Origin of the sequence: Novosphingobium flavum (genome assembly GCF_014230315.1) — a bacterium.
GTDB classification, from domain to species: domain Bacteria; phylum Pseudomonadota; class Alphaproteobacteria; order Sphingomonadales; family Sphingomonadaceae; genus Novosphingobium; species Novosphingobium flavum.
The window spans coordinates 113,778-171,448 of sequence record NZ_JACLAW010000001.1 but is presented as its reverse complement, the minus strand read 5'-3'; the positions used below and the strand labels follow the sequence as shown (position 1 = coordinate 171,448).

Sequence of the window (57,671 nt, the reverse complement as noted above, 5' to 3'; positions counted from 1 at the left end):
GATGAAATCGGCCTGCAGCTCGGTCGGACGCCACCCCACGCGGGTCAGCATGCCGATCGGGCGCACCACCGGTTCCGGCGGCGGGCGATAGACGATCAGCCCCGCCTCCAGCTCCACCGCCATCTGCGGGGCCGAGAGCATGGTCAGCGCATCGCTCCCCAGCAGCAACTGGCGCACGGTCAGCACCGAGCCGCATTCGATATGAACCGGCGGCGGCTCGGCCCCGGCGCTGCGCATCATGTTTTCCCAGTAGATCCTGAGCGGCGTATCACGCGAGGGCATGATCCACGGATAGTCGAGCAGGGCAAAGCCGTCCGGCGCGCGCCCGTCCGCCGCCAGCGGATGCCCGGCACGCATCATCAAGACCGGCCGGTCGTCGAAGATCCGCTCCTGCACGAGATCGGTGATCAGCGAGGGATCGCGCAATGCCCCCAGCACGAGGTCGATCTCCCCGTCGCGCAGCGGCCCGACCAGCTCGCCATAGCTGCCCTCGACCACCGAGACCGCCACGCCCGGATGGATCGCGGTGAAACGCAGCAGGGCATCGGGCAGCCACTTGGCGCGCGAGAGCGGCATGGCCCCGACCACGATCCGCCCGCCGATCCGCCCCATCCAGCCCGAAACCTCGGCAAAACCAGCGCGCAATTCGGCAATGGCAAGGCCAAAGGCCCGCGCCCGCCGCTCCCCCGCCGGGGTCAGCAGAACCGAGCGCCCGCGCCGCTCGACCAGCGCTTGCCGCAGCGCCACCGAAAGGTCGGCCACTGCCCGGTGGAGCGAGGCCGAGGTCAGCCCGGTAACCTTGCTCGCCCCGGCATAGGAGCCGGCCCGCGCCACGGCGAGAAAGGCGCGCAATTGCGTGCCCGTCACCCGCGGCGATCCGATCAGCTCCAGCGCCGCCTCCACCCGCGGGGCCAGCAACTGCGCGGGCTCGGTCGGGGTCATCCCCCCGGCCCCGCGCTCGAACAGGGTGCAGCCCAGGTCCGTCTCCAGCCGCGCGATTGCCTGGGTCAGCGCCGGCTGGGTCAGGTTCACCGCCCGGCTGGCCCGGGTCACGCTGCCGTGGCGCACCGTGGCGACGAAAGCGGCAAGGTGGCGCACATTGGGCTGGCGCTCATAGGCGGACAGGGCATTCATCCGTTGACGGTTAGCAAGAAATTATGCCCGTCGCCACCTTCGCATTGGCACTTGCCGCGCCCCGGTTCCATCCCACCCGGCCAGAATTGCCAGCAATTGAGGATGACAAAGCCATGTCCGGAGTAGTGGTGCAGAACATCGAACGGGCTCCGGCCGAAGTGATCGACGGCCTCGCCGCCTGCGGCGTCGCCACGGTGCACGAGGCGCAGGGCCGCACCGGCCTGCTCGCCAGCTACATGCGCCCGATCTATTCCGGCGCCCGCACGGCTGGTTCCGCGGTGACGATCAGCGCCCCTCCGGGTGACAACTGGATGGTCCACGTCGCCATCGAACAGCTCAAGGAGGGCGACATCCTGCTCCTCGCCCCCACCTCCCCTTGCGAGGACGGCTACTTCGGCGACCTCCTCGCCACTTCGGCCCAGGCGCGCGGCTGCCGCGGCCTCGTCATCGACGCGGGGGTGCGCGACGTGCGTGACCTGACCGAGATGCAGTTCCCGGTCTGGTCGAAGGCGGTCTTCGCGCAGGGCACGGTCAAGAACACCATCGGCTCGGTCAACGTCCCGGTCATCTGCGCCGGCGCGCTCGTCAATCCCGGCGACGTGATCGTGGCCGATGATGACGGCGTCTGCGTCGTCCCCCGCGAAAAGGCGGCCGAAGTGCTCAAGGCGGCTCAGGCCCGCGAAGCGAACGAGGGCGAAAAGCGCGCCAAGCTCGCCGCTGGCGTCCTCGGCCTCGACATGTACAAGATGCGCGAACGTCTGGAGAAGGAAGGCCTGAAATATGTCTGACCGGCTCACCGGCCTGTCCGCGCCCTGCCTGTGGATGCGCGGCGGCACGTCCAAGGGCGGCTATTTCCTCAAGGACGACCTGCCCGCCGATCCCAAGCTCCGCGATGCCTTCCTGCTCGGCGTGATGGGCTCGCCCGATCCGCTGCAGATCGATGGCATGGGCGCGGCCGATCCGCTGACCAGCAAGGTCGCGGTCGTCTCGAAGTCGACGCGCGAGGGGATCGACGTCGATTACCTGTTCCTGCAGGTCTTCGTCGATCAGGCGATCGTCACCGACGCGCAGAACTGCGGCAACATCCTCGCCGGGGTCGGCCCCTTCGCGCTGGAGCGTGGGCTGGTCGAAGCCGCCGGCGATGAAACCCGCGTCGCGATCTTCATGGAAAACACCCAGCAGGTCGCCGTCGCCACCATCGCCACGCCCGGCGGGAAAGTCACCTATACCGGCGAAGCGAAGATCGACGGCGTTCCCGGCAGCCATGCCGCGATCCCCCTCGAATTTCGCGACACGGCCGGCTCGTCCTGCGGCGCCCTGCTCCCCAGCGGCAATGCGGTCGACGTGATCAATGGCGTTCCCGTCACCCTGATCGACAACGGCATGCCCTGCGTGGTGATGAAGGCCGAGGATGTCGGCATCACCGGCTACGAGGACCGGGACTGGCTCGACAATGCGACCGAGCTGAAGGCCAGGATCGAGGCAATCCGCCTGATCGTCGGCCCGATGATGAACCTTGGCGACGTCAAGGAAAAGTCGGTCCCCAAGATGATGCTGGTCGCCCCTCCGAAAAACGGCGGCGCGGTCACCGTGCGCTCGTTCATCCCGCACCGCGCCCATGCCACGATCGGCGTGCTCGGCGCGGTCTCTGTGGCCACGGCCTGCCTCATCCCGGGTTCGCCCGCCGCCGAGGTGGCCGAAATTCCCGCAGGCAATCGCAAGACCCTCTCGGTCGAACACCCGACCGGCGAGATGAGCTGCGTGCTTGAGGTAAACGAGGCGGGCGACGTTCAGACCGCCGCCCTGCTGCGCACCGCGCGCAAGCTGATGGATGGAGTTGTGTTCGGATGACCGACCGTATCGTCAGCTGGCATGCCAGCCCGAGCAAGCCGCGCTACACCCCGCCCGCCGGGGCGGTGGACGCGCACTGCCACGTGTTCGGCCCGATGGCCGAATTCCCCTTCAGCCCCAAGGCCAAGTACCTGCCCGAAGATGCCGGGCCGGACATGCTGTTCGCCCTGCGCGACCAGCTCGGCTTTGCCCGCAACGTCATCGTCCAGGCCAGCTGCCACGGCACCAACAATGCCGCCACGCTGAACGGCATCGCCAGGTCGAACGGCAAGGCGCGCGGCGTCGCCGTGGTCGATCCGGCGATTTCCGAGGCCGAATTGGCCGTGCTGCACGAAGGCGGGATGCGCGGCATCCGCTTCAATTTCCTGAAGCGGCTGGTGGACGATGCGCCCAAGGACAAGTTCCTCGAAGTGGCCGCGCGCCTGCCCAAGGGCTGGCACATCGTGATCTATTTCGAGGCCGACATCCTCGCGGAACTGCGCCCCTTCATCGATGCCCTGCCGGTTCCCGTGGTGGTCGATCACATGGGCCGCCCCGACGTCACCCAAGGTCCGGACGGCGCCGACATGAAGGCCTTCCGCGCCTTGCTCGATAGCCGGGATGACATCTGGTTCAAGGCCACCTGCCCCGACCGGCTCGACCCCGCAGGCGATCCGTGGAACGCCTTCGCCGATGCCGTCGCCCCGCTAGTGGCCGATTATCAGGACCGCGTGATCTGGGGGACCGACTGGCCGCACCCCAACATGGAAACCAACATTCCCGACGACGGGCATCTGGTCGACATGATCCCCCGCATCGCCGCCACGGCCGAACTTCAGCAGAAGCTGCTCGTGACCAACCCGATGCGGCTCTACTGGCCCGAAGAACTCTGATCCGGCGGGCGCGGGCAGGCCCCGCGCCCAACGCAAACCTCGCTCCCCTCCCGCAGGCGGGAGGGGCTGGGGGTGGGCCTTGCGGCCTCACGTTTCCAAGGCATCACAACCCATAAGTTTTTCGCGATACCCATAGGATTGTATACGATCAAAACCCCCAGAACCTGCGGTTTTGACTCACATCAAGATACGAATTGTCCAACTGCGCCATCACTGCCCCCGTCATAACGGAGGAGCATGAAGGCCATGGTCGCACCGCCCAAGCAACCGATACCCGGCACACACCTGTTCGATGGAGAAGCCGCCGCGAAGGGCCTTGCCCTCAACGCGATGTGCTACTCGTTCAACGACGCCGCCAACCGCGCCGCCTTCCTCGCCGACGAGGAGGCTTACTGCGCGAAGTACCACCTCACCGCCGAGCAGCGCGCCGCGGTCGCCGCGCGCGACGTGATCGGGATGATCAGGGCCGGCGACAACATCTACTACCTCGCCAAGCTCGCCGGGATCTTCGGCCTCAACGTACAGGACGTCGGCTCGATGCAGACCGGCGCCAGCCTCGCTGCCTTCAACGAAATGCTGGCCGCGCAAGGGCGCGGCGAAACCTATGAAACCGCCCACCGGGAGATGACCCATGGCTGAGATCGTCGGCGCCTATTTCACCAGCCACGTCCCCGCAATCGGCGGCGCAATCCACAAGGGCATCCAGCAGGAGCCTTACTGGAAGCCGTTCTTCGATGGCTTCCCCAAGGTCCACGAATGGCTCGCCGAAGTGAAGCCCACGGTCGCGGTCGTGTTCAACAACGACCACGGCCTCAACTTCTTCCTCGACAAGATGCCGACTTTCGCGGTCGGCGCCGCGCACGAATACCAGAACGCCGACGAAGGCTGGGGCCTGCCGCTCTACAAGCCGTTCAAGGGCGATCCGGGCCTGTCGTGGCACATCATCGAGCAACTGGTGGACGATGAGTTCGACATCACCACCTGCCAGACCATGCTGGTCGACCATGCCCTCTCGATCCCGTTCGAGCTGGCCTGGCCGGGGGTGGACGAATGGCCGGTCAAGCTGGTCCCGCTTCACATCAACACGGTGCAGCACCCCCTGCCCTCGGCCAAGCGCGCCCTCGCCTTCGGCCGCTCCGTCCACCGCGCGCTTGCCTCATGGGGCGCGGACGAGCGCATCGTGGTGATCGGCACCGGCGGCCTGTCCCACCAGCTTGACGGCGAACGCGCCGGCTTCATGAACTCCGACTACGACCGCTTCTGCATGGACCACCTCGCCAGCGACCCCGACGCCCTCACGAAGCACGACGTCCACGAAATCGTCCGCCTCGCCGGAACCCAAGGGGTGGAAATCCTCAACTGGATCGCCGCGCGCGGCGCGCTCGGAGCCGGGGCAAGGGAGATCCATCGCAACTATCACCTGCCGATTTCCAACACGGCGGCGGCAACGATGTTGCTCGATCCGGCCTGAGGCAGCGACCGGACCCGGCAAGGGCGCGGGGGAGCAAGACCCTCGCGCCCTTTTTCGCGCCAGCGATGTCCGTGCAAGGCCGTTGCAGTCCCGTTGCAGCGGCCTTGCAAATCACTCTTAAAAAAATTCGCGCGGTCCGGGTGGTTTGGCCCGAACGATGTCGTCTTCCTCGTGAGATTAGAGGAAACGGCCATGCTTTACGGATCGGAAAAGAAACAGGGGGTTTCTGCGTGGCCTTCGGCCGATGGCGATTGGACGGTGATCATTCCCTACTTCAATGAGAGGGAGTTTCTTCGGGGCACCATCGCCAGCCTCGCCGCGCAGGCGGTAAGGCCGCTGCTGATACTGGTCGACAATGCATCGACAGACGGCAGCGGCCCCGTTGCCCGCCAGGCCTGTGCCGATTTCGGGGTCGAGGCGATCCACCTGCACGAAAGCCGGCCGGGCAAGGTCGCCGCGCTCCAGTGCGGCCTGCGCGCGGTCACCAGCCGCTATGTCGCCACCTGCGACGCCGATACCTACTATCCGCCGCGCTACCTCGAGCTGGCCGGGCGCCTGCTCGAACGCGAGGGCGTGGCCGCCGCGATCGCCGCCAACACGGCGGCCGGCGCCTCGCCCATGTCCAAGCGCAAGGCCGGCTGGCGCATGGCCCTGACCGGCGCCATCCTGCGCCAGCAGTGCCTCAACGGCGGGGCCAGCCAAGTCTTCCGCACCACGGCGCTCAAGGCTTGCGGCGGGTTCGACCCGGCGATCTGGAACTGGGTTCTGGAGGATCACGAGATCATGGCTCGCGTCGAGCGGCACGGCCGCATCGTCTATCACCCCGGCTTCATCTGCCACCCCGCGCAGCGCCCGCGCAGCGTGAACTGCACCGGGTGGACCCTCGCCGAACAGATCCGCTACCACCTCGCAGGCGCCAAGGGCCGCCTGTCGTTCTTCCATGACGAACTGGCCCCGCGCCTGCGCGCCCGCGCGCTGCCGAGCGAAATGCTGCGCCGGGCGAAAGCTGCCTGAGCCGTGGCCTCCGCCGTGCTCCCCCCCGTCATCCTCTGCGCTGACGATTTCGCCATGTCGCAGGGCGTGAGCGAGGCGATCGCCCGCCTCGCCCGCGGCCGCTGCATCAACGCGATCAGCTGCATGGCCGCCATGCCGCGCTGGGCAGAGGATGCCCGCCTGCTCGACGGGATCGAGAAGGTCGACTGCGGCTCGGCCGGCCGCGTCCAGGTCGGCCTTCATCTCGTCCTTGCCAGCGAACGCCCGCTCGGGCCGATGAGCTGCACCCTGCCCGATGGCAAACTGCCGGGGCCGGACCGGATGCTGGTCCTGACCCTGCTCGGCAAGGTCGACATGGACGAGGTCGTCGCCGAGATCGACCGCCAGTTCGACGCCTTCGTCGCCGCCCGCGGCATGGCCCCGGACTTCGTCGATGCCCACCAGCACGTCCATCTCTACCCCGGCATTCGCAAGGCGGTGATCGACGCCACCCGGCGCCATGCCCCGGAAGCCTGGGTGCGAGTGCCGGAGGACAGCCTCCCCGCCATGCTGCTGCGCCCGTGGCGCGGCAAGGCGATCGGCTCGGCGATCCATTCGTTGGGCTTCCGCAGCCAGCTTCGCCGCGCCGGGCTGCGCGCCAACCGCAGCTTTGCGGGCCACTACGATTTTTCCGGCCCCTATCGTAACCAGCTTGGAACTTTCCTGCGCTATGGTTCGGGCGCGCATCTGGTAATGTGCCACCCCGGCGCCGGAGAGGCGGAGGGTGACACCCTGGCCGCCGCGCGCCAAACGGAGGCTGACGTGATCGGGGAACTGCCGCTCGAATTCCGGCTGCGCTCGCTGGGCCCCGATAGCTGGCCGGAGCCATGCCATGCCTGAGGCCGGCATTGCCGCCATCTTCCTCGCCAACCGGGCGATGGTGCGGCGGCTCCTGCTGGCGCGCGGCATCGGTGCGGACGAGGCCGACGAGGTCCTGCAGGACATGTGGGTGCGGATCGAACAGTCGCGCATCGGCCCGGTGGCCGATCCCCTGTCATACCTGATGCGCATGGCCACCAACCTTGCGACCGACCGGCGCATCGCCGGGCAGCGCCGCCTCGTGCGCGAGGATGCGTGGACCTCGCTCCAGCCGGTCGGGCACGAGGTTCCCGATCAGGAGCGGCGGCTCATCTCCGCCAGCGAACTCGCACGGCTTGAGGCATTGCTGGCCTCGATGCCGGTGCACATGCGCCAGGCACTGGTCCTGTTCCGGGTCGAGGGCCGCTCGCAGCGCGCCATTGCCGACATCCTCGGCATGTCGCTCTCGGGCGTCGAGAAGCTCCTCGCCCGCGCCTATCGTCAACTCGTCGAATTCAGAAACGATCACCCGGCCTCGCTGCCGGAGCGCCGGGCCACCCCCGGCGACAGGAGCAAGTCCAATGGCTGAAGCCTCCCTCATCGCCGACCAGGCCATCGCCTGGCACCTGCGATTGCCTGAACTTCCGGGCCACGAGTGGCCGACTTTCATCGAGTGGCTGGAAAGCTCGTCCGCGCACCGCGATGCCTATGAACGGCTGGCCGAGGCGGACGCGGTACTGGGCGAGGCAGCGCCCGCACTGGGCGCCGCCGCCGGCGTGGCCGCCGCGCCCACGCGCTACAACCCGGCCCGGCGGCGCTGGCTGACCGGGGCGATCGCCGCCTCTATCGCGTTGGTCGGCGGCTGGACCCTGTGGCCCGGCGCATCCAGCCTGCAGCTGGAGCGCACCGCCCCCGGCACGATCAAGCAGCTTGCCTTTGCCGACGGCACCCGGGTCGAGCTGAACGGCGACAGCGCGCTGGCGCTCGACCAGTCCAACCCGCGCGCGATGAAGCTCGAAAACGGTGAGGCGATGTTCCGCGTGCGGCACCTGCCGCAGGAATTCACCGTCGAGGCCGGCGGCTACAAGATCCGCGATCTCGGCACGGTGTTCAACGTCCAGCTGAGCGACCGCAACCTGCGGATCGACGTCAGCGAGGGGTCGGTCGAGTTCGATCCGGGCGGGGCCAATCTCACCCTGCACGCCGGCGAGGGGATGACGCTCGACCGCGCACACGGGCTCGTGGTCAAGCGCTCGGCGGCCAATGCCGGCGGCTGGGTCAACGGCCAGTTCGCTTTCGCCGATACGCCGCTGAGCGACGTCGCCGAGGCGATAAGGCGCCGTTTCGGGACAAAAATCTCTTTATCGGAAGGATTGTCGGCGCGCCCCTTCACCGGCAATATCCGCCTGGGTGGCAACGAGTCTGAAGATGTTGCGCATTTCGCCGGATTGATTGGAGCGCAATATCGCCGCGATGGGGATAACTGGGTCATCAGCGAAGGGCGTAGTCGCTAGCCTGGCGCTGGGGCTGTTCGCGCAGCCGCTGGCCGCGCGCGAGGCGGTCCCACCCCCGATCCGGATCGAAGCTGGTCCGCTATCCGCAGCAATCAGTACGATCGCCCGCGCGGGCGGCGTGGAAATCGTTTCGCTCGAACCGGGGCTGAGCACGGTGCGGACCGGCGGGCGGGCGCTTCCCGCAGATCCGGCCGCCGCGCTGCGCATTTTGCTGCGCGGAACGGGTTACCGGGCCGTGGCCGCCGGGCCCCATGCTTTCCGGATCGAACGGGCTGCCCGCGTCCGGCCGGAACGGGCGCCGCGCCATGCCCCGCCCAGGGTGGATGACGATGCGATCACCGTCATTGCCGGGCGCTTCCCCACTCCGCTGGCCGACTATCCCGGCAGCGTGCTGCGCATTCCGGCCGAAAGCGGGGCCAGGTTGCCCGAGACGGCCCAGCTCGGCGATCTCGCGCGGCTGTCGCCGGTGGTCTTCGCCACCGCCTTCGGAGACGGCCGCGACAAGTTCTTCATCCGCGGGATTGCCGACAGCAGCTTCAACGGAGCGGCCAAGCCGACCACCGCGATCTACGTCGACGACGTGCCGGTTTCATTCGGCAGTCCCAACCCCAACGTGCGGCTCTACGACATCGCCTCGATCGAGGTGCTGGAGGGGCCGCAGGGCACGCTTTACGGCGCGGGATCGATCGGCGGGGTGATCCGGGTAACGCCCAATCCGGTTGACCTCGAAAACTTCGGCGGCATGGCCACGGCCGAAGGTTCGGTGCAGAGCGGCGGACAACCTGGCTGGAAGGTGGGCGGCGCAGCCAACCTGCCGATCGCGCGGGGCACGGCCGGGCTGCGCCTCGTCGGCTATAACGAGCGACAGGGCGGCTATATCGACGACCCGGTGCTGGGCAAGGACGTCAACCGGATCGACGTGAGCGGCGGGCGCGCAACCTTTGCGCTCGACCTCCCCTCAGGCCTCAGGGTCGATGTCGGGGGGCTCTACCAGTCGACCCGCGCCGCCGATGCCCAGTTCGCCGATGGTCAGCGCCCCCTTGTCCGCAACCCGGCCCGGCCCCAACCCTACCGCAGCGATGTCGCCGTGGGGCGGCTATCGGTGCGCCAGCGCTGGGACAGCGGCATCGAACTCGCCTCGGTGCTCAGCCTCGGCCACCGCACCTCCAACGATCGGTTCGACGCGACCTTCGACGTCACGGGCTCGGGCGCTTCGGTCTACGACATTGACCGTTCGTCGAGCGTGATTACCAGCGAGACACGGCTTTCGCGCACGGCCCGGACCGGGCTGAGCTGGGTCGTCGCGGTCAACCTGCAACGCATCACCGACGGCCAATCGCGCACCTTCGGCAGCCCGGACGGCGCGCCTTCGATCGACGAGGTGACCAACGACACCCGCAGCGCCTCGGTCTTCGTCCAGGGCCGCATTCCGATCGGGCGCAAGTTCGATGCCACGCTGGGCCTGCGCTACACCGTCGCGCGGACCGACAGCGAACCGGCGCGCGGGACCATAGTCTCCTTCGTGCGCGGCGAGACGGCGGCGCACTTCGACCCGACCATCGCGCTCCTCTACCGGCTGGACCGCCGATGGTCGCTGATCGGCCGTTACCAGACCGGATACCGCAACGGGGGGGTGACCGTGGCGCGCGGGGTCGGCCGGGTGGCGGACTTCATGCCCGATGCGATCTCGATGGGCGAGGCCGGGGTGCGGCTCAACCGGACCGGGATGAACGGGCTGGCTGGCTCGCTCGTCGTCTCCTACGCCGACTGGCGCCGGGTTCTCGCAGAGCTGGTCACCCGGCGCGGCACACCGGTGACGGAGAACATCGGTGACGCGCGCCTGCTGGCGGTGGAAGGCAACGCCGAATGGCGCAGCGCGGGCGGCCTGCGGCTCGGCGCCGCGCTGCTCTACACCGCCAACTCGCTCTCGGGCGACCTCGCCGGACAGACGCCCCTGCCCAATCGCCGCCTGCCGGACACGCCCGACTTCTCGGCCCGGCTTCATGCCGGGTACGACTGGCAGGGGCCACGCGGCTACGCCATGTCGGTCATGGGCCGGGCCGCCTACGTCGGCCGTTCCGTGCTCGGTCCCGGCCCCGTGCTCGATCTCAGCCAGGGTGACTTTGCGCAGTTCGACTTGCGCACCAGCGCCCAGCGCGGGCGGCTCAGCCTGTGGGTCGCACTCGACAATGTGCTCAACAGCCAGGCCAACCGCTTTGCGCTGGGGAATCCGCTACTGCTCTATCGGCGCGAGGGCTTCGCCCCGCTGGCGCCCCGGCGGCTGTCGGCCGGGATGACCATCGCCTATTGAGCCGCGCTCAGGCGAGGACGGGATAGCCCAGCCGCGCCGCTTCTTCCTCGATACCGAGCAGGGCCGCATAGGTCTCCGGCCGGGCCGGGGCCACGGCCTTGATCTTCAAGGCGCGCCTGAGGTCAGCCTGAGCCGGGTCTGACCCGAAGCGCACCAGCGCGCGAACCAGCGCCGCCGCATCGGCGCCTGACGTCGCCGCGCTGGTGACGAAGGGGATCGCCGGGCTCGGCCCGGTTTCGCACAGGACCCGCAGGCCCGAGACGGCCGCCGGATCATGTTCGCTGGCAAAGGCCCAGGTCAGGCAGTCGACCGACACGGCGTCGACCTCGCCGCCGCGTAGCGCGGCGATGGAGGCCGGGTGGCTGCCGGTCTCGATCACCTCGCCGAAGAAGTGCCCATCGCGCGCGAGCGGGGCAAACAGGGCGCGCGGCAGGTTCATGCCCGAGTTGGAGAGGAGGCTGTTGTAGCCGAAGCGCGCGCCGCGCAGACTTTCCGCCCCCTCGCGCGGTTCGTCGGCGCGCACGAGGACGAAGGCGCGGTGCGTGAAATCGGTGCAGCCGGGCGCGTCGTAGTCGGCCACGGCGAGGAGGCGGAACTGGCCGACATAGGCCTTCTGCAGCGGATAGCCGCAGGTCTGGGTCAGCAGCACATCCGCCGCGATGGCGTCGGGAACCGGCTTGGCCGCGAAATCGAGCGCCGCGGGCAGGTCCGCCATGCCCTCGCCCGCGAGGTAGCCGGCCAGGACGTCCCACAAGGCCGCGTGGGCGGCGCGCAAGCCCGCAAAATTGTACATCGGCAGGCTAGCCATGCGCCCGGTCACGCCCCCTGCTCCGGGCGCGGCTCGGGATGGACCGGCACGAAGACCGGGCGGAGCAGCCAGGCCCGCGCGATCTCGCCATAGCCGGCGAAGCGATAATGGCCATTCAGCGCGAGGAGTTCGGCCCGCGCGCCGCGCCATGCCGCCGGAATGCGGAACCACGGCAGCGAGGGATGCAGGTGGTGCACGACATGGATGTTGTTCCACAGGAACAGCAGGCCGAAGACCCAGTTGCTCTCGACGATCGCCACGCGCTCTTCCGGGTGCTCGCCCCAGCGATGCTCGATGAAGGCGCGCAGCAGGCCGAGGCTGAAGCCGGGATAGACCACCAGCAGGTAATACTTCCAGACCGGAACATGGCCCACGCCCGAGACGAACCACAGGACCACGGCCAGACCAGCAAAAAAGCGCAGCCAGATCCCGAGATTGCGGAAATCGCCGCGCACCAGCATCCCGCCCTCGATCAGCACCAGCTTGCGCAGGCGCAGCAGAGGGCCGATCAGCAGGCGGCCGAGCAGGGTCTGGTTGAACATCAGCACGGCCCGCCAGGCCGGGGAGTAGCGCGCCCAGTCTTCCGGCTTGTGATAGACGCTCTCGGTATCGAAGCCGGGATAGGTCAGGTCGACATCGCGGTGGTGCTGGGAATGGCTGCGACGATAGAGCTCGAAGGGCAGCCAGCCGCCGATCGGCGGCCAGACCAGCGCATGGCGCAGCCAACGCGGCAGGCTGAGCCAGCCGTGGATTGCCTCATGCTGGAGCGAGAAGTGCCACGTCACCAGCCAGGCCCCGGCGAGGCTGAAAAGCGGCCAGGGAATGCGGTTCGCGTTTACAATCAGCAGGATCCACCCGCCATAGATCGCCGCGAAGACCAGCCACGTCGGCACTTCGGCCCTTTCCCACCAGCGGGAGAGTGCGGGCGGCGCGGGAGACAATTCCTTGCGAACGGGGCGGTAGGCCATGACCGGCTCCCTATACCCGGCGCGAAACCTGCGCTACCTGTTGCACGCCTAGATTGACAACATTGTGTCGTAACATAACGTCATTGGAATGCCTTGCCTGGGGGAATTGCGCTAGCGGCCTGACACCTGAAATGAGGGAAAAATGGCTCAAACCGCCGAAATCCAGCAGACGATGCCAAAAGCCGGGGCCGAGCGCCGTTCCGGTCTGGTGGGTCTGCGCGCCGCGCTCGCGGCGGCGGCGGGCAATCTCCTCGAGTGGTACGACTTCACAGTTTATGCATATTTTGCGATCCTGATCGGCAAGGCCTTCTTCCCCGGCGCCGATGCGACCACGGCGCTGGTCCAGGCATTTCTCACCTTCGGCCTCGGCTTCCTCGTCCGCCCGGCGGGCGCCGTGCTGATGGGCGCCTATGCAGACCGTCATGGCCGCAAGGCCGCGCTGACCGCGACGATCCTGCTGATGGCCGCCGGTACGCTGGTGATCGCCCTCGCCCCGCCGGCCAGCGCGATCGGGATCGGCGCGCCCCTGCTGCTGGTTGCCGGGCGTTCGTTGCAGGGTTTTTCCGCCGGGGGCGAAGTGGGCGGAGCCCTGACCTTCATGGTCGAACATGCGCCGCCGGGGCGGCGGGGGCTCTATGCCTCGCTGCTGCAGGCCAGCATGGCCGGGTCCAACGTGCTCGGCTCCTTGGTGGGCTTTGCCCTGACCAGCCTGCTCGCCCCAGCGGAGCTGGCTGCTTGGGGCTGGCGCGTGGCTTTCCTGATCGGCGTTCTCATCGCCCCGGTCGGCCTGTGGCTGCGCCGCACCCTCGGCGAGACGCCCGAGTTCAGCGCCCTCGCCGCCTCGGCGCCGCGCCCCTCGCTCAGCGCCGCCGCCCGCGCCGCCTTTGCGCGCCCGGGCCGCCTGCTCGCCGCGACCGGACTGTCCACGCTGTGGACCGCCGGGTCCTATGCCCTGGCGATCTATTTCCCGATCTATGTCCAGGCCGTGGGCAAGGCCAGCCCGCGCAGCGCCTTCGCCGCAAGCCTGACAGGCAGCGTGGTCCTGGTCTTCGCCTGTCTCGCCGGCGGGCGGCTGGCTGACCGGATCGATCGCCGCCTGCTGCTCACGGCGGTCGCCGTGATGTTGGCAGTGGTCCCCCATTTCCTGCTGCGCGGCGCGCTCGCCAGCCCCGACCTCGCTACGCTGACCCTCGTCCAGTCGGCGATCTGCCTGATGGTCGGCCTGTTCAACGGCGCGGCCCCTTCGGCGCTGGCCGCACTGTTCCCGGTCGGCTCGCGCGCCAGCGGCACCTCGGTCGGCTACAATCTTGCAGTCATGCTGTTCGGCGGTTTTGCCCCGACCATCCTGACCTGGCTGATCGGGCGCGGGCTGGTTTTCGCCCCGGCCTGGTACGTCAGCGCTGCTGCCTTGCTCAGCCTGCCCGCACTGTTCGTCCTCGCCCCGTGCGAGCCTCCTCTTTCTTCCGCAGCGCCATAGGGAGCCTGTAATGACCCGCCCGATCCACCGTGCGTGGGCCGGCCTTTCGGCCTTTGCCATCGCCGCACTCGCTACCGCCCCGCTTGCTGCCGAGCCAGCGCCTGACGTTCCGGCCATCACCGGCAATCACAACCTCGAAGGGGTGTGGAAGCGCAAGAGCGGCGGCCAGTTCGGCCCGACCGCGCAGCGCGGCGACGTGAAATACACCGTCTATCCCTACACGCCCGAGTTCCAGAAGGACTACGACCGCCGGATCGATGACGAGGTGGCTGGCCGTCCGGTCCAGACCGCCGGGGCGGACTGCCTGCCTTCCGGCCTTGGCCGGATGATGACCGGCGGCGGCCCCCCGGTCGAGATCTTCCAGACCGCCCGCGAGGTGATCGTGCGCAAGGAGAACGGCGGCCTGCACCGCATCCGGCTCTACCGCGACCACCTCCCCACCGACGACCTGTTTCCGATGTTCTACGGGGATTCGGTCGGCCACTGGGAGGGCGATACGCTGGTCGTCGACACGATCAGCCTCGGCGCCCAGCCGTTCATCGACGGGCGCGCAGTTTACAGCGACCAGGCCCATATCGTCGAGCGCTACCGCCGGGTGGACAAGGTGACGCTCGAGGTAAACGTGACCATCACCGACCCCAAGGCTTTCACCAAGCCAATCACCGCCACTGCCCTGCACACGCTGCAGCCGGACTACGAGATGCAGGAATATTACTGCACCAACGAGCGCCACCGCCAGGGCGCCGGGGCCGACCAGTCCGTGATCGGCGTCGCGCCGGCCGCAGCACCCGCCAGCAAGGGACAGTAATCATGACCATTCTTTCGCTGCGCCTGCGCGCCGCCGCCGCGCTCGTGCTCGCCGCCGCCGCCGCGCCCGCGCTGGCTCACCACTCCTTCGCCATGTTCGACCAGAAGCAGTCCTTCACGGTCAATGCCGTGATCACCCAGTTCCAGTGGGCCAACCCGCATTGCTGGGTCGAGGCTGACGTTCCGGGCGGCAAGGGCGCGCACAAGAGCTTCCCCCATCTCTCGCTCGAGATGAACGGGCTTTCAGGCCTGCGTTCGGGGGGCTGGAACGCCAAAACGCTCAAGCCGGGCGACAAGGTGGTGATCGAATACCACCCGATGCGCGACGGCACGGCGGCAGGCCAGCTGGTGTCGGTCAAGCTGGCGGACGGACGCCAGCTCAAGGCGCAATAGGTCTCGCCGGAGAGGACTGACATGCTGGAACACCTCGCCGCCGGCCTCGCCGGAAGCGCCTTCGTGCAAGCTCTGCAGGAGCAGGTCTGGGCCGTGGCGCTGATCCAGGCGCTGCATATCGTCGCCATCGGGCTGCTGCTGTTTCCGGCCGCCCATGCGACCCTGGCCCTTGCCGGGGGACGCGGCGAAGGGGCGTTCCCGGTGGGGCAGGCGCTGCGCTGGACCTGGCTCGCGGTCGCCCTCCTCGTGGTGACCGGCGTGCTGACCGTGTTGAGCGACCCCGAACGGACGCTGCTTAATAGCCTGTTCCAGGCCAAGATGGTCCTGCTGGTCGTTGCCCTCGCCGCGAGCTGGTGGATCGAGCGGCGCCTTGAAGCCGCCGAGCACGGCAGCGCCCCGCCTCGCCTCGTGGCTGCGTTGTGGCTGGTGCTGTGGCTGGCGATCATCCTGTGCGGACGGCTGATCGCCTATTTCGGCGCGCCGCCGGCGGCCTGAGGGGAGCAAGACCATGCCTACCGATCCTTCGGGTTTGTTTGCCACGATCGAGGCCTCGGCTCCGGCCATGGCGATTGCCGGCTCAGACTGGGCCTTTCCGCTGATCGAGACCGCGCACGTGGTCGGTGTCGCGCTGGTGATCGGCTCGATCCTGCTGCTTGATCTCGCCCTGCTTGGCGTTTTGCGGTTTCCCGGCCGTCACGAGGCGCTCCAGAACACCGTCCTGCCTTGGACCTGGGGCGGTTTCGTCCTCGCGCTCCTAACCGGTATGGCCATGTTCGCCTCCGCCGCGACGCGTTATGCCACCAATATCCCGTTCCTCGCCAAGATGGCGCTGCTGATGCTGGCCGGGGTCAACATGGCCTTCTTCAACTCTCACCCCGGCCGCCCCGGTGCGCGGCGCGGCGAAAACCTGCCGGGCGCCTTGCGCGCCAGCGCGGGGATTTCGCTCTGCGCTTGGCTCGGCGTGGTCGTGACCGGCCGCTGGATCGGCTTCGTCTGAACTGCATGCAAGGGAAATGACGATGCGTAACCGCTCTGCCTGGCTGGCCCTGACCGCACTGGCCGCCGTGATGGCTCCCGCCGCACAGGCCGCGCCTGCGCCGCCGCCCGCAATCGCGGCTCCCGCCGGCTGGACGCCGGCGCAGCACGATGCGGCGGCGCGGACCATCGTGCTGACCGGGCGGGGGATGTCGGTCGACGACGTGATGGCCGTGGCGCGACATGGGGCGAAGGTTGCCTATGCGCCCGAAGCAGTTGAATCGATGGCCGTTTCCTATGGCCTCCTGCTCGAAGGCGCGGCGCAGGGCGTGCCGATCTACTGGTTCAACCGCGGCTCCGGGGCGGCACGGGAAACGGTGATCTTCGCCGGCGATCCCGAGACGCCGGAGAACCGCGAGAAGATCAGTGCATCGCAGCTGCGTGCGTTTCGCAACGGGGCTGCATCGGGCTATCCGCCCGAAATCGCGGACGAGGAACTGGTCCGCGCGATCATGGCCGTGCGCGCCAACGGGATCACCCACAATGCGCCCAGCGCGCCGCTGGCAAAAATGCTGGTCGACTTCCTCAACCTCGGCATCACTCCGGTGGTCCAGTCACGCGGGACGGTGGGTGAAGGGGATCTGGCCCAGCTTGGCAATATCGGCGCGGCCATGGTCGGCGCGGGCGAGGTGTGGTTTCGCGGCAGCCGGATGCCGGCGGCCGAGGCGCTGAAGCGCGCCGGGCTGACGCCGCTTGCGCCCTTCGCGGCGGACAGCAATGCCCTGACCAGCTCCAATGCCTATGCCACGGCGCAGGGCGTGCTGCTGGTGGATGCGGCGCGGCGGCTGCTGGACTGGGCGGACGTGGCCTATGCCTTCGACCTGTCGGGGATGAATTCCTCACTGACCCCGCTGGCAACGCCTGTTCAGGCCGACCGGCCTGATCCCTGGCTCAACTGGCACGCCGCCAGGATGCGCGAGATGCTGCGCGGGTCCTACCTGTTCGAGACCGACCCCAAGCGGATCATCCAGGACCCGGAGAGCCTGCGCGCCTCTTCGATCCGCCATGCCTCTGCCTGGGCCGCGTGGGACCGGCTACGGCGCTCGGTCGAATTCCAGCTCAATTCTTCCGACCACAACCCGGTGGTCCGCGCGGGGCTGACGCCGGAGAGCAGCTGGGACCTCGCCACCCCGCAGATGATGCAATATTTCGTCAAGGGCGGGCCGCGTTCCAAAGGGCAGTCGGGCTATATACTGTCCAACGCCAACTGGGACCCCTATCCCCTGGCCAACGATGTCGAGGCTTTCTCCGTCGCCATGGCCAACCTTGACGTGGCCGTGCTGAACCGGATGCAGCGCTTCACCAACACCATGTTCACCGTGATCAAGGCGAACGACGTGCTGCCCTCCCCCGGCGGTCCGATCGGCGGCTATACGCCGGTCGACCTGTGGCAAGAGATCCAGTCGCTCGCCGTGCCGATCGCGGCCGAGGGCAATGCCTGGGTCGAGGGGGTGGAAGACCTTCAGGCCCAGACCCGGCTCAAGCTCGAACGCGCGCGCAAGCTCGTCGATACCAGCGCGGGCCTGGTTCAGTTCGATCTCGCCAATGGCGCCAAGTGGGTCGACGTGCGCAAGGCGCAGGAGCCGGCGCGCCGGTTTGGCGGCGGGGTCGAGGCGGCCTTGCCCAAGTTCCGCGCCGTCTTTCCGCTCGGCGCATCGGTTGCGCCGGGCGCGGTGCAGCGCTGGATGAGCGATAACGACGCGGCCGTGCTGGTTCCGGCCGGGCCCGCCCGCCCGGCAGGAGACGGCCGGTGAAAGCGGCCCGCCTGCTGCTCGCCGCCGCCACGGTCTGCGCCGGGGCGAGCCTGCTGGCCGCGCCGACAGCGCCGGTGACCGTGCACGACACCATGGCCGGGATCGTCGATCCGGCCGCCGACGTGGTCTGGGAAATCACCAACCGCAACGTCGACGATCTGGGCTACGGCGCGGCCGACAAATATGCGGCAGGAGACTGGGCAAGGCTTTACGCCGCCTCGTCCGATATCCGGCGCGGCGCGGCAATCATTGCCAATGCCCCGCGCCTTCGCGCCGCCGCGCCGGGGGCGAAGATCGCCGACCAGGACCAACCCGGCGCGACCAATGCCGCCGATGTCCAGCGCCGGATCGACAGCGATCCGAAGTCCATCCGCGCGCACGCCCGCAACCTCGCCGCGCTCGCGGCCGATCTTGAACAGGCCGCCGTGCGCCGCGACGCGAAGACCGCGCAGGATCTTGCCGGGGCGCTCGATGGCGCCTGCGAGGCCTGCCACCTGCAATACTGGTATTACAATCAGGAGCCGGTGAAGTGAATGAGCTCCCCCTTTCCCGCCGCGCCCTGCTGGCCAGCGGCACCGGCATGGCCGCGCTTGGCCTGTCGGGCGGCGCCGGACAGGCGGAGGCCGCGCCGGTCTGGCAACTCCCCGAAGCCCGCCCGGTCGAGGTGACCGAGGTGCTGTGGATTGCGATGCCCGACGGGGTGAAGCTGGCCGCGCGGCTGTGGCTGCCGGAAGGCGCGCGGCAGAAGCCGGTCGGCGTGGTCCTCGAATATATCCCCTACCGCCTGTGGGACCTGCGCCGCGCTCAGGACGACAGCGTGGCCGCCACCCTTGCCCCCTATGGCATCGCCTACATCCGCGTGGACATTCGCGGCAGCGGCAACTCCGAAGGGACCAAGGACGACGAATATTCGGTCGAGGAACTTAACGACGCGGTTTCGGTGATCGAGTGGCTCTCGCGCCAACCGTGGTGCAACGGCAATGTCGGGATGCGCGGCATTTCGTGGGGCGGGATCAACTCACTGCAGGTCGCGGCCATGGCTCCGCCCGCGCTCAAGGCGATCGTGCCGATGGGCTGCTGCGACAACCGCTATACGGGCGACGCGCATTTCCTCGGCGGGAGCCTTGGCGAACAGCAACTGGCCTGGGGCACCACCTTCAAGGGCGAACTGACCGAGCCGCCAGATCCGCAAGTGGTGGGCGACCGGTGGGAAGAACTGTGGCTCAAGCGGCTGGAAGCAACGCCCGCGATCGTGCGCACCTGGACCGAGCACCAGCGCTATGACGATTACTGGAAGCGCGGCTCGATCGCGGTGGACTATGCCGCGATCCGGTGCGCGGTCTATGTCGTCAACGGTTGGGGCGATCCCTATTCCGACGTGATCGGGCGCCTGCTCGAAAAGCTCTCCGTGCCGCGCAAGGGGCTGATCGGGCCGTGGGGCCACATCTTCCCGCAACTGGCGACGCCGCAGGGACTCGACTGGAAATACGAGGAAGCGCGCTGGTGGCACCACTGGCTGATGGGCGCGCGAACCGGCATCATGGCCGAGCCGATGCTGCGAACCTTTTCGATGTACGAGAGCGACCCGCAGGCCTTTCCGGCCGAAGTGCCTGGCACCTGGATCGCCGAGGACAAGTGGCCCTCCTCGCGCATCCGCACCCGCACCCTGCACCTCAATGACGGCGGCGCGCTCTCGCCAGCCAAGGGCGCCGACAAGCCCGTGCGCTATGTCGGTGACCGGATCGTCGGCACGACCAAGGCGCAGTGGATCTACGGGCGGCCGACCGAGCTGGAACAGTCGGCTGACGATGCCAAGAGCCTCGTCTTCACCTCTGCCCCCCTGCCCGACAATCTCGAGATCCTGGGTTATCCGACAGCGCGCCTCAGGATCGCGGCGGACAAGCCGATCGCCCAGTGCTGCGTGCGGCTGACCGAGGTGACGCCGGACGGAAAATCGTGGCTGATCAGCTACAAGCTGCTCAACCTGACCCGGCGGGATTCGATCGAACACCCGACCCCGCTGGTGCCGGGGCAGTTCTACGATGTCGATTTCCCGATGTATTTCATCGGCCATCGCTTCGCGAAGGGCAGCCGGGTGCGGGTGGCGATCTCGGCCGGGCTCTGGCCGCTGGCCTGGCCGACGCCGGAGATCGCCACGCTCGACATCGTCCAGGGCGCGAGCCGGATCGACCTGCCGGTGCGGCTGACGCCGGGCCAGGAGGCACCCTTTGCCGTGCCGGGCACTCACCCGGGGCAGAAGGCCGCGCCAACCGTGCGCTCGGGCGAGAAATGGGGGCCCGGCAAGCGGGTCGCTTATGAGAGCTTTGGCCTGGCCGAGCCGCGCACCGTGGAACTGGCCACCGGCGCCAGCCGCAAGGCCGGGGCCGACCGGGTGATCGAGATGATCGAAGGCCAGCCGCTGACCAACCGCATCTTTGCCGACCGGGTGATCGGCTACAAGCGCGGCGAGTGGGACTGCACGATCCGCTACGGCTCGGAAATGACCTGCACGGCCGAGGCCTTCCACCTCAGGGAATGGGTCATCGCCTTCAAGGGAGACAAGGAAATCTTCCGCCGGGAAACGCCCAGCATAATCCCGCGCGACCTCATGTGAGGAGCGCACAAACCGGCCGCCGATGAGGAACGCGGCCAGAGTTCAACCAGACCCAAAGGTTCAGAAGGGGGAATAAAATGTACCGCATCAACAGTCGAAAGGCGCGATTGCTCGCCTTTGCTCCGATCACGCTTTCGGCAGCCGTGCTCGCGCATCCCGCGCTTGCCGCCGAGAGCGAAGCCGAAGCGCCCAGCGTCGACGAACTGGTCGTCACCGCCCAGCGCGAAAAGGCCAACCTGCAGGACACGCCGATCTCGGTCACGGTCCTCAACGACAAGATGATCAACCAGCTCAACGTCCATGACGTGTCGGACCTGCGCGGGCTGGTGCCGAACCTCGAAGTCCTGCCCATGGGCGGCGGCGGCGCCGGGGTGTTCGGCGCTAACCAGACCTCGTTCGCGATCCGCGGCGTGGGCAGCGCCCAGCGCTTCTTCAACCAGGACACGAAGGTCGGCGTCTATGTCGACGACGTGTACCTGTCCTCGACCTACACGATGAACGCCAACTTCTTCGACATCGGCAACGTGCAGGTCCTCAAGGGTCCGCAGGGCACGCTGTTCGGCAAGAACACCATCGGCGGCGCCGTGCTGGTCGACAGCCACCCGGTGGACGAGACCTTCGGCGGCTATGGCCGCGTGACCTATGGCAGTTACAACCGGATCGAGGCCCAGGGCGCGATCAACGTGCCGCTGACCGAGAACCTTGGCGCGCGCGTCAGCTTCTTCACCTCGGACGTCGACGGCTACATCAAGCACCTGCTGGACAACCGCACCAGCAATGACGGCCACGTGCGGGCCGTGCGCGGCCAGTTGCACTACGCGCCGGGCGCCAAGGTGACGTTCGACTTCAAGGCCGAATATGCCAAGACTCACGACAACGGCAACGCGTTCATCACCACCGCGATCAACCCGAACGCGACCTACGTGAAGAACTACAATTCGGTGTTCGCGCCCAATCCCACCGGACTGACCGATGGCCGGCTGTACCAGGTCAAGTACCAGCCGCTGGGCCTGCCCTACACCATCTACGGCGACAACCTTTCGAGCTTCCCCTACTCGCCGCGCCCCTATCCGGCGATGCTGCCGTTCAACCGGGGCGACAACCTCACCATCCAGCTGCGCACCCAAATCGACCTGACCGACGCGCTGAAGGTCAAGCTGATCACCGGCTACAAGGAGATCAACCTCGACTCCTATCGCGGCGACGGCACCCCGGCCGGGCTCTACACGGAATACAACGAGTTCCGCACCGACCAGTTCAGCCAGGAAGTGCAGGTCTTCACGCACATGTTCCAGGAGCGGCTGAAGCTGACCGCGGGCGGTTACTTCATTCAGCAGAACGCCAATTCCGAGCAGATCACCGGCCCCGACTATGTCGATCCGGTGGGCTACTACTACCAGAACAACAACAACTTCCCGAGCTGGGCAGCCTATCTCCAAGGTACGCTGAAGCCGACCGACAAGCTCTCAATCACCGCCGGCGTGCGCTACACCGAGGACATGAAGAACCCGCGCACGCGGATCTGGACCAGCGGCTGCTCGGGAACGTTCCTCTCCGGCTACCAGAATGGCACAGGCGGTTGCTGGGTTCCGGGGCCCGACGGCAACACGCTGTCGGTCGCCAACAAGACCTGGCACCACATCGATCCGCGCTTTGAGATCGATTACGAGTGGCGGCCGGGCCTGATGACCTATGTCAGCTATACCAGCGGCTACCAGTCGGGCGGGTTCAATACCCAGGTCGGCCCCGGCGCCCCGGCGAACGTGCCCTACGAGCAGGAAATCGTCCGCTCGTGGGAAGGCGGGATCAAGAGCGAGTGGTTCGACAAGCGGGTGCGCCTGAACGCGGCGATCTTCCACCAGAAGTACAAGAACTACCAGAGCTCGATCCTGGTCTACTACAACGGGGTCGACATTCGCACGACCTCGAGCGCGGCCAATGCCCACGAATGGGGCTACGAGGCCGAGTTCGACGCGCGCCCGATCGACGCGCTCGGCCTGCGCGCCAACTATGCCTTCCTCGACCAGGGCTATGACGAGATCTTCCCCGGCGCCCAGGGCCTGACCCTGGCCACCGCGATCAGCTCGGCCCCGCGGCACGAGTGGAGCGTGGCGGGCGACTACACGGTGGATCTCGGCGTGGGCAAGCTGGTGGCCGCGGCGGACTACCGCTGGGTCGGGGTCAAGGCCAGCGGCACCGCGCCGCTGATCGCCTATACCCCGTCCTACGGCCTGCTGGGGGCGAACATCAGCTTCACCCCGGCGAAGGGCAACTGGTCGCTCTCGGTCTATGGCAAGAACCTGACCAAGAAGTACTACTACGTGGCCTATTCGACCACGGCCAACGGGATCGGGCTGGCCACGGTCACCCCGGGCGCGCCGCGCACCTTCGGCGTGACGCTGGGATACAAGTTCAACTGACCTGACCGCTCAGGTCGACAGTGATGGGGCCGGACGAGCGATCGTCCGGCCCCTTTCGTTTGTGGGACAACCGCCTCCATGCGGCTCCGGCGCGCCAACTGTGGGCACAAAAAATGCCCGCCCCGCGAGGGGACGGGCAGGCAGGGAGAGTTGCTTGTCCGGCGGCGCGGGAGAGGCCCCGCGCCGCCAGCTAAGATCAGAACTTCAGGCGAACGCCGGTCGTGAAGTAGCGGCCGATGTAGTCGTCGCCCGGCACGTAGCCCTGACCCGGCAGGATGCCGGTCTGGTAGGCAGGCGGAGTCTTGTCGAACAGGTTCGAGACATTGAAGAACAGCTGGAAGCGCGGGTCTTCCGGCAGCTTGAAGGTCAGCGACAGGTCCGTCCAGGCCGCCGAAGCGATGCGCTGCGCGAAGAACGTGGTCAGGATCGGGTTGTAGCGCATGGCGCTCCGCCAGCGCTCACGCACATCGACGCTCAGCCATTCGGTCGGCTCGACGTGAACCGAGGCGTTCACGCGCCACTTCGGCGCGACCGAGTTGACCGTGCCGTCGGCATTGGACGTGCCGGCAGCGTTGAAGCTCTGCGTCGCCGCGGTCGTGCCCGGCTGCTGACCGTACCACAGGTTCGGCTGATACGAGACGAGCGTGCGCAGGCTAGCCGGGCGGCCGAACAGCTCGGTCGCATAGTTCATCTCGGCATCGACGCCATCGGTGGTGACGCGGGCGAAGTTGAGCACCTGCGTGACCCAGTAGTACGGCGCGTTCGCCAGGCTGGTGTCGGTATAGCCGTTCGGACGCGGCTGCAGCGCGCAGTACGGCGAAGTCCCGCCGCTGGAGGTGCAGGCATCCTGGATCGCGGGCGAGAAGCCCGAGACCGACTGGATCGCGTCAGTGATCTTGATGTTGTAATAGTCGATCGCGAAGCTCAGGCCCGGCACGAAGCTGGGCTTGTAAACCAGACCGGCGGTCCAGGTGTGGGAGACTTCCGGCTTCAGGTTCGGGTTGCCCTGGGTGCGGCTCTGCAGGAACGTCGCCCCGGTGAGCTTATCGGCGTTGTTGGTGATGGTGACCGTGGTCGGCTGGTAAAGGTCGTTCAGGGTCGGCGCACGGAAGTCACGCGAGATCGTGCCGCGCAGGCGCAGATCGTTGGTCACCTGCCAGTTGCCGCCGACCTTCCACACCCAGGTGTTGCCCGTGGTGTTGTAGTCGGCATAGCGCACCGCGCCGCTCACTTCGAGCGACTTGGCCACGGCCGAGTCCTTGAGCAGCGGAACCGCCACTTCGAGGGCCGCTTCCTTGACCCTCTGCGACACCCGGTTGAGCGGCGCGAAAGCGTTGACGTAGAGCGAGGTCGGCGTCAGCGCCGTGTAGGTGGTGGCACCGGTCGCGGTCGTGGTGGTCGAGTTGGTCGCACCGGTCGGGATGCAGTTGTTGGCATAGGACTGCGACGTAGTGGTCGCGGTGCTGGAGCTGGTGACGTAGCTCAGGCCCGAGCAGTTGGCCGTGTCGGTCGAGCTGTAGTCGACCGTCTGCTTCATCCCGTTGACGCGGTACTGGCCCGAGAGCGCGGCGCGGATCGGACCGGCCCCGAAGTCGAACAGGTCACCGCTGATGTGGGCGCCCATGTCGAAGCTGTCGTTGGTCGACCACATGTTGGTCGAGCCGAGGACGTAGTTCATCGCCGCCTGGCTGGCCGCGGTCGGGCCAAACGGATTGAGCGCAACGCAGCTCGCATCATCGTTGGTGGTGATGGAATCGGCATTGATGCGGCAGGTCGCCACGCCGTTGACCTTCACCGAATCCAGCGCAGCGGCGAGCTTCTGGTTGTTGATGTTGTTGCTCAGACGGTTGTGCAGGGTCGAACGACCGTAGTTGACGTCGAGGCCCCAGTCGAACTGCGCCAGCTTCCCGTCGAGACCGCTGTTCACGTAGAACTGCTCGGTGTGGACGTCGTCGGTCAGGCGGGTATCGCCGCCGAACACCTTCGACATGGTGAAGCTGGACTGGTTGGCGTTGGAGAGCTGGGTCTTGATCGCATCGGACAGGAAGGCGTTGTCGGACTTGATCGTGTAGTTCGAGAAGGCGGCGTAGTTCGACCAGGTGGTGTTGTTCTTGATCGAGACGATGCCCTGGGTGTGGAACCGGATCGAATCCGTCAGGTCATAGTCGAACCGGGCATAGCCCTGGTTGCTCCGCTGGGTCGCGCCGAGCGAGCCGTTGTTGTAGTAGCCGTCGCCGCCGATCGACAGGTTGCTCGAGCCCGTGACCGTGCCGTAATTGAACGGCGAAAGCACGCCATCGGCGGTGAAGTTCTGGTTGTTCAGGATACCCGAGGTGATCTTGCCGCCGAACGACGAGCTCGAGTTGCGAGCGCCCGAGACCAGGACATAGGGATTGCCTGCAGTGCCGGCGGTGATGCCGGTCTTGAGGCCGCCGTAGGCATAGTCGTAAGCGAACGAGCGATCGGTGCGGTAGAACACAGGGTTCGCGTAGAAATTGGTGAAGCTGGCCTCGAGGTGGCCGCGCTCACCCACGTTCCAGCCGCCGGCGACGGCGATCTTGCGCTGGGCCGCGTCGCCCATGCCCGAGATGCCGGCCTGAGCCTCGGCCTTGTAGCCGGTGAACTTCTTCATCGGCACGAAGTTGACCACGCCCGAGATGGCGTCCGAGCCATAGACGGCCGAGACGCCGCCGGTGACCACGTCGACGCGCTCGAGCAGCGTGTCAGGCACGATGTCGACGTCGACCACGCCATTGAACAGGGCAGTCGGCAGACGCTGACCATCGAACAAGATCAGGTTGCGGTTCGACCCGAGCCCACGCAGGCTGAGCTGGTTGGCCGCGCCGTTGCCGCCGGACGCGTTACCGGTCGTCGTGACCGAGCTCGACGGCCCGCGCGAGCCGGCGAAGACCGGAAGGGCGTTGAGGCCATCGGCCACGGTGGTCGGGGTCTGACGCAGCAGTTCGCCGGTCTGGACCGCGGTGAGCGGCTGCGGGGCTTCGTCGCCGTTCTTGATGACGCGCGAGCCGGTCACGATGATTTCGGCGGCCGGCGCCTCGTCTTCGGCGGGGGCGGCGTCCTGCGCGAAGGCGGCGGAGGAAACGGCGAGAAGGCTGGCGCAACCCATGAGGGCGGCGGTGCGAATGGCAGACATGATCACTCCCGGTGACTGGTAGGCGGGGACTGGTTAAGGACCGCGCAAGTCGAGGATTGTTAGCAATGTTGCAATCCAACGTGTTTGAAATTTGCCGAGTGTTGCACGAATGTCTCACCGGTCCCATCATGACTAGTGGCAGAACGCAACTTTAGTCATAGTGATTCACGGCGCACTTTTCCTGGCTTTTTGCCCTGTTTCCGGCACGAAATCGGCTGCTTTCCGGCGGCTGCATGTGACCGTTCCCGCCAGCGCCAAAATCCCTGTCAACCCATTCGCAGAATGCAGTTGCCGGGACTGGAAACGCGAAACCGCCGCCCCGCCATCACGGCGAAGCGGCGGTCTTGCTTCGGGCTAGGCTGATCAGGCGTCGATATTCCGGCGGAAGGTCTCTGGCAGGAACAGGAGGCCCAGCACCACGGTGATCGAGGCGACCACGACCGGGTACCACAGGCCGTAGTAGACATCCCCCTTGGCCGCGACCATGGCGAAGGCGATGGTCGGCAGGAAGCCGCCGAACCACCCGTTGCCGATGTGGTAGGGCAGGCTCATCGAGGTGTAGCGGATCCGGCTCGGGAACAGTTCCACCAGCATGGCCGCGATCGGGCCGTAGACCATGGTCACCAAGAGGACGAGGTACCACAGGATCGCCACGACCCGGACCTTGTCGATCGCGGCCGGATCAGCCTTGGCCGGGTAGCCGGCATCGACCAGCGCGGCCTTCACGCTGTCGCCATAAGCCTTGATCGCATCGGCACGGCCCTTGCCCGTGACCTCGGCCGGGTTGGGCGCGGGCAGGACCGCCGTGCCGACCGAGATCGCGGCGATGGTGCCCGGCGCGGCATCGGCGTTACGATAGTTGATGCCGTTCCTGGCGAGGTAGGCCTTGGCGATATCGCAGGTGTTGGCATCGAACTTGTTCTTGCCCACCGGGTCGAACTGGAACGAACACTCGTCCTGATGCGCGGTGACCGTGACCGGGGCCGTGGCCGTGGCCGCCGAGAGCGCCGGGTTGGCGGCATCGGACAGGGCGTGGAAGGCCGGGAAATAGGTCAAGGCAGCGAGGGCGCAGCCGCCGAGGATGATGTACTTGCGGCCGATCTTGTCCGACAGCCAGCCCCAGAAGACGAAGAACGGCGTGCCCAGCGCCAGCGCCGTGGCGATCAGGATATTGGTCGTGGCGCCTTCCACCTTGAGGATCTTCTCGAGGTAGAACTGGGCGTAGAACTGCCCGGCATACCAGACCACGGCCTGCCCCATCACCGCGCCCAGCAGGCAGATGAAAACGAACTTGAGATTGGCCCAGCGCCCGAAGGCTTCGGACAGGGGCGCCTTGGAGGTCGTGCCCTCATCCTTCATCTTCTGGTAGACCGGGCTTTCGTTGAGCTGGAGGCGGATCCACATCGAAACGGCCAGCAGCACGATCGAGATGAGGAACGGCAGGCGCCAGCCCCAATCGCCGAACAGGTCCTCACCCATCGCCGTGCGCAGGCCGATCACGACCAGCAGCGCCGCGAACAGGCCGAAGGTCGCCGTGATCTGGATGAAGCTGGTATAGAGGCCGCGCTTGTCGTTCGGCGCGTGCTCGGCGACGTAGGTCGCCGCCCCGCCGTATTCTCCGCCAAGCGCCAGCCCCTGCAACATCCGCAGGGCGACGAGGATGATCGGCGAGGCGACGCCCAGCGTTTCGTAGCCCGGCAGCAGGCCGACCGCGAAGGTCGACAGGCCCATGATCCCCATCGTGACGAGGAAGGTGTTCTTGCGGCCCACGAGGTCGCCGATCCGGCCGAACACCAGCGCGCCGAACGGCCGCACCGCGAAGCCCGCGGCAAAGGCGCCCAGCGCGAGGATGAAGCCGGTGGTCTCGTTCACCCCCGCGAAGAACACCTTCGAGATGAAGGTGGCCAGAAGGCCGTAAAGGTAGAAATCATACCATTCGAACACCGTGCCGAGCGACGAGGCGGTGATGACGAGTTTCTCGCCATGGGTCGCCTGGTGGTGCTTGGGCAGGGCAGATTGCGCCGTAGTAGCCATCGTCTATCCCCTCTCTCGATCTGTTGTCATTGTTCAGAAATTGTACTTCGCGGCGAACTCGATCCGGTCGAGCGCACCGCTGGCACCGCTCACTACTTCCCGCTCGCCGTGGCGGTATTCGAGGCCGAGATCGATATTGTTCACCGGCGAGTAGAACAGGTTCACCGCCCCGCTGAAAGCCCGCTTGTTCATGCCCGAGATCGCGGCGGGCGCGAGGCCGTCCGCGTAGGCGACAGACTGGTACGACCCGATCAGGTTGAGCCGCAGCCGCGCGGCCAACGGAACCCTCAAGGCAGCCAATGCCGCGAGGACGTCGACGTGTTCGAGCCGGTTGCTAGCGGCGACATAAACCGCATCGGGCGCGAAATTGAGCCCGACATAGCGCCCGATGTTGCGGCCATAGGTAGCCATGAAACGCAGGTCGGCGCTCTTCTTTCCGTTCAGGAACAGCCGGCCGCCGAGGCTGGCGCCGTATCCTCCAGCGGTGGCTGAAATCCCGGCCGCGCTCTCGGTCCGCACCTGCCGCGCCAGCAGGCCGAGCGACAGTTCCGCGCGGCCCTCGCTCCAGACCAGGCGCGCGGCGAGATCGGGCATGTGGTCCTTGCCGTTCTCGACCATGGTGCCGGTGCCGGCGGAGATCGTGCCGCTTTCCGGGTTCTCGAGCGCGAGATGGAGCGTGACGGCTTTCGACAGCGGCGCTGAATAGCGGATCAGCGGCTGGCGGACAAAGACCGTGCCTTCGGTGGCGCCGATATAGTCGGTGCTTTCGGGCAGGGCTCCGGTGTACTGGAACGTCGTCCAGTCCTCGCCGAAGGTCCACCGGTCGATCTGCAGGAAGGCGCGGCGCAGCGCGAGGTTGTAGGCATTGGTCGTGCGCTGGGTGCCCTGCGTGCCCGCCGCCGCCTGGAAGTCGGTCTCAAGATAGCCGCGGACCGCGTGGCCGGCCACATCGCTGGCGAAATTGAGCCAGAGCCGGGTCTGCTTGGCGGTGAAGTCCTGCACCCGGCTGGACGGCCCGGTGCCCACCGGAATTTGCTGCGGCAGGTAGAAATCGCGGCCCAGCGCATTGTTGGCGACTTCGCCCTCGCTGAAGGCCGATTGGGTCGCGAGCAGCTTGAGGTAACCGCCGATGCGGATCGTCGTATTGCCGTCGCGCAGCCCTTCGGCCGGCGGCTTGCTCTCGAGCGCGGCGAGGCGCGCGGTGCCCTCGGCCCGCGCGCTGGCCAGTTCGCCTTGTAGCGCGGCCATCTCGGCCTCGAGCCGTTCGAGCCGTGCTTCCAGCGCGATCTCATTCGCCGTGGCGGCACGGGCCTGATGCGGCGCGACCAGCGCCGTTGCCCCCGCGAGCACCACGAGCAGTGCGGTCCTGCTCATTGCCATCCTCTCTCGTCCGGTCGCGGAGCCGTCTTGTCGCGGCGGCTTCCTGCCCGGCGAGAATGTGGAATGAGCCCAGCCCCGAATAGAGCGACCTTGGTCTGTCGTCTGCGACCAAGGTCTAATGCGCAATGCGGCCCGGGGCGCACTATGCTGGCGGGCAAAGCAAAGCATCATGAGAGAGGAAGGACATGGCTGAAACCGTCTATCCGGTTCCCGCACAATGGGCCGCAAATGCACGGATCAACGACGCCCAGTATCACGCGCTGTACCGCCAGTCGGTGGAGGAGCCGAACACGTTCTGGGCGCGGCAGGCGCGGCGGCTGGACTGGATCCGGCCCTTTACCCGGATCAAGGACACCAGCTTTGCCGAGGCCGACTTCGGCATCCGCTGGTTTGAGGACGGCACCCTCAATCTCTCCGCCAATTGCCTTGATCGCCACCTGGCCGAGCGCGGCGATGCCATCGCCATTCTGTGGGAGCCGGACAGCCCGGACAGCCCCGACCGCCGCATCACCTACCGCGAGCTTCACGCCGAGGTCTGCCGTTTCGCCAACCTGCTCAAGAGCAAGGGCGTGAGCCGGGGCCACCGCGTCACGCTCTACCTGCCGATGGTGCCCGAGGCCGCGGTGGCCATGCTCGCCTGTGCCCGGATCGGGGCGATCCATTCGATCGTCTTCGCCGGGTTCAGCCCCGAGGCCCTGGCCGGGCGGATCGAGGATTGCGATAGCCGGGTGGTCGTGACCACCGACGAAGGCCTGCGCGGCGGCAAGCGGGTGCCGCTCAAGCGAAACGTCGACGAGGCGCTGACACACTGCTCGGGCGTGGAGACGGTGATCGTGCTGCGCCGCACCGGCGCGGATGTGGCCATGGTGGCGGGCCGCGACATCGACTGGCATGAGGGCACGGCGCAGCAGGGCGCCGAGTGCGAACCGGAAGAGATGAACGCGGAAGACCCGCTGTTCATCCTTTACACCTCGGGTTCCACCGGCAAGCCCAAGGGGGTGCTGCACAGCACCGGCGGCTACGCGGTCTGGGCATCGCTCACGCACGAACTGGTTTTCGACTACCGGCCGGGTCAGATCTACTGGTGCGCCGCGGACGTCGGCTGGGTCACGGGGCACTCCTATGTGGTCTACGGCCCGCTGATGAACGGCGGCACGACCGTGATGTTCGAAGGCGTACCCAATTTCCCCGACCCCAGCCGGTTCTGGCAGGTGGTCGACAAGTTCCAGGTCGAGATCTTCTACGGCGCGCCCACCGCCCTGCGCGCCCTGATGCGCGAGGGCGACGAATGGGTAAAGAAGACCTCGCGCCAGAGCCTGCGCCTGCTCGGCTCGGTGGGAGAGCCGATCAATCCGGAGGCCTGGGAATGGTATCACCGCGTGATCGGCGAGGAACGCTGCCCGATCGTCGACACGTGGTGGCAGACCGAGACCGGCGGGGTGATGATCACCCCCCTGCCCGGCGCGACCGCACTCAAGCCCGGCTCAGCCACCCGGCCCATGCTCGGCGTCCAGCCCATGCTGGTCGACAACGAAGGCCATCCGATCGAAGGGCCGGGCGAAGGCTGCCTGGTGATCAAGGACAGCTGGCCGGGGCAGATGCGCACCGTCTGGGGCGATCACGAGCGCTTCTTCCAGACCTATTTCACCACCTTTCCCGGGCGCTATTTCACCGGTGACGGCTGCCGGCGGGATGAGGACGGCTACTACTGGATCACCGGGCGGATCGACGACGTGATCAACGTCTCTGGCCACCGCATGGGCACCGCCGAAATCGAATCAGCGCTGGTCGCCCATGCCAAGGTGGCCGAGGCGGCGGTCGTTGGCATGCCCCACGAGATCAAAGGCCAGGGAATCTATGCCTTCGTCACCTGCAATGCCGAAGTCGTGCCCGACGAGGCGCTGCGCAAGGAACTGGTGCAATGGGTGCGCCACGAGATCGGGCCGATCGCCACGCCCGATGTGATCCAGTTCGCGCCGGGCCTGCCCAAGACCCGCTCGGGCAAGATCATGCGCCGCATCCTGCGCAAGATCGGGGAAAACGATGTCTCCAACCTCGGCGACACCTCGACCCTTGCCGATCCCTCGGTTGTCGATAATCTCCTCGCCAACCGTCCGCAGCTGGCCGCGGCGGTCTGACCGGAGGGGTTTGGAAGCGATAATGGATGCCGCGACGATCCTGATCGCGGACGATCACCCGCTGTACCGCCAGGCGATGGGTCTGGCGGTACAGGCCGTGGCGCCGCGGGCCAGCATCATCGAGGCCGGGACGCTGGCCGCCGCCGCCCGCGCGGCGAGCGAGGCGCAAGACCTGGCCCTGATCCTGCTCGACCTCAAGATGCCGGGCGCGGTCGGCTATTCGGGGATCGCCCTGCTGCACGCGGAATGCCCCAAAGTGCCGATCCTGGTCGTTTCCAGCGCAGAAGGGGCATCCGCAGCGGATGAGGCCCGCGCATTCGGCGCTGTGGGCTTCCTGCGGAAGGATTCCGAGCTTGCCGCGATCGAGGCGGCTATTGCGCGGGCGCTGGGTAGGCAAGCGCCTGCCCCGGCGCGGCCATCGCTCGACCAGCCGGTGGACGAGGTTCGCCAACAGGTCGCCCAGCTCACCCCGACCCAGCTCAGGGTCCTGCTCGCGGTGCTCGAGGGCAAGCTCAACAAGCAGATCGCTTTCGACCTCTCGATGAGCGAGGCGACGGTGAAGACGCACATGACCGCGATCATGCGCAAGCTCAACGTGCAGAACCGGACACAGGCGGCGCTGGCGGCGCGGGCGCTAGGGCTGGACCTCAGCCACTGACAGGCGGCCCAGCAGGGCCTCGAGCACCTGCGGGTCGAGCGGTTTGGACAGGATCTCGATCCCGGCGGCGGCGGCCTTGGCGATGAGGGTGGAATCGCGCTCGGCCGTGATCAGGACCGCGGCAATTCCGGGCTTTTTGGCGCGCAGGGCGGCGATCAGAGCAAGGCCGTCCTCGCCCCGGTCGAGCCGGTAATCGGCGAGGACCAGATCGGCATGTTTGGCGGATTCCAGCGCTTCGGCAATGGTTGCGGCGGCGAGGCCGTGGTGGTTCATGGATGACAGCAGTGCAAGGGTGGCGGCGACGATCTCGGGGTCGTTGTCGACCACCAGAATGGTGCGCGGGGCACTCGCTCCGGCGCGGGAAACGGGGCGCGGTGAAGAGGGGCTTCCCGCGGCGGATGCGGGAAGCAAGAGACTGAAACGACTACCTTTTCCCGGTACCGATGCCAGTTCGATCTGGCCACCGAGCAGCAGGGCGATGCGCTGGGCGATGGCGAGGCCGAGACCGAGGCCTTCGGCATCGACTTCGCCCATGCGGGTGAATTCGCCGAAGACTTCCTCCTGCCGGTTTTTGGGGATGCCCACGCCAGTGTCGATGACGTCGATGCGCAGGTTTGGGCCGCGCCGGCGCGACCCGATGAGGATGCCGCCGATCCGGGTGTAACGCACTGCATTGGTTAGGAAATTCTGGATCACTGAGCGCAGCAGCGCAGCGTCGGTATGGAGGTTTCCGGCCAGCGGGCCGAGGCGCAGGGCGAGGCCTTTTTCGGCTGCGAGAGGCCGGATCGTCTCGGCCAGATCGCGCAGGAACGGCTCCAGTGCAACGGCACTGCAATCGGGTTGCACGCCGCCTGCATCGAGCTTGCTGATATCGAGCAAGGCGCGCAGCAGGTCCTCGCCCGCCACGATCGAGCGGTCGAGCCGGGTGACGAGGTCGGGCCGGGTCAGGCCGGGGTCGCGCGCAAGGGCTCCGGCGAAGAGGCGGGCGGCGTGGAGCGGCTGGATCAGGTCGTGGCTGGCGGCGGCGAGGAAGCGGGTCTTGTCCTGCGTGGCGCGGGCGAGGCGGCGGTTGGCCTCGGACAGTTCGCGGGTCCGCTCGGCGACGCGGTTTTCGAGTTCGACCAGGGTCCGTTCGAGTTCGGCGCGCACGTCCGCCTCGGCGGTGACGTCGGTGAAGGACATGACATAACCGCCGCCGGGCATCGGGCCGCCGGCGGTGCGGATCACGCGGCCATCGCGGCGGCGGCGCTCGAAGGCGTGGGGCAGGCCCCGGCGCATGTGGGCGAGGCGCTTGGCGACGTGCAATTCGGCCTCGCCCGGCCCGAAATCGCCGGCCAGCGCATTGTGACGGATCAGGTCTGCCACCGGGGCGCCGATGCGGACGAGGCCGGGGGGATAGTTGAAAATGTCGAGATAGCGGTTGTTCCAGGCGACGAGGTTCATCTCGGCATCGACCACGCTGATCCCGGCATCGACGTTTTCGAAAGTGGCGGCGAGGAGCTGGCGCGAGAAGCGCAGCGACTGGGCGCCCTCGTCGAGCAGGCGGGTAACGTCGGCAAGGTCCATCTGCCCGCCGGCCAGCGCCGAGGCGACCAGCGCGCGGGCCGAGCTTGCGCCGACGACGCGGGCGATCAGTTCCTGCGCGCGCAGGGCCGAGCGGCGGTCGATCGGCTCGCCGTGCCGGGCCCGGGGCAGTTCGCGCGTGGCGGCCTCTTCCCCGACGAAGGCGGCGACCAGGCGGTAAAGCTCGCCCAGGTCGCTGACCGGGCGGCTGCCGGCGCCGAGCAGGCGGGGCAGGGGCGCGGGGCGGACCTTGCGCGCGGCGAACAGGGCGAAGACCGCGAGGTTGACGCCGAGGCTCCACCCCACGCCGTGGACCAGCGGCACGGCATTGCCGATGCCGAGCAGGCGCAGCGGATCGAGGGGGGTGGCGCGCAGGGCGGCGAGCCAGGCTTCGGGCAGGATGGGCGGCAAGGCGAGCGTCCACAGCCAGAGCACCAGCCCGGCGGCAAGGCTGGCCCGCGCGGCCAGGGCATCGCGGCCGCCAGCCCAGGCGGCGAGCAGCAGGTGCGGCGAGAACTGGGCCATGGCGGCAAAGGCGACGAGGCCGATCGAGGCCAGTGAATTGCGCGCATCGACCAGCAGGGCCCAGGCCAGCGCGGCAAGGACGATGCCGACGATCGAGAGGCGGCGGACCAGCAGCATCCGCCGCCCCAGCGCGCCGGCCGGAAGTTCGCCCGAGCGGGGGAGGATTGTGGGGAAGATGAGATCGTTGGAGACCATCGTGGCGAGCGCGGTGGCATCGACAATGACCATCGACGCGGCCGCGCTGATCCCGCCGAGCAGGGCCGCGGCGAGGACGGCGCGCTGGCCGGTTAGCGCGGGCAGGTCGAGCACGTAGATGTCGGGCTCCACCCCGGGGCCGAAGAGGCTGGCACCGGCAAGGGCGATCGGCACGGCGACGGCGGCCATGACCGCGAGATAGGCGGCAAGGCCGAAGCGGGCGCGGACCAGATCATCGCTGTCGCGCGCCTCGGCCACGCCCATGTAGAACTGGCGGGGCAGGACGAGGACCGCGAGGGCAGAGACGAGCACGATCACCCCGGTCTCAAGGCTGATCCGCCCCGGACTGAAGCGATCGGCCAGCAGGGCCATGCCGCCCGCGACGCGTCCGGGCGGGGCCTGTCCGAGGAGGACCACGGCCAGCGCGGCGACGGCGATGAGGGCCAGCAGCTTGAGCAGGGAATCGAGCCCGATGGCGAAAACCAGCCCTTCAGACCGGCCCGACAGCTCGAACCGGCGCGCGCCGAACAGGATCGCGAACAGGGCGAGCAGCGCGGCTGCGGCCAGCATGGCGGGGCCCTCCACCGCCTCGCCCGAGACCACGGCAAGGGCATAGCCGATCGAGCGGAGTTGCAGGGCGACATAGGGGATCGTGCCGAGCAGGGCGATCACCGTGACCAGCCGCGCCACGATCACGTCATGGCCGAAGCGCGCCGCGATGAAATCGGAGACCGTGGCGGCCTGCTCCTCGGCCGCCGCGCGGGCCAGCCGCCGCAGCAGGCGCGGCGCGGCGAGCAGGACGGCGATCGGCGCGAGATAGATCGGCAGGTAGTTCCACCCGTCGCGCACGACCGAGCCGACCGCGCCGTAGAAGGTCCAGCTGGAGCAATAGACCCCGAGCGCCAGCGTGTAGGCACCGTGGCGCAGGCGCGGGCTGGCGGCGAAGCGGTTGCCGCCGCGTTCGACCAGCGCGGCGACGCCGAACAGCATGAGGATAAGTGCCAGCGCGAAAAACGCGGCCCAGTGCCAGGACATCGCTCCCTCCGGTGAGAGAGACTAGCGGTTGGCGGATTTTGGGCAAGTTGGGACTGGGGGTGATGGGTTCGGGGGGCGGCGGCGTTTGAGGGGCGGTGAGCGTCCGTTATCGGTGAGGTGCTATGGCGGGGTGGACGGCGGGAATGGTGGGCATTTCTGCCATGACCTCGTTCCGGTCACCCCGAACTTGATCCGGGATCCCGCTTTTTCTCGCCGCCGTCGCTGAAGGCAGCGGGGCCCCGGATCAAGTCCGGGGCGACGGCTATCGCGGACACAACGGCAACACGCCAATGGCAGGAAAGTTGGGAGAGTAGACAAGCGTCCAGCCCTAAAGACGCCCCACGATCATAGTGGGCATGATCGCCACGAGGCAGATCACGTGCGCGATTACCAATGCCCAGAAAAGCCGAGGCTGGGTTGTGCGCTCCGCCCATAGCTGTTTCGTGAAGATGTGTGCCCAAGCAATCCGGCCGTACTTGCGAGCACTCCATAACGACCAAGCATTAATGCCCGCGAACGCTCCGAAAAATAGCCAGTCGAGGACATTCATCTGATCACTTGAACCGAAAAGCTCCTCGGCGGCAACATCACTGATGAAATCAGAATGGATCAGGCGTCGTGTGAATGCCCACTTTGTAACCGGGGCCGAACAGTCCATTTTCAGTCGGACCATCACGACAGTCGCCCTTCGGCACACCGTGCATTCCCGACCCGACGGGACGGGAATGCATGGGGCGGAAGACGCGGGGAGCGCAAGCGCCCCCGCGCAGTTTACATGCCGTCGAGGCCCTTGCTGACCAGGACGTTGACCGCGACGCGGCGGTTCTGGGCCTTGCCTTCCTCGGTGTCGTTGCTCGCCAGCGGATCGGCCTTGGCCATGCCGGTGGGGGTGAGCATGCGGTAGGGCTTCCAGTGGCACTGCTGCTGGAGATAGTTGATCACGCTGTTGGCGCGCTTTTCGCTGAGGACCTGGTTGTAGTCGTCGTCGCCGACCGAGTCGGTATAGCCGACGACGAGCAGCAGGGCGTTGTTCACGCCGTCAGCCGCGGTGGCCGCGGTGCACAGGTCAGCCTTGGCGCTGGGCGACAGCTGGGACTTGCCGGTATCGAAGTACACGTTGGTCGTGGCCTTGATATTGTACTTGTCGATATCGCCCATGCGGCCGCGCAGGGCCTCGGTGGCGGCGGTCTGCTCGTCAAAGCGCTGGTCGGTGCCGGTGCGGATCATGTTGGCGAACTTGAGATCGCCATTCTTGTAAGTGATCTGGTTGGCGACGAGGCCGGCGTCGGTCTGCCAGGTCTTGATCGTGACCGGGAGGCCGTTCGTCAGCGCGCGGGCGCCGAGCGGGTTCTTGCCGCCGCCGAACAGGCCGCCGCTGGGCTTGACCTGGGTGGCATCGGTGATGGCGACGATGGTGCTGGTGCCGTCGGCAGCGACGACCTTGATCTTGTCGTCGTTGCGGGCGGCGATGGTGCCCTTGACGTCGGGGCCCTTAATCACGGGCGCATTCACGATGATATTGGGATTGGGACCGGCCGGTTCCTGCGCCGACAGGCTGGCCGACATCGGCAGGGTCAGCGCGGCCAGCACGAGCAGCGCCTTTGGCCGAATGGAATTGTCACGCATCAAGTTACTCCTTCAATTACGCCCGAGGAGCCCGCGTGTTCAGCGCCACCTGTCTGCTACATGAACGCCATTCGCCCTGACGCCCGCAGTCCCGGTGGTTCGAGCGCACCGTGCGGTGAACCGAGCCAGATCGGACCGCGCGGGGCGATCCCGCCGCGCGGTCAGCGGTGTCATCATACGATTTCAGGGGCCGTTTCTCAACCGACCGGCGGTTTTCCGGGATTCTCGGGGTGCATTGGGCGGAATTGGCACGATTTTACGGGCCGCGCCGGGGCGATTATTCTTGCTATCGCCGCCATTTAGGCGGGCCGGGCTTAGGGGCGAATCCGGGGGGCGAATCCGGAGAGAAGGTGCAGGCATCACGACAGATTGATGCTCGCCCGGCGTTCAGCCCCGGCCGCGATAGGAGGCGACGCCCTGGTCGGGCACCCAGAGCCCGGCCGGAGCCGCGCCCGACTGCCAGAACACGTCGATCGGGATGCCGCCGCGCGGATACCAGTAGCCGCCGATGCGCAGCCACGTGGGCTTCATCTCGGCAAACAGGCGCTGGCCGATCCCGACAGTGACGTCCTCGTGAAAGCCGCAGTGGTTGCGGAAGGCGCCGAGGAAGAGCTTGAGCGACTTGGATTCGACGATGGTCTCGCCGGGGGCGTAGTCTATCACGAGGTGCGCGAAATCGGGCTGGCCGGTGACCGGGCAGAGCGAGGTGAACTCGGGCGCGGCGAAGCGGACAAGGTAGAGCGAGCCGGCGCGCGGATTGGGCACATAGTCGAGCACCGCCTCCTCGGGCGAGGTGGGCAGGGCGCTGGTCTGGCCGAGGTGCAGCGGGCGATTCGCGGGGGTATCGGACTGTTGCGTCATGGACGCGGCCATGCCCCCGTCGCGCTCGCCGCACAAGTCGGCGGTTGCGCCGGGGCGGTTAACCCGCCATTCAGCGCGCGGCTGGTGGAGACTGGCGCGGGACATGGCTGGGCAACGCACAATGTATTGGAACGCAAAGCTTTTGCTGCCGATGGCGGCGGCGATGGGCTGCGTCATGGGAACGGGCGGCGCGCTGGCGCAGTCGGCCAGTGACTTTCGCTTGCAGCCGGGCACGGCCGCGCCGCGAGCCCAGGGACCGGTCGATCCCGAGAATCCGGCCGCCCCGCCGCCGACCGCGGCAGCGCCTGCGCCGGTCGTGGCCCCGGTCGTGGCGACGCCGGCTCCGGCGGTAACCCCGCAGCCGGGGCCGTTGGCGACCATCACCCCTGCCCCGGTTTCCCCGGCCGGGCCGCGCGCGGCAGCTTCGGCTGCTCCGGCGCCGGTTGCGGGTGCGCCCGCCGCTCCGGCGCAGCGGGCGCCAGCGGCCGGTGTGCCTGGTCCGGCAGCGACCACGGCGGCGGCGGTGCCTGACGCGGCGCCGGTCGCTCCCCTTCCGGCAGCGACAGCGCAGGCTTCGGCGGAGACTGGCCCGGCACCGCAGGGCGGTTCGATCGCCTGGTGGTGGCTGATTCCGGCGGCCCTGATCGGCGCGGGCGGCGCCTTTGCCCTGCTGTGGCGGCGGCGCGGCGTGGCCGTGCCGGTGATCGAACCGCTGCGCCCGGTGAGCGAGACGGACGCGGCGGATGCGGACGGCGGCGCGGCGGCGCAGGACGAAGTGGCTGCCCCAGTGGTGGCCCCCGCGCCTGCCTCCGCGCCCGCTTATGCCCTGCCCGACTTTCCGGTAAGCCTCGTGCTGGAAGCCGAGCGGCTGAGCGTCTCGCTGGTCAATGCCACGCTGCAATACCGGCTGAGCCTGACCAATCGCAGCGCCGAACCGCTCGGCCCGATCGCCATAGCCGCCGACATGATTGCGGCCCATGCCTCGCGCTCGTCGGAGAGCCAGCTGGGCACGGACGGGACCGGGCTGGAGCTGCGCCACGAACTGGGCGGGCTTGAACCGGGCGCCAGCGCCGAACTGAAGGGCGAGCTGCGCCTGCCGCTGGCCGAAGTGACCCCGATCCGCGCCGGGGCGGCGACCCTGCTGGTGCCGCTGGTGCGGCTGCGGACCGAGGCTGCGGGCATGGTCCTGACCCAGGCCGTGGTGGTGGGCGAGACGCCGCTGGTGCCCGGAAGGCCGCTGCGCCCGTTCCGACTCGATACGGGGCCGCGCATTTTCGGGGCGGTCAGCCAGCGGGAGATCGGCGCGGCAGCATGACATGCCCGAATGGGCAGATCGATTTCGGTACAGCGCCCGTTCAATGATACATTAGTACCCTCGACGAACCCCCACTGCGGGGCTAAGCCCTTCGCATACGCAGCGAATTCGCATACGCGGCGAAGAGGAGGACGCGCGTAGATGGACAGCCTGGTTTCGACCGAGTGGCTCGCCAACGAAATTGGCGCGAGCGACCTTCGGATCGTCGATGCAACGAAGCACCTGCCGGAGGCGGGACGGGATGCTTATGCCGAATATGCCGAGGGGCATATTCCCGGCGCGGTGTTCATGAACCTCGAGGAGCTGGTCGACGAGCAGGCCCGGATCGAGAGCACCCTCCCCTCGGCCGAGAAGTTCTCGAGCCGGATGCAGGCGCTGGGGCTGGGCGACGGCAGCCGGATCGTGCTTTACGACGATAGCGCGATCAAGACCTCGGCGCGGGCCTGGTTCATGCTGGCGCGGCTGTTCGGGGCGCACAACGTGGCGATCCTCGATGGCGGCATCGCCAAGTGGATCGCGGAAGGACGCCCCTTGGCCCAAGGCGTGGAAACGCTGCGGCGGCGCCATTTCACCCCCTGGGCCGACGACAAGGTACTGCGCGACAAGGCGCAGATGCTGGCCAACGTGGCGAGCCGGGCCGAGCAGGTGGTCGACGCGCGCGGGGCGCCGCGTTTTACCGGGGCTTCGCCCGAGACGCGGCCGGGCCTTGCCAGCGGGCACATTCCGGGCGCGCTTAACGTACCCTATACCGGGCTGTTCAATGCCGACGGCACGTTCAAGGACACGGCCGGGCTGACCGAGGCCTTCACCGCGGCGGGCGTCGATCTATCGCGGCCCGTGGTGACTTCTTGCGGCAGCGGGATCACGGCCTGTGTCGTGGCCTTCGGCATGCACCTGATCGGCAAGGACGACGTGGCGCTTTATGACGGCAGCTGGACGGAGTGGGGCGGCGACCCGAATACGCCCAAGGCCGTGGGCGCGGCGATCCACGCCTGAAACCTCGAAGAACCGATGACGAAAACCCCGCCTGAGACATTGCGCCCGGCCAGCCGGCTGGTCGGCGCCGGACGGCGCGAGGAATGGACCGGCACGCCGGGCCAGCCGGGCGCCGTGGTGAGCCCGCCGGTCTGGCGCGCCTCGACTCATCTCTACGCCGATACGGCCGCGCTCAAGGAAGGGCCGCGCAAGAACGAGGACGGACGGTTCTACTATGGCCGGCGCGGCGCGCCGACCCAATGGGCCCTGGCCGAGGCCCTGACCGCGCTGGAGCCGGGCGCGGGCCCGGAGGGCGGGACCATGCTCTATCCATCGGGCGTGGCGGCGATTGCCGGGGCCGTGCTGGCGGCGGTGCGCCCCGGCGACGTGCTGCTGATGACCGACAATGCCTATGAGCCGAGCCGGGTGCTGGCGCGCGGGTTCCTGGCCGAATGGGGCATCGAGACGCGCTGGTTCGATCCGCTGGATCTGGACGGCTTTGCCGGGAAACTGTGCAAGCGGACCAAGGCCGTGCTGCTGGAAAGCCCCGGTTCGCTGACCATGGAAGTGCAGGACGTGCCGGAACTGGCGCGGATGGCGCATGGCGCGGGGGCCTGCGTCATCCTCGACAATACCTGGGCCAGCCCGCTTGGCCTTGCCGCCCTGTCGCTGGGGGTGGACATTTCGGTGATGAGCCTGACCAAGCACGTGGGTGGCCATTCCGACCTGATGATGGGCAGCGCGACGGCGCCGCGCGAATGGTACCAGAAGCTGCGGCGGACCGCGCAGGTGATGGGACAGGTGGTCTCGCCCGACGATGCGGCTCTGGCGCTCAGGGGCCTGCGCACGATGGGCGTGCGGCTGGAGCGCGAGACGCAGAGCGCGCTGGCGATCGCCCACTGGCTGGAAGAGCGGCCGGAAGTGGCGCGGGTGCTCTGTCCGATGCTGCCGGGATCGCCCGGATACGACTTGTGGCGGCGCGACTTCACCGGCGGATGCGGGCTGTTCAGCCTTGTCCTGCGGGGCAAGGATGCCGCCGCGCGCAATGCCTTGATCGATGCCCTGTCGCTGTTCGGGATCGGCTATTCGTGGGGCGGGTTCGAGAGCCTTGTCACCCCGCTCGACCCGGCAGGCGCCCGGTCGGCCAGTTCGTGGCCGCTGGCGGGGATGGACGAGGCCGACCGCTTCGGCGTGCGCCTGTCGATCGGGCTGGAAGACCCGGCGGACCTGATCGCCGACCTCGAACGGGGTCTTGCCGCGTGGACGGCTTCAGGCGGCGGGGCGTGATCCCCCGCTTCCACAAGTGGGCCGCGGATATCGCCGAGGCGGGCGACACGATCGGTTTCGACTACGGGCATACGCGGATCTCGCTTTACCGGGCCGTGCTGGCGGTGATCGTACTGGTGGCGGTGATCGCCTTCGGGCGGATCGCCAGCGGGGTGGTGCGGCGGCTGTTCACCCGCATGACCAATCTCGACCCGACCCAGCGCCTGCTGGGGGAAAAGCTGGTCTCGCTCGCTGTCTGGGTGCTGACAATCCTGATCGGGATCGACGCGCTGGGGATCAGCCTGACCGCGCTGACGGTCTTTTCCGGCGCGCTGGGCCTTGCCGTGGGCTTCGGCCTGCAGAAGACCTTCGGCAACCTGATCGCGGGGATCATCCTGCTGATGGACCGCTCGATCAAGCCGGGCGACGTGATCGCGGTCAATGGCGGCAAGGGCGCGCCCGCCGTCGGCCAGGTCAAGAAGATCGGCATCCGCGCCGTTTCGGTGACCACGCGCGACAAGATCGAATACCTGATCCCCAACGAGATCCTGATGACCAGCCAGGTCGAGAACTGGTCCTATTCCTCGCGCGATGTGCGGGTGAAAGTGCCGGTGACCGTGGCCTATGGCTCCGACATCGACCAGGCCGAGGCGCTGATGCTGGAGGCCGCCCGCGCGGTGAAGCGGGTGATGAACAAGCCCGAGCCGACCGTCTGGCTCTCCGCCTTCGGCGACAACGCCATCGAGTTCGAGATCCAGTGCTGGATCAACGACCCGGAAGAGGGCGTCGGCAATATTCGCTCAGACGTGCTCAAGAAGGTCTGGCACCTGTTCCGCGAACACGGGGTGGAAATCCCCTTCCCCCAGCGCGACATTCATTTTCGCGGGCCGCTCAGGATCGAGCGGGAGGATTGACGCGGGGCGCAGACACAAGCGGCGGACCGCCATTGCAGGTGGTCCGCCGCTTGCGCGCGCTCAGATCTCATTCGCCCGTGCGAACCGGTTGATGTAGTCGGCGGCGCGGAACGCGAGGGCCTCGATGGTCTGGGTCGGCTGGCCACGGCCGGATGTCACCATGCTCGAACCATCACAGAGGAACAGGTTCTTCACGTCGTGGGTGCGGTGATACTTGTCGATCACCGAACTGGCCGGGTCGTTGCCCATGCGGCAGGTGCCGAGCAGGTGGACGCCGCCCGTGGTGTTGCCGACTTCCCCGGGAACGATCTGCTTCGCCCCGGCCGCGTCCATGATCTCGACCGCGCGCTCGACCTGCCACTTGGCGTGCTTGATGTCGTCCGGGTGGTCCTTGTAGGTGACGCGGATCGCGGGCACGCCCCAATCGTCCTTCAGTTCCGGATCGATGTCGACCCGGTTGGACTCCACGGCCAGCGACGTTCCGTGGCCGGAGCAGTTCATCCAGAACGTGTAGGATTCGAGGTATTCCTTGAATCCGGCGCCCCAGCCCGGCGTACCGTCGGGAACATCCTGCCCCCAGGTGAGCGGACCGCCGGAGCGGGCATCGAAGCCGCCGCCGCCGTAGAAGCCGCGCTGGGGATCGGAATCGTAGAAATCGTGCAGGATGCGGGTGACGTTGGCGCCCTTGTACTCGTTGAGCGGGTGCTCGAACCGGGCCTGGGCGCCGCCGCCCTTGTTGTGCATCAGGTAGCGCCCGACCGCGCCGCTGGAATTGGCGAGGCCTTCCGGCTGGGAGTTGGTGGCCGAGTTGAGCAGCAGCTTCGGAGTCTCGCCCCCGTTGGCGCAGACCACCACGGCCCGGGCGTTCTGGAACTGCTCCTTGCGATCGTGGTCGAAGTAATGGACGCCGGTGGCGCGGCCGGCCTTGTTCATGCCGATGCGGAAGACGTAGCTTTCCGGGCGCACCTCGCAGCGGCCGGTGGCCTCGGCCTCGGGAATGACCGTCCAGACCGACGACGACTTGGCCATGACCTCGCAGCCGAAGCCGCCGCACAGGCCGCACTGGGCGCAGGGCGGGCGGTTCTTGTAATAGATCGAGTTGATCGCCATCGGTGCCGGGAACGGGTGCAGGCCAAGCTTGCGCGCGCCGCGCTCGAACAGGACGCCCGACGATTTCACCGGCAGCGGCGGCATCGGATAGGGCTTGGAACGCCACGGATCGAACGGGCTGGCCCCGGCAAGACCCGAGACGCCGACCTCCCATTCCACCTTGGTGTAGTACGGTTCCAGTTCGGCATAGGTGATCGGCCAGTCGACCAGGCTCGCGCCGGGAATGGAGCCGAGGCGGCTGCCCTCGATGAAGTCGATCTCGTGCAGGCGCCAGAAGTTGGCGTTGAAGTGCGAGCTGCTGCCGCCCACGACGCGGGCATAGGTCAACGCGTTGCGGCCGCGCATGCGCTCGGCCTTCTGGGCGGGATCGCGGCGGAAGGACTGCGGACTGCTGACCGGGTTGTTGGTGATCCCCGAGAGGTGGCGAATTTTCAGTTCGTCGTGGTCGAATTCGTGCGGGGCGAGGCGCGGCCCCTGCTCCATGACGATGACGCTGTGGCCGGCGCGCGCCAGTTCCCGCGCCATGATCCCGCCCGAGGCGCCCGAGCCGACGATGACGAAATCGACGGTCTCGCTGGTCTTGTAAGTCTTGCTCGGCATGTCGGCCTCCGTCAGGCGGTATAGGGCTTGGTGCCGGGATAGGGTTCGAACCCCGCGTAATCCCGGTCGTAGTAGCCGAAGGGCGGCTCCCAGTAGTGGTTGTCCTCCACCCCGATCAGCTTCCAGCCGACGTTGTCGTGGTTGCCGCCGTATTTCGGCATGGCGATGAGGCCGAGCACGGTGAGACGCCGCACCGCGCTGAAGAAGGGCGCCGTGTCCACCGTCCGCAGCCAGGCGATCTGCTGGGCCTCGGGCATGGCGGCGAAGGGCTTGTCGGCCCCGTACTTGGCCGCGAGGCCGCGGCGGAATTCGGCGAGGCCCTGGCGGAAGGCGGGGAGCTGGTCGGCAAAGAAGCTGCCGAGCGCGTTGTCGATGAAATAGACGACGCGGGCATCGCGTGCGCCGGGCGTGGCGCCGCCGGGCACGATCAGGTTCGCCACGGCATCGACGTCGGCCGCATCGGCCGCGTTCAGGGTGGTGAGCGTGGCGGGCGGCGGCGGCATGTCGTGCATGTCATGGCCGGCATGGCCCGCCTGCTCGGCGGCGAAGGCGATCTGCGGCCAGTTGATGGCGATCCAGCCGGCACTGGTCAGGTTGCCGATGGCGGTCAGGAACTGGCGGCGCGAGGGGATTGGTTGGTCCACGGATCACTCCGAATCTGGCCGGAAACTTGCCAAATTCAGCGGCTGAACCGCCTGTCGGGGAATGCGGCAAACTGCGCATTGCCGGATGGGGGCCTGAGCGGCGAGGATGCCTGCCGTTCGCCATTATCCGTCGCTGGAGGTTGTGCGGGGCTGGTTCACCCCTGCCCCGGGGTCAGTCCTCGGGCGGCGGGGCCTGCGGGATCAGCAGGGGTTCGGCGGCCTTGGTCCGGCTGGTGGCGATGACATGGTCGACCCCGTCGATGGTGATCGCGATGGTGCCCTGCTCGGTGACTTCAACGAGGCCCTTGGATTTCAGGTACCAGACGTGGAATTCGAAGTGATCGTCGGTGCAGCCGAGCATTTCCTGGATGAACCAGCCGACCACGCCCGGATCGACGGCATGTTCGCGGCGGCGCTTGTAGAGGCTGAGCAGGATCCGGGCATGGGCCTCGGCATCGCCGAGCGCGCTTTTCTCGTCGATGCCGATATCGCCATCCAGCGGAAAGCCGTAGGCGGACCTGGCGGCCTTGCGGGGGTGCGTGCTATCGTAGGCAGCGCGCATTTCCGGGTCCTTGAGCGCGCGGTAGGCCTCGAGCACGTCGTGGAAGCGGTCCGCGTCGGCCGTCTCCGGATTGTCCGGGTGGTACATCTTGGCGAAGTAGTGGTAAGCCAGCTCGAGTTTTCTGGCGTCGCAATCGGGATTTACTTTGAGGACTTCGTAGTAATCGACGAAGTCTTGCCCGTTTTCCATTAGAACTCCCCGGCCGCGATCCGGCAGCATATCGGTTTTCAGGGGGTGGATACAGTCATTTTGCTGGTCCTGGGCGAAATGGCGCAAGTGTCTTGACGGGTGTGGGGCGCTGGCCCGATGGGTGCGGCAATAGCTGGCCTACCCCCCGGCCAAGCCATTCTCGCTGGCGCTCACCCGCGCGCGAGGCCATTTGCGCCACCATGAGCAAGATTGCCCCTTCTGCCGGCGCAAAGCCCGGCACGGTTTTCCTGGTCGGCGCCGGTCCCGGCGATCCGGACCTGCTGACCCTTCGCGCGGCACGGCTGGTGATGAACGCGAAGCTGATCGTCCATGACGGGCTGGTCGAGCCGGCGATCCTCGCCATGGCCAGGCCCTCGGCGCGGCTGGTTTCGGTGGCCAAGAGCCGCTCGCGCCATACCCTGCCGCAGGAGGGGATCAACGACCTGCTGGTGCGCGAGGCGCTGGGCGGAACCGATGTGGTGCGGCTGAAGGGCGGCGATCCTTTCGTGTTCGGGCGCGGCGGCGAAGAGGCCGAGGCCTGCCGTGCGGCCGGGGTGCCGGTCGAGGTGGTGCCGGGCGTGAGCGCGGCGCTGGGCGCGGCGGCGGCGGCGCAGATCCCGCTGACGCACCGCGATGCCGCCAGTGTGGTTTCTTTCGTGGCGGGCCAGTGCAAGGGCTTGACGGATCAGAACTGGTCGGGTCTTGCCGGCGTCGGCCGCACGCTGGTGATCTACATGGGCGTCGCGACTGCCGAGGCGATCGCCGACAAGCTGATCGCCGATGGCCTCGCCCCGGAGATGCCGGTCGCGGTGATCGAGAACGCCACGCGCCCCGAAATGCGGGTGCTGCGCGGATCGCTCGCGGCGCTGGCCTCGCTCGTGGCGAAGAACAAGGTGAAGAGCCCGGCGCTCATCGTCATCGGCGAGGTGGCGGCGCGGGACGAAGTTGATGTGCGCGCAATCGCGCTGGAGGCTGCCAAGTGAAGATTCTGACGGGGAATGACCTCAAGACCGGCGACGTGACTTGGTGGACCGGCGAAGGCTGGTCGCGGCACGTGGAAGAGGCCGTGGACGTGGGCGAGCACGGCGAGGAAATCGCCGCGCGCGAGAATGCGCTGCGCCACGTGGTCGCGCCTTACGTGATCGACGGTGCCCGCACCGAAGAGGGCATTCGCCCGGCCCACATCAAGGAGCGCATCCGCGCGCTGGGGCCGACCGTGCGCCTTGACCTTTCCCTCAAGCCCGCCGACCCCGCCGCCGGCAACTGGGTGATCTGACATGTACAAGTATGACAGCTACGACCAGCAGATGGTCGACGCCCGCGTCGCCGATTTCCGTGACCAGGTCCGCCGCCGCCTTGACGGTTCGATCAGCGAGGAACAGTTCCGCCCGCTGCGCCTGATGAACGGCCTTTACCTGCAGCTGCACGCCTACATGCTGCGCGTGGCCGTGCCCTATGGCACGCTGTCGAGCGCGCAGATGAAGATGCTGGGCGACATCGCGGACAAGTATGACCGCGGCTATGGCCACTTCACCACCCGCCAGAACATCCAGTACAACTGGATCAAGCTGGAGGATGCGCCGGATATCCTCGCCGATCTGGCGAGCGTGGAAATGCACGCGATCCAGACCAGCGGCAACTGCATCCGCAACACCACCTCGGACCAGTACGCCGGGGCGATCGCGGACGAAGTCGTCGATCCGCGGCCCTATGCCGAGCTGATCCGCCAGTGGTCCACGTTCCACCCGGAATTCAGCTTCCTGCCGCGCAAGTTCAAGATGGCGGTGATCGCCAGCGATACCGACCGCGCGGCCATGCGCCTGCACGACATCGGCATCCAGATCGTGAAGAATGCGGCCGGCGAGCTGGGCGCGGCCTTCTACGTCGGCGGCGGCATGGGCCGGACGCCGATGGTGGCGCCGTGCATCAACGAATTCGTGCCCATCGACCAGATGATCACCTATTCGGAGGCCTGCCTGCGCGTCTACAACCGCCATGGCCGGCGCGACAACAAGTACAAGGCGCGGATCAAGATCCTTGTCCACGAGCTGGGCAAGGACGAATATACCCGCCAGGTCGAGGCCGAGTTCGCGCACCTGCTCACGCAAGGGATCGAGCCGCCGCTGGCCGAGCTGGAGCGGATCAAGGTGCAGTTCGCCGATCCGGCGTTTGCAACGGGCCTTGTCGACACGCTGGACCGCAGCGATCCGGACTTTGCGCTGTGGGTGGACAACAACACCCATACGCACCGGATTCCGGGCTATGTCGTCGTGACGATCAGCCTCAAGCCGGTGGGCGGGATTCCGGGCGACGCCAGCGCCGACCAGATCCGCCTGATGGGCGACCTGGCCAAGGACTACTCGTTCGACGAGCTGCGCGTGACCCATGCGCAGAACATCGTCCTCCCGCACGTGCAGAAGGCCGAGCTTTATGCGCTGTGGCAGAAGCTGGATGCGGCGGGCCTCGGCACGGCCAACCTCGACAAGATCGGCGACATCATCGCCTGTCCGGGGCTGGACTACTGCAGCCTTGCCAATGCCCGCTCGATCCCGGTGGCGCAGAAGATCTCGCAGCGCTTCGCGGCCCGTGAGCAGGAAATCGGCGAGCTGAAGCTCAAGATTTCCGGCTGCATCAACGCCTGCGGCCACCACCATGCCGGGCACATCGGCATCCTCGGCGTCGACCGCAAGGGCGTGGAGAATTACCAGCTCCTGCTCGGCGGATCGGAGGGCGCGGATACCTCGCTCGGTACGATCACCGGCCCCGGTTTCGACGAGAACGGCATCGTCGACGCGGTCGAGAAGGCCACCGACGTCTACCTGGCGAACAAGGAAGGCGAGGAGCGTTTCCTCGACACCTATCGCCGCATCGGCATGGCCCCGTTCAAGGAAGCGATTTATGGTTGAGACGCAGTTCCGTTTTCGCGCCGATGAGCCGGTGGCCGATCCGGCCGTGACTGTCGACGCCTTCGGCGACCAGACCAATGCCGCCGCCGTTCGGATCGAGCCGGGCGACGACGCGCGCGACCTGATCCCGCACCTTGACCGGATCAAGCTGGTCGAGGTCAACTTCCCGGTGTTCGGCGATGGTCGCGGCTATTCGGCGGCGCGCATCCTGCGCGAAGCTGGCTATGTTGGCGAACTGCGCGCCGTGGGCGACGTGCTGGTCGACCAGCTCGCCTATCTGCGCCGCTGCGGGTTCGACAGCTTCGCCCCGGAGCGCGAGCTGAACCACGCCGACGCGGAAGCGGCCATGGCCCGCTACCCGGAAGTCTACAGCCCGACCGTCGACGGCCTGGCGCCGATCTGGGCGAAGAGGCACGGACATGGCGCGGGGAACTGAAGCCATGGCCTCGCCGGGACGCGAGATCGACCGGATCGACACCGGCCCGCGGTTCACCGCGGCTGACGTCGACCGGCTGAACGGCCTGTTCGCTCATTCCGAGACGAAGGACTGGCTGCGCGCCGTGCTCAAGGACAAGCTGGCCGGCGACGTGGCGGCGGTTTCCAGCTTCGGCGCGGAGAGCGCGGTGCTGCTGCACCTGATCTCCGAGATCGATCCGGCAACCCCGGTGCTGTTCCTCGACACCGGCAAGCACTTCCCGGAAACGCTGGCCTACCGCGACGCGCTGGTCGAGCAGCTGGGGCTGACCGGGGTGCAGATCCTGCGGCCCGATCCGGCCAAGCTGGCGGCGAAGGACGAGAACGGCCTGCGCTGGTCCTACGATCCCGACGGCTGCTGCGAGATCCGCAAGGTCGAGCCGCTGGCGCGGGCGCTGGAGACCTTCGATGCCTCGATCACCGGGCGCAAGTCGTTCCAGGCGAGCACCCGGGCCAACCTGCCGCGCTTCGAGTTGGACAAGTCGGACGCGCAAGGACGGCTCAAGATCAATCCGCTGATCGACTGGTCGGCCGAGGACATCACCGCCTACTTCGCCGCGCACGACCTGCCGCCGCACCCGCTGGTGGCCGAGGGTTACCCCTCGATCGGCTGCTCGCCCTGCACCAGCAAGGTGGCGCCGGGCGAAGACCCGCGCTCGGGCCGGTGGAAGGGCTGGGAAAAGACCGAGTGCGGCATTCACCTGCCGGGCACGCCGGAAGGCGAAGGCGCGAGCAGCGACCTGCCACCGGATTTCGATCCGGTATTCTGACCGCCCTGCCCCGCGTGGCTAGACAAAAAGGGCCGGACCGCAAGTCCGGCCCTTTTTGCGTCCGGAACCGAGATAGTTCGCAATCTGGTGGGGGCCGGCCGGTGTAGTCTCCGGCCCATGACGACATTTACCGGCACCAGCGGCAACGATGTTCTGACCGGCGGCGATAGCGCCGACCTGTTCCAGCCCCTGCTCGGCATCGACGTGGTGCACGGCGAGGCGGGGATCGACACGCTTTCACTCGACTGGTCGTCGATTGCGGCAAACGGCGGAACGGGAGCGATCTCGGCAGCGGGCGGCTCGTTCTCGGGCAGCCTGAGCGCGGGTTCGGGGCAAGCCGAGCTGACTTTCGACGGGATTGAGGCGGTGGTTGCCGTCCTTTCGACTGGTAGCGACACGCTGACGGTCGATGCCGCGCCGCTGGCCGCCGGGGCCTCGCTGAGCGTCAGCGGCGGGGGCGGGTTTGATACGTTGCAGGCCGATTTCAGCGCCTTTGCCTCGACCAGCTTCGCCATGGGGGTGAACTTCCTGATCAGCACCAATCACGGTAACTGGGCGGGGTTCGAGCAGTTCGACCTGACGCTGGGCGCGGGTACCAATGGGGTGACACTGCAGGGCGGGAACGACACGGTGCGCTCAAACGGCGGGGTCGACACGATCGACCTGGGCGGCGGGCGCGACAGCTGGATCGCAGATTTCTCGAGTTGGTCCGCGAACATCTCGTTCGGCTGGGACGGGGATCGCAACCTCGCCGCCGTGTCCAACGGCAGCTATGTCAGCCATGTCGAGGGCGGCGCGATCACCGGGGGCAGCGGGGACGATGCCTTTTTCCTGAACGGCGCCAATGGCTTTGCCGTTGATGGCGGGGCCGGGCGCGACGTGCTGGTGTGGGACGAGAGCGGGTTGCTGACCGTGCCCTATTCGGCGGCCTTCATCGCCGGAGTTGGCGGCAGTTACGATGGCTGGGTGCGCAGCTCGACCTTCGCCGGGATCGAGCAGGTCAATGTCGCGCTCTCGGACGGGGACAACACGGCCTATGTCGACGTGGCGCCGCTGGCGCAGGGGGCGACGATGAACCTCGACGGCGGGGGCGGAAGCGACACGCTGGAGGTGGATTTTTCCGTTTTCGCCGACACGACCTTCGCCATCGACGCCAGCGGCACGGCGCTGACCAGCCACGGAACTTACGGAAACTTCGAGAACTTCTCCATGGCGCTGGGGGGCGGCCACAATGTGGTGGCCACCGGCGCGGGCGATGACATGGTCTATTCACTCGGCGGGGTGGACCAGATCGACGCCGGAAGCGGGTTCGACTTCTGGGGCGGGGACTATTCGGGGAATGCCGGGGCGATTGCCTTCAACTGGGACGGAGCAAGCGGGAGCGCCTCGCTCTCGAACGGGACCAGCCTGACCGGGTTCGAGGCGGGTTACCTCGTCGGCACCGCGGGCGCAGACACCTTCAGCCTGTCGGGCGCCCTGCCCTTCGACGTCTATGGCGGGGCGGGCAGCGACACCCTGGTGCGCAGCGATGCCGGCGTGACCGGGGGCAATACCGACAGCTTCATCTATGCCGCGCCGGGCTGGTTCTGGGGCTTTGCCGGGAACGGGCAGTTCGACGAAATCGAGCACCTGTCCGTGACCTTCGGCGACGGAGACGACACGGTGTTTGTCGATGCGGCGGCACTGGCGGCCGGGGCGACGATCGCGCTGAACGGCGGGGTGGGCAGCGATACCTTGCTGCTCGATCTCTCCGCGCTGGCCGGGTCGGTGTTCACTGTGAGCGCCGATGGAGCGGTGAGCGGCAATCGCGGCAGCTTTGCCGGGTTCGAGGCCTATTCGATCGGGCTTGGCGGGGGCGCCAACACGGTCACTCTTGGTGCGGGCAACGACATGGTCCAGGCCAGCTTCGGCGGGGCCAGCACGATCAGCCTTGGCGCCGGGGACGACGAGGCCTGGGGCGGGACCGGGACAGAAACGGTCTACGGCGGCGCGGGGACGGATCGATTCCACGTGTTGGGCCTGATGGCCGACTTTGCCGTCAGCCAGGATGGGACCGGGGGCTATCTGGTGACGGACCACAACCTCGCCGACGGGGATCAGGGTTCGGATCACCTTAGCGGGGTCGAGTGGCTGGTGTTCGATGACGGCGCGCTTGCCCTGCCTGACTATGCGGGCGGAGTGACGCTGACCGGGACCGCCGGGGCGGACACCCTGACCGGCGGCGTCGGGGCCGACCGCCTGTCCGGACTTGCCGGGAACGACCTGCTCTCGGGCGGGGCGGGCAACGATACGCTCGACGGCGGGGCCGGGAACGACTGGCTGAGCGGCGAGGCCGGGAACGACGCGATCACTGGCGGCGACGGGATCGATACGCTCACCTATGACGACGCCGTCGCCGGAGTGATGGTCGACCTGTCGCTGGTCGGCACGGCGCAGGCGACCGGGGGTTCGGGCAGCGATGTGTTGGGTGATGCGCTGGAGAACCTCACCGGCTCAGCCTTTGGCGATACATTGACCGGCAATGCCTTGGCCAACGTGATCACGGGGCTGGCCGGGGACGATGTCATCGACGGCGGTGCCGGGGCGGACACGTTGATCGGCGGGCTGGGCAGCGACAGCTATGTGGTGGACGACGCGGGCGACGGGGTGACCGAGCTGGCGGGCGAAGGGACGGACTCGGTCACGGCCCGGCTGAGCTGGACACTGGGCGCCAATCTCGAGAACCTGACGCTGGCGGCGGGGACCCAGGCTTGGGACGGGACCGGGAACGGGCTCGGCAACGGGCTGGTCGGCAATGACGGGGCCAACCGGCTCTACGGGCTCGACGGGAACGATACGCTCGGTGGCGGGGGCGGGAATGACTGGCTGAGCGGCGGCGCTGGCAGTGACACCATCACCGGCGGCGCGGGCTTGGACACGCTGGCCTATGACGATGCGGCCGGGGCCGTGCGGGTGGACCTGTCGCTGGTCGGCACGGCGCAGGCGACGGGCGGTTCGGGCAGCGATGTGCTGGGCGATGCGCTGGAGAACCTCACCGGATCGGCCTTTGGCGATGCGCTGACCGGCAATGCCTTGGCCAACGTGATCACGGGGCTGGCCGGAGACGATGTCATCGACGGCGGCGCCGGGGCGGACACCCTGATCGGCGGGCTGGGCAATGACACCTACGTGGTCGATGTGAACGGCGACTTCGTCACCGAACTGGCGGGACAAGGGACGGATACGGTCACGGCGAAATTGAGCTGGACGCTGGGTGCCAATCTCGAGAACCTGACGCTGCTCGGAACTTCTGCACTCAGCGGAACCGGCAACGAACTGGGCAACGTCCTGACTGGCAATGCCGCCGCCAACCTGCTGAACGGCATGGCGGGCGACGATACGCTGGTGGGTGGCGGCGGGGCGGACAGCCTGACTGGTGGGCTCGGGCGTGACGCGTTCCGCTTCACCATCCTGGAGATCAATTCGGCGCGCGATACCATCCAGGACTTCGTCCACGGCACGGACCGGTTCGAATTCGTGCGCAGCGCCTACGCGGCCCTTGCAGGTTTGAGCGCGGGGGCCTTGGCACCTTCCGAATTCATTGCCGGCAAGGCGGCAGTGACGGCAAGCCAGCACATCATCTACAACCAGTCGACCGGCGCGCTCTATTATGACGTCGATGGTTCGGGCAAGGCGGCGCAGGTGCAGATCGCCATGCTGTCGAACAGACCGGTGCTCGACGCCTCGGACTTCTGGCTGGTCTGATGGCCGACAGGAGCCCTGCCCCGCCCCGTGGACGGCAACACGGCGCGGGCATGGCTTCCCTGCAGAGCCCTCACCTGTTCCCCGACACACCTGAAACACCGTGCGCCTGATCTGGACCACTCGCCATTGCGAGGAAGCCGCGCGGCAATCCAGAACTGCTTTGCGCGAAGGCTCTGGATTGCCGCGTGACCTGCGGCTGCGCGCAATGGCGCTGCCGATTTAACGCAGGATTCCCTAGGCGACTGCCCCCAGCGCCACGCCGCAGAACGCGCAGATGGCGAGCACCCGGGGCATCGACTGGTTGAAGCGGAATATCAGCAGGGCTGCGAGGGCAGTCAGCACGGCGGCGCGCCAGTCGAGGCTGGACCATTCGGGCAGGGACAGGTGCAGGGGACCAAGCTCCAGCCGTTCGACCCGGGTGAACAGGACGTGGAGGGCAAACCAGACCGTGAGGTTGGCAATCACCCCGACGACGGCGGAGGTGACCGCGGCGAGGCCTCCGGCGAGGCGGCGAGCCTGTTCGAGCCGCTCCATCCACGGCGCGAGCGCGAAGATCCAGAGGAAGCAGGGGGCGAATGTCACCCAGGTGGTGAGCAGGGCGCCGAGCAGGCCGGCCATGAACGGACTGAACGGTTCAGGCGCGCGGAAGGCGGCGAGGAAGCCAACGAACTGGGTGACCATGATCAGCGGCCCCGGCGTGGTTTCGGCAAGGCCGAGGCCGTCGGCCATTTCACCTGCGGAGAGCCAGCCGAAAGTCTGGACCGCCTGCTGGGCCATATAGGCAAGAACCGCATAGGCACCGCCGAAGGTGACCACGGCGAGCTTGGAGAAGAACAGGCCGAGGGTCCACAGCACGTGACCGGGGCCAAGCAGCAAAAGCACGGCCAGCATCGGCGCGGCCCAGAGCGCAGCCCAGGCCAGGATCGTGACGACGGTCTGGCGCCATGGGCGAGGTGCGGGCTCGGCGGCCGCCGGCGGCGGTTTCAGCGCAAGTAGGTCAGGCCGGGCAAGGGCCACGGCCATGCCGATTGCCCCGGCGGAAAGGACGACCAGCGGAAACGGCAGGTCGAGCAGGAACAGGGCGAGGAAGGCAATGAGCGCGAGCCCCTCCTTGAAACGGGTATTGAGCGCGCGGCCGGCGATGCGGCGCAAGGCCTGGAAGACGATGGCGAGCACCGCCGCCTTGACCCCCAGAAACAGCGCGGAGAACCAAGCCAATCCCGCCGCGTGGGCATAGAGCAGCGAGAGCCCGAGCATGACCGCCGCCCCGGGAATGACGAAGAGCAGGCCCGCCACGAGCCCCCCGCGCAGACCGTGCAGCTTCCATCCGATCCAGGTGGCAAGTTGCTGGGCTTCGGGGCCGGGCAGCAGGTGGCAGAAGTTGAGCGCGTGGAGAAACTGGTCTTCGCTGACCCAGCAGCGCTCATCGACGAGTTCGCGGTGCATCAGGGCGATCTGCCCGGCCGGACCGCCGAAACTGAGTGCGCCGATCCGCGCGAAGACGCGCACGACTTCGGCGAAAGACGGTGATGGAGAATTGGACGCCATGCGTGAACCATGCCCCTTTGCCCGCAGACCGCGGGCGATTGAGGCAACGCTTGGGCGAGGCTCGCCTGAGCGGGAGGTTGCTTGGCCCCGCACCCAACCCCTAGCAACTACGCCCTGCCCTCACAAGGGCTGGAAGGCCATGATGGGCTTGCGAGGACATCAGGGCACTACCACCTCCGCGCAGGATGAGCGGGTTTGGCGTTGGCGGCAGCCTGCTCCCCGAACGCGCCGGCCGCTCGGTAGCCGCGGAAGATCCTGACAACGGACAGCCTGTCTGGACCCGGAATATCCAGGCGAACTAGAGCCAGCCCTCGTCACAGTACCAGCGGGCCGTCGTTTCCAGCCCCTGGCGAGTCTCGATCCGGGCTTGCCACAGGCGCTGCGGCGGGCGGGCGCGTTCGCGCACGACCCAGTCGGGATGGCACATGTAGCCGACCCGGTCCGGCGTGAGCTTGGCCCTGTCCCCGCGCAGGCGGGCATCGGCCCAGGCGACGCCGTCCAGCAGGCGCTGCGAGAGGTGAAGCACAAGCGGACGGCGGCCGACGGCCCAGCCGATGGCACGGGCCAGTTCGTAGTGGCTCCAGCCGCCGGGGCGGCCATCGTCAGGCTCGAACACCTTGTGCCCTGTATTACGCGAGGGCGGGACCAGCGCGAGCAGCAGGCGGGCGAGATCATCAACATGGAGCAGCGAGGCGCGGCCCGCCTTTGGCGGCATCGGCAGCACACCCCAGCGGGCGATGCGGAACAGTTCGAGGATTTCCTTGTCGCGCGGGCCGTAGATCGCCGGAGGGCGGACGATGGTCCAGTCCAACCCGCTCGACTTGACCAGCTTCTCGGCCTTGGCCTTGCTCGCGCCATAGGCCGAAAGGTCGGGCTCGCGCGCCGAGAGCGAGGACACGAAGACGAAGCGCGGTACGCCCGCCTTGCGCGCGGCCTCGATCACGGTGAGCGTGCCGGTGACGTTGCCCGCCTCGAACCCGGCGGGATCGGGAGCATTGATCACCCCGGCGACGTGGATCACCGCCTCGGCCCCCTTCATCAGCCGGGCGAGCGCGCGGATGTTGGCCAGATCGCCCTTGACCCAGGTGACGCCCTTGCGGGCCGGCTGGTCGGCGCGGGTGAGCGCGCGGACCTCGATCCCGTCGCCCAGCGCCCGCTCGATCAGGGCCTGGCCGACGAAGCCGGTCGCGCCGGTAATGGCAACGAGAGTCATTCCGGCAGGGTCACAGCAGCACGAGCTGGTCGCGGTGGACCATGGCCGAGCGAGGTTCATAGCCGAGCAGTTCGGCATGATCGGCCGACTGGCGGCCCATCAGGCGGGCGCATTCGGCCGCGTCGTATTCGCTGAGGCCGTGAGCGAGCGTGGTGCCGTCTGCCGCGCGGATGGCGACGGCATCGCCGCGCACGAAATGCCCCTCGACCGCGGTGATCCCGGCGGCGAGCAGGCTGGCGCCCGTACCGAGGGCACGGGCGGCGCCGGCATCGACGGTGAGCGTGCCCTTTAGCCGCAGGCGGCCGCCGAGCCAGGCCTTGCGCGCCTTGGCCTTGCGTCCGCGATCACGCGGCAGGAACAGGGTGCCGACGCCCTGCTCGATCACGCGGGCGATCGGCGCGTCCCTGGTGCCGTTGCCGATGACGAGGGCGATGCCGGCGACATCGGCGATCTCGGCGGCCTGGAGCTTGGAGGTCATGCCCCCCGATCCGAGGCCCGAGCCGGAGCCGCCATCGGCCATGGCGTGGATTTCCGGGGTGACGCCGTGAACGACCGCGAGCAACTTTGCCGCCGGGTCCTTGGGATTGCGGTCGTAGAGCCCGTCGACGTCTGACAGGAGCAGGACCGCGCTGGCGTGAGCGGCCTGGGCGACGCGGGCGGCGAGGCGGTCATTATCGCCAAAGCGGATTTCCTGGGTGGCGACCGAATCGTTCTCGTTGATCACCGGCACGGCCCCGGCCTCAAGCAGGCGGGTGAGCGTGGCCGTGGCGTTGAGATAGCGGCGGCGGTCTTCCAGATCTTCCAGCGTGAGCAGGATCTGGGCGGCGGTGATGCCGTGAGCACCGAGCAATTCGGCCCAGAGGCCGGACAGCGCGATCTGTCCGACGGCGGCCGCAGCCTGGGCATCGGCGAGACTGCCGCGCCCGCCCTTGTCCAGCCCCAGCTTGCCCGCGCCGAGCGCGATCGAACCGGAGCTGACCACGATCACGTCCTGCCCGCGCGCGCGGGCGGCG

General features: G+C 67.7%; 47 protein-coding genes (2 of these 47 cut by a window edge). 31 read left to right on the top strand and 16 right to left on the bottom strand.

Annotation, left to right across the window (positions count from 1 at the left end; genetic code table 11):
- Window positions 1-1,134 carry the 5' portion of a LysR family transcriptional regulator gene (locus H7F51_RS00765; RefSeq protein WP_185662297.1) on the bottom strand. 42 nt of this gene lie to the left of the window's left edge, so the window shows 1,134 of its 1,176 coding nt (coding positions 1-1,134); it begins with the start codon at window positions 1,132-1,134; its stop codon lies beyond the left edge, outside the window.
- 113 nt (window positions 1,135-1,247) lie between these two features.
- Here H7F51_RS00765 and ligK point away from each other — a divergent pair, with 113 nt between their 5' ends.
- The 10 genes from ligK to H7F51_RS00715 all read left to right on the top strand — a co-directional run bounded on the left by ligK (window position 1,248) and on the right by H7F51_RS00715 (window position 10,983).
- A complete protein-coding gene (ligK, locus tag H7F51_RS00760; RefSeq protein WP_185662296.1) occupies window positions 1,248-1,922 on the top strand; it encodes a 4-carboxy-4-hydroxy-2-oxoadipate aldolase/oxaloacetate decarboxylase in 675 nt (224 codons plus the stop codon).
- A complete protein-coding gene (locus H7F51_RS00755) occupies window positions 1,915-2,985 on the top strand; it encodes a 4-oxalomesaconate tautomerase (protein WP_185662295.1) in 1,071 nt (356 codons plus the stop codon). Before ligK ends, H7F51_RS00755 begins: the two co-directional genes overlap by 8 nt.
- Window positions 2,982-3,857: an amidohydrolase family protein gene (locus H7F51_RS00750; protein ID WP_185662294.1), complete on the top strand. Its 876-nt coding sequence runs from the start codon at window positions 2,982-2,984 to the stop codon at window positions 3,855-3,857. The genes H7F51_RS00755 and H7F51_RS00750 overlap by 4 nt, the downstream gene beginning before the upstream one ends.
- A 237-nt stretch (window positions 3,858-4,094) precedes the next feature.
- Window positions 4,095-4,496 (top strand): protocatechuate 4,5-dioxygenase subunit alpha, encoded by a 402-nt coding sequence (locus tag H7F51_RS00745; protein WP_185662293.1) that lies wholly within the window; start codon window positions 4,095-4,097, stop codon window positions 4,494-4,496.
- Window positions 4,489-5,328 (top strand): class III extradiol dioxygenase family protein, encoded by an 840-nt coding sequence (locus tag H7F51_RS00740; protein WP_185662292.1) that lies wholly within the window; start codon window positions 4,489-4,491, stop codon window positions 5,326-5,328. The genes H7F51_RS00745 and H7F51_RS00740 overlap by 8 nt, the downstream gene beginning before the upstream one ends.
- 192 nt (window positions 5,329-5,520) lie before the next feature.
- On the top strand, window positions 5,521-6,342 hold the full coding sequence (locus tag H7F51_RS00735; protein ID WP_221773933.1) for a glycosyltransferase family 2 protein: 822 nt from the start codon (window positions 5,521-5,523) through the stop codon (window positions 6,340-6,342).
- 15 nt (window positions 6,343-6,357) lie between these two features.
- Window positions 6,358-7,200, top strand: a complete 843-nt coding sequence (locus tag H7F51_RS00730) for a ChbG/HpnK family deacetylase (protein ID WP_343061153.1) — start codon at window positions 6,358-6,360, stop codon at window positions 7,198-7,200.
- Window positions 7,193-7,747 (top strand): RNA polymerase sigma factor, encoded by a 555-nt coding sequence (locus H7F51_RS00725; RefSeq protein ID WP_185662291.1) that lies wholly within the window; start codon window positions 7,193-7,195, stop codon window positions 7,745-7,747. Before H7F51_RS00730 ends, H7F51_RS00725 begins: the two co-directional genes overlap by 8 nt.
- Window positions 7,740-8,672, top strand: a complete 933-nt coding sequence (locus H7F51_RS00720) for a FecR family protein (RefSeq protein WP_185662290.1) — start codon at window positions 7,740-7,742, stop codon at window positions 8,670-8,672. The genes H7F51_RS00725 and H7F51_RS00720 overlap by 8 nt, the downstream gene beginning before the upstream one ends.
- On the top strand, window positions 8,611-10,983 hold the full coding sequence (locus tag H7F51_RS00715) for a TonB-dependent receptor (RefSeq protein WP_185662289.1): 2,373 nt from the start codon (window positions 8,611-8,613) through the stop codon (window positions 10,981-10,983). Before H7F51_RS00720 ends, H7F51_RS00715 begins: the two co-directional genes overlap by 62 nt.
- 7 nt (window positions 10,984-10,990) lie before the next feature.
- Here the strand turns inward: H7F51_RS00715 and H7F51_RS00710 are convergent, their stop codons facing one another.
- Complete coding sequence (locus H7F51_RS00710; RefSeq protein ID WP_185662288.1) at window positions 10,991-11,803, bottom strand: PhnD/SsuA/transferrin family substrate-binding protein; 813 nt, start codon at window positions 11,801-11,803, stop codon at window positions 10,991-10,993.
- On the bottom strand, window positions 11,800-12,759 hold the full coding sequence (locus H7F51_RS00705) for a fatty acid desaturase (RefSeq protein WP_185662287.1): 960 nt from the start codon (window positions 12,757-12,759) through the stop codon (window positions 11,800-11,802). Before H7F51_RS00705 ends, H7F51_RS00710 begins: the two co-directional genes overlap by 4 nt.
- Before the next feature lie 142 nt (window positions 12,760-12,901).
- Between H7F51_RS00705 and H7F51_RS00700 the strand changes: the two genes are divergently transcribed.
- The 9 genes from H7F51_RS00700 (at window position 12,902) to H7F51_RS00660 (ending at window position 23,259) form a co-directional block, all read left to right on the top strand.
- Complete coding sequence (locus H7F51_RS00700) at window positions 12,902-14,236, top strand: MFS transporter (protein ID WP_185662286.1); 1,335 nt, start codon at window positions 12,902-12,904, stop codon at window positions 14,234-14,236.
- A 10-nt stretch (window positions 14,237-14,246) separates the two neighbouring features.
- The gene (locus H7F51_RS00695; RefSeq protein ID WP_185662285.1) at window positions 14,247-15,044 is read left to right on the top strand and encodes a hypothetical protein; all 798 of its coding nucleotides are present in this window, start codon (window positions 14,247-14,249) and stop codon (window positions 15,042-15,044) included.
- Between the two features lie 2 nt (window positions 15,045-15,046).
- Window positions 15,047-15,436: a DUF6152 family protein gene (locus H7F51_RS00690; protein ID WP_185662284.1), complete on the top strand. Its 390-nt coding sequence runs from the start codon at window positions 15,047-15,049 to the stop codon at window positions 15,434-15,436.
- 21 nt (window positions 15,437-15,457) lie between these two features.
- Window positions 15,458-15,931, top strand: coding sequence for a hypothetical protein (locus H7F51_RS00685; RefSeq protein WP_185662283.1), 474 nt, complete (start codon window positions 15,458-15,460; stop codon window positions 15,929-15,931).
- 13 nt (window positions 15,932-15,944) lie between these two features.
- Window positions 15,945-16,433 (top strand): DUF6644 family protein, encoded by a 489-nt coding sequence (locus tag H7F51_RS00680; protein ID WP_185662282.1) that lies wholly within the window; start codon window positions 15,945-15,947, stop codon window positions 16,431-16,433.
- Window positions 16,434-16,455: 22 nt separating this feature from the next.
- Window positions 16,456-18,225, top strand: coding sequence for an aromatic amino acid ammonia-lyase (locus H7F51_RS00675; protein ID WP_185662281.1), 1,770 nt, complete (start codon window positions 16,456-16,458; stop codon window positions 18,223-18,225).
- Window positions 18,222-18,758, top strand: coding sequence for a cytochrome c (locus H7F51_RS00670; protein ID WP_185662280.1), 537 nt, complete (start codon window positions 18,222-18,224; stop codon window positions 18,756-18,758). Before H7F51_RS00675 ends, H7F51_RS00670 begins: the two co-directional genes overlap by 4 nt.
- On the top strand, window positions 18,755-20,839 hold the full coding sequence (locus tag H7F51_RS00665; protein WP_185662279.1) for a CocE/NonD family hydrolase: 2,085 nt from the start codon (window positions 18,755-18,757) through the stop codon (window positions 20,837-20,839). Before H7F51_RS00670 ends, H7F51_RS00665 begins: the two co-directional genes overlap by 4 nt.
- Before the next feature lie 77 nt (window positions 20,840-20,916).
- Window positions 20,917-23,259, top strand: coding sequence for a TonB-dependent receptor (locus H7F51_RS00660; protein WP_185662278.1), 2,343 nt, complete (start codon window positions 20,917-20,919; stop codon window positions 23,257-23,259).
- A 196-nt stretch (window positions 23,260-23,455) separates the two neighbouring features.
- Here the strand turns inward: H7F51_RS00660 and H7F51_RS00655 are convergent, their stop codons facing one another.
- The 3 genes from H7F51_RS00655 to H7F51_RS00645 all read right to left on the bottom strand — a co-directional run bounded on the left by H7F51_RS00655 (window position 23,456) and on the right by H7F51_RS00645 (window position 29,821).
- On the bottom strand, window positions 23,456-26,413 hold the full coding sequence (locus tag H7F51_RS00655) for a TonB-dependent receptor domain-containing protein (RefSeq protein ID WP_185662277.1): 2,958 nt from the start codon (window positions 26,411-26,413) through the stop codon (window positions 23,456-23,458).
- A 363-nt stretch (window positions 26,414-26,776) separates the two neighbouring features.
- Complete coding sequence (locus H7F51_RS00650) at window positions 26,777-28,447, bottom strand: MFS transporter (protein WP_185662276.1); 1,671 nt, start codon at window positions 28,445-28,447, stop codon at window positions 26,777-26,779.
- Window positions 28,448-28,480: 33 nt separating this feature from the next.
- Entirely contained in the window at window positions 28,481-29,821 is a 1,341-nt protein-coding gene (locus H7F51_RS00645) for a DcaP family trimeric outer membrane transporter (protein ID WP_185662275.1), read from the bottom strand.
- A gap of 191 nt (window positions 29,822-30,012) precedes the next feature.
- Here H7F51_RS00645 and acs point away from each other — a divergent pair, with 191 nt between their 5' ends.
- Complete coding sequence (gene acs, locus H7F51_RS00640; protein WP_185662274.1) at window positions 30,013-31,965, top strand: acetate--CoA ligase; 1,953 nt, start codon at window positions 30,013-30,015, stop codon at window positions 31,963-31,965.
- Between the two features lie 22 nt (window positions 31,966-31,987).
- Entirely contained in the window at window positions 31,988-32,623 is a 636-nt protein-coding gene (locus H7F51_RS00635; protein WP_185662273.1) for a LuxR C-terminal-related transcriptional regulator, read from the top strand.
- Here the strand turns inward: H7F51_RS00635 and H7F51_RS00630 are convergent.
- The 4 genes from H7F51_RS00630 to queF all read right to left on the bottom strand — a co-directional run bounded on the left by H7F51_RS00630 (window position 32,600) and on the right by queF (window position 38,428).
- On the bottom strand, window positions 32,600-35,941 hold the full coding sequence (locus tag H7F51_RS00630) for a hybrid sensor histidine kinase/response regulator (protein WP_185662272.1): 3,342 nt from the start codon (window positions 35,939-35,941) through the stop codon (window positions 32,600-32,602). The genes H7F51_RS00635 and H7F51_RS00630 overlap by 24 nt on opposite strands.
- 328 nt (window positions 35,942-36,269) lie before the next feature.
- Window positions 36,270-36,617 (bottom strand): hypothetical protein, encoded by a 348-nt coding sequence (locus tag H7F51_RS00625; RefSeq protein ID WP_185662271.1) that lies wholly within the window; start codon window positions 36,615-36,617, stop codon window positions 36,270-36,272.
- A gap of 95 nt (window positions 36,618-36,712) precedes the next feature.
- A complete protein-coding gene (locus H7F51_RS00620; protein ID WP_185662270.1) occupies window positions 36,713-37,567 on the bottom strand; it encodes an OmpA family protein in 855 nt (284 codons plus the stop codon).
- 387 nt (window positions 37,568-37,954) lie between these two features.
- Entirely contained in the window at window positions 37,955-38,428 is a 474-nt protein-coding gene (queF, locus tag H7F51_RS00615; protein ID WP_185662269.1) for a preQ(1) synthase, read from the bottom strand.
- A 121-nt stretch (window positions 38,429-38,549) separates the two neighbouring features.
- On the opposite strand from queF, the gene H7F51_RS00610 reads away from it, so the two are divergent.
- The 4 genes from H7F51_RS00610 to H7F51_RS00595 all read left to right on the top strand — a co-directional run bounded on the left by H7F51_RS00610 (window position 38,550) and on the right by H7F51_RS00595 (window position 42,898).
- A complete protein-coding gene (locus tag H7F51_RS00610; RefSeq protein WP_185662268.1) occupies window positions 38,550-39,743 on the top strand; it encodes a hypothetical protein in 1,194 nt (397 codons plus the stop codon).
- A gap of 141 nt (window positions 39,744-39,884) precedes the next feature.
- A complete protein-coding gene (gene sseA / locus H7F51_RS00605) occupies window positions 39,885-40,739 on the top strand; it encodes a 3-mercaptopyruvate sulfurtransferase (RefSeq protein WP_185662267.1) in 855 nt (284 codons plus the stop codon).
- A gap of 15 nt (window positions 40,740-40,754) precedes the next feature.
- Window positions 40,755-42,005, top strand: a complete 1,251-nt coding sequence (metC, locus tag H7F51_RS00600; protein ID WP_185662266.1) for a cystathionine beta-lyase — start codon at window positions 40,755-40,757, stop codon at window positions 42,003-42,005.
- Window positions 42,002-42,898: a mechanosensitive ion channel family protein gene (locus H7F51_RS00595; protein WP_343061152.1), complete on the top strand. Its 897-nt coding sequence runs from the start codon at window positions 42,002-42,004 to the stop codon at window positions 42,896-42,898. The genes metC and H7F51_RS00595 overlap by 4 nt, the downstream gene beginning before the upstream one ends.
- A gap of 60 nt (window positions 42,899-42,958) precedes the next feature.
- Here the strand turns inward: H7F51_RS00595 and H7F51_RS00590 are convergent, their stop codons facing one another.
- The 3 genes from H7F51_RS00590 to H7F51_RS00580 all read right to left on the bottom strand — a co-directional run bounded on the left by H7F51_RS00590 (window position 42,959) and on the right by H7F51_RS00580 (window position 46,003).
- Complete coding sequence (locus H7F51_RS00590) at window positions 42,959-44,608, bottom strand: GMC family oxidoreductase (protein WP_185662264.1); 1,650 nt, start codon at window positions 44,606-44,608, stop codon at window positions 42,959-42,961.
- An 11-nt stretch (window positions 44,609-44,619) separates the two neighbouring features.
- On the bottom strand, window positions 44,620-45,252 hold the full coding sequence (locus H7F51_RS00585; RefSeq protein ID WP_185662263.1) for a gluconate 2-dehydrogenase subunit 3 family protein: 633 nt from the start codon (window positions 45,250-45,252) through the stop codon (window positions 44,620-44,622).
- A gap of 172 nt (window positions 45,253-45,424) precedes the next feature.
- Window positions 45,425-46,003, bottom strand: a complete 579-nt coding sequence (locus tag H7F51_RS00580) for a DnaJ domain-containing protein (protein WP_185662262.1) — start codon at window positions 46,001-46,003, stop codon at window positions 45,425-45,427.
- Between the two features lie 200 nt (window positions 46,004-46,203).
- Between H7F51_RS00580 and cobA the strand changes: the two genes are divergently transcribed.
- The 6 genes from cobA (at window position 46,204) to H7F51_RS00550 (ending at window position 53,897) form a co-directional block, all read left to right on the top strand.
- On the top strand, window positions 46,204-46,986 hold the full coding sequence (gene cobA / locus H7F51_RS00575; protein WP_185662261.1) for a uroporphyrinogen-III C-methyltransferase: 783 nt from the start codon (window positions 46,204-46,206) through the stop codon (window positions 46,984-46,986).
- Complete coding sequence (locus tag H7F51_RS00570) at window positions 46,983-47,279, top strand: DUF2849 domain-containing protein (protein ID WP_185662260.1); 297 nt, start codon at window positions 46,983-46,985, stop codon at window positions 47,277-47,279. The genes cobA and H7F51_RS00570 overlap by 4 nt, the downstream gene beginning before the upstream one ends.
- Window position 47,280: 1 nt before the next feature.
- Entirely contained in the window at window positions 47,281-48,909 is a 1,629-nt protein-coding gene (locus H7F51_RS00565) for a nitrite/sulfite reductase (RefSeq protein ID WP_185662259.1), read from the top strand.
- Window positions 48,902-49,345: a DUF934 domain-containing protein gene (locus tag H7F51_RS00560; protein ID WP_185662258.1), complete on the top strand. Its 444-nt coding sequence runs from the start codon at window positions 48,902-48,904 to the stop codon at window positions 49,343-49,345. The genes H7F51_RS00565 and H7F51_RS00560 overlap by 8 nt, the downstream gene beginning before the upstream one ends.
- Complete coding sequence (locus H7F51_RS00555; RefSeq protein WP_185662257.1) at window positions 49,329-50,153, top strand: phosphoadenylyl-sulfate reductase; 825 nt, start codon at window positions 49,329-49,331, stop codon at window positions 50,151-50,153. The genes H7F51_RS00560 and H7F51_RS00555 overlap by 17 nt, the downstream gene beginning before the upstream one ends.
- Before the next feature lie 117 nt (window positions 50,154-50,270).
- On the top strand, window positions 50,271-53,897 hold the full coding sequence (locus tag H7F51_RS00550) for a beta strand repeat-containing protein (RefSeq protein WP_185662256.1): 3,627 nt from the start codon (window positions 50,271-50,273) through the stop codon (window positions 53,895-53,897).
- Between the two features lie 234 nt (window positions 53,898-54,131).
- Here H7F51_RS00550 and chrA read toward each other — a convergent pair whose 3' ends face one another.
- The 3 genes from chrA to proB all read right to left on the bottom strand — a co-directional run.
- Window positions 54,132-55,445, bottom strand: a complete 1,314-nt coding sequence (gene chrA / locus H7F51_RS00545; protein ID WP_185662255.1) for a chromate efflux transporter — start codon at window positions 55,443-55,445, stop codon at window positions 54,132-54,134.
- A 298-nt stretch (window positions 55,446-55,743) separates the two neighbouring features.
- Complete coding sequence (locus H7F51_RS00540; RefSeq protein WP_185662254.1) at window positions 55,744-56,658, bottom strand: NAD-dependent epimerase/dehydratase family protein; 915 nt, start codon at window positions 56,656-56,658, stop codon at window positions 55,744-55,746.
- 10 nt (window positions 56,659-56,668) lie between these two features.
- Window positions 56,669-57,671, bottom strand: the 3' portion of a protein-coding gene (proB, locus tag H7F51_RS00535; protein ID WP_185662253.1) for a glutamate 5-kinase. Its footprint extends 137 nt past the window's final position; 1,003 of the gene's 1,140 nt are visible here — the last part of the coding sequence; its start codon lies off the right edge, out of view — the gene reads right to left on this strand; it ends in the stop codon at window positions 56,669-56,671.

Excerpts from the sequence above, each read along its gene's own strand:
- ligK (WP_185662296.1), top strand. The coding sequence starts at position 1,248 with ATGTCCGGAGTAGTGGTGCAGAACATCGAACGGGCTCCGGCCGAAGTG.
- H7F51_RS00755 (WP_185662295.1), top strand. The coding sequence starts at position 1,915 with ATGTCTGACCGGCTCACCGGCCTGTCCGCGCCCTGCCTGTGGATGCGC.
- H7F51_RS00750 (WP_185662294.1), top strand. The coding sequence starts at position 2,982 with ATGACCGACCGTATCGTCAGCTGGCATGCCAGCCCGAGCAAGCCGCGC.
- H7F51_RS00745 (WP_185662293.1), top strand. The coding sequence starts at position 4,095 with ATGAAGGCCATGGTCGCACCGCCCAAGCAACCGATACCCGGCACACAC.
- H7F51_RS00740 (WP_185662292.1), top strand. The coding sequence starts at position 4,489 with ATGGCTGAGATCGTCGGCGCCTATTTCACCAGCCACGTCCCCGCAATC.
- H7F51_RS00735 (WP_221773933.1), top strand. The coding sequence starts at position 5,521 with ATGCTTTACGGATCGGAAAAGAAACAGGGGGTTTCTGCGTGGCCTTCG.
- H7F51_RS00725 (WP_185662291.1), top strand. The coding sequence starts at position 7,193 with ATGCCTGAGGCCGGCATTGCCGCCATCTTCCTCGCCAACCGGGCGATG.
- H7F51_RS00720 (WP_185662290.1), top strand. The coding sequence starts at position 7,740 with ATGGCTGAAGCCTCCCTCATCGCCGACCAGGCCATCGCCTGGCACCTG.
- H7F51_RS00705 (WP_185662287.1), bottom strand. The coding sequence starts at position 12,759 with ATGGCCTACCGCCCCGTTCGCAAGGAATTGTCTCCCGCGCCGCCCGCA.
- H7F51_RS00700 (WP_185662286.1), top strand. The coding sequence starts at position 12,902 with ATGGCTCAAACCGCCGAAATCCAGCAGACGATGCCAAAAGCCGGGGCC.
- H7F51_RS00695 (WP_185662285.1), top strand. The coding sequence starts at position 14,247 with ATGACCCGCCCGATCCACCGTGCGTGGGCCGGCCTTTCGGCCTTTGCC.
- H7F51_RS00690 (WP_185662284.1), top strand. The coding sequence starts at position 15,047 with ATGACCATTCTTTCGCTGCGCCTGCGCGCCGCCGCCGCGCTCGTGCTC.
- H7F51_RS00685 (WP_185662283.1), top strand. The coding sequence starts at position 15,458 with ATGCTGGAACACCTCGCCGCCGGCCTCGCCGGAAGCGCCTTCGTGCAA.
- H7F51_RS00680 (WP_185662282.1), top strand. The coding sequence starts at position 15,945 with ATGCCTACCGATCCTTCGGGTTTGTTTGCCACGATCGAGGCCTCGGCT.
- H7F51_RS00675 (WP_185662281.1), top strand. The coding sequence starts at position 16,456 with ATGCGTAACCGCTCTGCCTGGCTGGCCCTGACCGCACTGGCCGCCGTG.
- H7F51_RS00660 (WP_185662278.1), top strand. The coding sequence starts at position 20,917 with ATGTACCGCATCAACAGTCGAAAGGCGCGATTGCTCGCCTTTGCTCCG.
- H7F51_RS00655 (WP_185662277.1), bottom strand. The coding sequence starts at position 26,413 with ATGTCTGCCATTCGCACCGCCGCCCTCATGGGTTGCGCCAGCCTTCTC.
- H7F51_RS00650 (WP_185662276.1), bottom strand. The coding sequence starts at position 28,447 with ATGGCTACTACGGCGCAATCTGCCCTGCCCAAGCACCACCAGGCGACC.
- H7F51_RS00645 (WP_185662275.1), bottom strand. The coding sequence starts at position 29,821 with ATGAGCAGGACCGCACTGCTCGTGGTGCTCGCGGGGGCAACGGCGCTG.
- acs (WP_185662274.1), top strand. The coding sequence starts at position 30,013 with ATGGCTGAAACCGTCTATCCGGTTCCCGCACAATGGGCCGCAAATGCA.
- H7F51_RS00635 (WP_185662273.1), top strand. The coding sequence starts at position 31,988 with ATGGATGCCGCGACGATCCTGATCGCGGACGATCACCCGCTGTACCGC.
- H7F51_RS00630 (WP_185662272.1), bottom strand. The coding sequence starts at position 35,941 with ATGTCCTGGCACTGGGCCGCGTTTTTCGCGCTGGCACTTATCCTCATG.
- H7F51_RS00620 (WP_185662270.1), bottom strand. The coding sequence starts at position 37,567 with ATGCGTGACAATTCCATTCGGCCAAAGGCGCTGCTCGTGCTGGCCGCG.
- queF (WP_185662269.1), bottom strand. The coding sequence starts at position 38,428 with ATGACGCAACAGTCCGATACCCCCGCGAATCGCCCGCTGCACCTCGGC.
- H7F51_RS00610 (WP_185662268.1), top strand. The coding sequence starts at position 38,550 with ATGTATTGGAACGCAAAGCTTTTGCTGCCGATGGCGGCGGCGATGGGC.
- sseA (WP_185662267.1), top strand. The coding sequence starts at position 39,885 with ATGGACAGCCTGGTTTCGACCGAGTGGCTCGCCAACGAAATTGGCGCG.
- metC (WP_185662266.1), top strand. The coding sequence starts at position 40,755 with ATGACGAAAACCCCGCCTGAGACATTGCGCCCGGCCAGCCGGCTGGTC.
- H7F51_RS00590 (WP_185662264.1), bottom strand. The coding sequence starts at position 44,608 with ATGCCGAGCAAGACTTACAAGACCAGCGAGACCGTCGATTTCGTCATC.
- H7F51_RS00580 (WP_185662262.1), bottom strand. The coding sequence starts at position 46,003 with ATGGAAAACGGGCAAGACTTCGTCGATTACTACGAAGTCCTCAAAGTA.
- cobA (WP_185662261.1), top strand. The coding sequence starts at position 46,204 with ATGAGCAAGATTGCCCCTTCTGCCGGCGCAAAGCCCGGCACGGTTTTC.
- H7F51_RS00565 (WP_185662259.1), top strand. The coding sequence starts at position 47,281 with ATGTACAAGTATGACAGCTACGACCAGCAGATGGTCGACGCCCGCGTC.
- H7F51_RS00560 (WP_185662258.1), top strand. The coding sequence starts at position 48,902 with ATGGTTGAGACGCAGTTCCGTTTTCGCGCCGATGAGCCGGTGGCCGAT.
- H7F51_RS00555 (WP_185662257.1), top strand. The coding sequence starts at position 49,329 with ATGGCGCGGGGAACTGAAGCCATGGCCTCGCCGGGACGCGAGATCGAC.
- H7F51_RS00550 (WP_185662256.1), top strand. The coding sequence starts at position 50,271 with ATGACGACATTTACCGGCACCAGCGGCAACGATGTTCTGACCGGCGGC.
- chrA (WP_185662255.1), bottom strand. The coding sequence starts at position 55,445 with ATGGCGTCCAATTCTCCATCACCGTCTTTCGCCGAAGTCGTGCGCGTC.
- H7F51_RS00540 (WP_185662254.1), bottom strand. The coding sequence starts at position 56,658 with ATGACTCTCGTTGCCATTACCGGCGCGACCGGCTTCGTCGGCCAGGCC.